The 44,462-nt window shown below is 45.1% G+C and carries 40 protein-coding genes, 3 tRNA genes and 1 riboswitch; of the genes, 20 read left to right on the top strand and 23 right to left on the bottom strand.

Annotated features, from left to right (window positions below; translation table 11 throughout):
- Positions 1–301: 301 nt before the first annotated feature.
- Positions 302–1,504 carry a murein transglycosylase A gene (mltA, locus tag ACYQ4O_RS10390; RefSeq protein WP_460175542.1) on the top strand — a complete coding sequence of 401 codons (1,203 nt, stop codon included), beginning with the start codon at positions 302–304 and terminating at the stop codon, positions 1,502–1,504.
- Here the strand turns inward: mltA and ACYQ4O_RS10385 are convergent.
- Together ACYQ4O_RS10385 and ACYQ4O_RS10380 are read right to left on the bottom strand one after the other, a co-directional pair.
- Positions 1,501–1,938 carry a DsbC family protein gene (locus ACYQ4O_RS10385; RefSeq protein ID WP_308513610.1) on the bottom strand — a complete coding sequence of 146 codons (438 nt, stop codon included), beginning with the start codon at positions 1,936–1,938 and terminating at the stop codon, positions 1,501–1,503. The two genes, mltA and ACYQ4O_RS10385, sit on opposite strands and share 4 nt — an antisense overlap.
- Positions 1,939–2,017: 79 nt before the next feature.
- Positions 2,018–2,809 (bottom strand): DsbC family protein, encoded by a 792-nt coding sequence (locus ACYQ4O_RS10380; protein ID WP_460175541.1) that lies wholly within the window; start codon positions 2,807–2,809, stop codon positions 2,018–2,020.
- A gap of 242 nt (positions 2,810–3,051) precedes the next feature.
- Between ACYQ4O_RS10380 and ACYQ4O_RS10375 the strand changes: the two genes are divergently transcribed.
- The 3 genes from ACYQ4O_RS10375 to ACYQ4O_RS10365 all read left to right on the top strand — a co-directional run bounded on the left by ACYQ4O_RS10375 (position 3,052) and on the right by ACYQ4O_RS10365 (position 4,830).
- Positions 3,052–3,127: transfer RNA gene (locus ACYQ4O_RS10375), tRNA-Phe, on the top strand.
- Between the two features lie 55 nt (positions 3,128–3,182).
- Positions 3,183–3,360: riboswitch (yybP-ykoY riboswitch) on the top strand.
- Positions 3,361–3,364: 4 nt separating this feature from the next.
- Positions 3,365–3,949 carry a TMEM165/GDT1 family protein gene (locus tag ACYQ4O_RS10370; protein ID WP_308513612.1) on the top strand — a complete coding sequence of 195 codons (585 nt, stop codon included), beginning with the start codon at positions 3,365–3,367 and terminating at the stop codon, positions 3,947–3,949.
- A 92-nt stretch (positions 3,950–4,041) separates the two neighbouring features.
- Positions 4,042–4,830 carry a hypothetical protein gene (locus ACYQ4O_RS10365; RefSeq protein WP_460175540.1) on the top strand — a complete coding sequence of 263 codons (789 nt, stop codon included), beginning with the start codon at positions 4,042–4,044 and terminating at the stop codon, positions 4,828–4,830.
- Here ACYQ4O_RS10365 and ACYQ4O_RS10360 read toward each other — a convergent pair.
- On the bottom strand, positions 4,814–5,353 hold the full coding sequence (locus tag ACYQ4O_RS10360) for a hypothetical protein (protein ID WP_308513614.1): 540 nt from the start codon (positions 5,351–5,353) through the stop codon (positions 4,814–4,816). The two genes, ACYQ4O_RS10365 and ACYQ4O_RS10360, sit on opposite strands and share 17 nt — an antisense overlap.
- A 150-nt stretch (positions 5,354–5,503) precedes the next feature.
- On the opposite strand from ACYQ4O_RS10360, the gene hemA reads away from it, so the two are divergent.
- The 3 genes from hemA to prmC all read left to right on the top strand — a co-directional run bounded on the left by hemA (position 5,504) and on the right by prmC (position 8,784).
- Positions 5,504–6,793: a glutamyl-tRNA reductase gene (gene hemA / locus ACYQ4O_RS10355; protein WP_460175539.1), complete on the top strand. Its 1,290-nt coding sequence runs from the start codon at positions 5,504–5,506 to the stop codon at positions 6,791–6,793.
- Positions 6,794–6,896: 103 nt separating this feature from the next.
- Positions 6,897–7,979: a peptide chain release factor 1 gene (gene prfA, locus ACYQ4O_RS10350; protein ID WP_460175538.1), complete on the top strand. Its 1,083-nt coding sequence runs from the start codon at positions 6,897–6,899 to the stop codon at positions 7,977–7,979.
- The gene (gene prmC, locus ACYQ4O_RS10345; protein ID WP_460175537.1) at positions 7,972–8,784 is read left to right on the top strand and encodes a peptide chain release factor N(5)-glutamine methyltransferase; all 813 of its coding nucleotides are present in this window, start codon (positions 7,972–7,974) and stop codon (positions 8,782–8,784) included. The genes prfA and prmC overlap by 8 nt, the downstream gene beginning before the upstream one ends.
- Positions 8,785–8,877: 93 nt before the next feature.
- Here the strand turns inward: prmC and ACYQ4O_RS10340 are convergent.
- From ACYQ4O_RS10340 to ACYQ4O_RS10325, 4 genes are all read right to left on the bottom strand, one after another.
- A tRNA-Thr gene (locus tag ACYQ4O_RS10340) sits at positions 8,878–8,952 on the bottom strand.
- 41 nt (positions 8,953–8,993) lie between these two features.
- Positions 8,994–9,068 (bottom strand) — tRNA-Thr (locus ACYQ4O_RS10335).
- Positions 9,069–9,179: 111 nt separating this feature from the next.
- Positions 9,180–9,575, bottom strand: coding sequence for a stringent starvation protein B (locus ACYQ4O_RS10330; protein WP_460175536.1), 396 nt, complete (start codon positions 9,573–9,575; stop codon positions 9,180–9,182).
- A gap of 1 nt (position 9,576) precedes the next feature.
- A complete protein-coding gene (locus tag ACYQ4O_RS10325) occupies positions 9,577–10,182 on the bottom strand; it encodes a glutathione S-transferase N-terminal domain-containing protein (protein WP_066594030.1) in 606 nt (201 codons plus the stop codon).
- A gap of 170 nt (positions 10,183–10,352) precedes the next feature.
- Between ACYQ4O_RS10325 and mscL the strand changes: the two genes are divergently transcribed.
- The gene (gene mscL / locus ACYQ4O_RS10320) at positions 10,353–10,844 is read left to right on the top strand and encodes a large conductance mechanosensitive channel protein MscL (protein ID WP_066594032.1); all 492 of its coding nucleotides are present in this window, start codon (positions 10,353–10,355) and stop codon (positions 10,842–10,844) included.
- A 95-nt stretch (positions 10,845–10,939) separates the two neighbouring features.
- Here mscL and ACYQ4O_RS10315 read toward each other — a convergent pair whose 3' ends face one another.
- Positions 10,940–14,398: an autotransporter outer membrane beta-barrel domain-containing protein gene (locus ACYQ4O_RS10315; protein ID WP_460175535.1), complete on the bottom strand. Its 3,459-nt coding sequence runs from the start codon at positions 14,396–14,398 to the stop codon at positions 10,940–10,942.
- A 44-nt stretch (positions 14,399–14,442) separates the two neighbouring features.
- Positions 14,443–15,195, bottom strand: coding sequence for a Nif3-like dinuclear metal center hexameric protein (locus ACYQ4O_RS10310; protein WP_066595903.1), 753 nt, complete (start codon positions 15,193–15,195; stop codon positions 14,443–14,445).
- Between the two features lie 30 nt (positions 15,196–15,225).
- Between ACYQ4O_RS10310 and ACYQ4O_RS10305 the strand changes: the two genes are divergently transcribed.
- Positions 15,226–15,357, top strand: a complete 132-nt coding sequence (locus tag ACYQ4O_RS10305) for a hypothetical protein (protein ID WP_460175534.1) — start codon at positions 15,226–15,228, stop codon at positions 15,355–15,357.
- Between the two features lie 5 nt (positions 15,358–15,362).
- Here ACYQ4O_RS10305 and ACYQ4O_RS10300 read toward each other — a convergent pair whose 3' ends face one another.
- From ACYQ4O_RS10300 to ACYQ4O_RS10290, 3 genes are all read right to left on the bottom strand, one after another.
- A complete protein-coding gene (locus ACYQ4O_RS10300) occupies positions 15,363–15,764 on the bottom strand; it encodes a hypothetical protein (RefSeq protein WP_066594036.1) in 402 nt (133 codons plus the stop codon).
- Between the two features lie 120 nt (positions 15,765–15,884).
- Positions 15,885–16,319, bottom strand: coding sequence for a universal stress protein (locus ACYQ4O_RS10295; protein ID WP_066594038.1), 435 nt, complete (start codon positions 16,317–16,319; stop codon positions 15,885–15,887).
- 131 nt (positions 16,320–16,450) lie between these two features.
- Positions 16,451–17,248 carry a tRNA threonylcarbamoyladenosine dehydratase gene (locus ACYQ4O_RS10290; RefSeq protein ID WP_460175533.1) on the bottom strand — a complete coding sequence of 266 codons (798 nt, stop codon included), beginning with the start codon at positions 17,246–17,248 and terminating at the stop codon, positions 16,451–16,453.
- 171 nt (positions 17,249–17,419) lie between these two features.
- On the opposite strand from ACYQ4O_RS10290, the gene ACYQ4O_RS10285 reads away from it, so the two are divergent.
- The 3 genes from ACYQ4O_RS10285 (at position 17,420) to ACYQ4O_RS10275 (ending at position 20,627) form a co-directional block, all read left to right on the top strand.
- A complete protein-coding gene (locus tag ACYQ4O_RS10285) occupies positions 17,420–18,316 on the top strand; it encodes a universal stress protein (protein WP_460175532.1) in 897 nt (298 codons plus the stop codon).
- Positions 18,317–18,344: 28 nt separating this feature from the next.
- Positions 18,345–19,526 carry an MFS transporter gene (locus ACYQ4O_RS10280; RefSeq protein ID WP_308513622.1) on the top strand — a complete coding sequence of 394 codons (1,182 nt, stop codon included), beginning with the start codon at positions 18,345–18,347 and terminating at the stop codon, positions 19,524–19,526.
- Between the two features lie 414 nt (positions 19,527–19,940).
- Entirely contained in the window at positions 19,941–20,627 is a 687-nt protein-coding gene (locus ACYQ4O_RS10275) for a response regulator transcription factor (RefSeq protein WP_308513623.1), read from the top strand.
- Between the two features lie 7 nt (positions 20,628–20,634).
- Here ACYQ4O_RS10275 and moaC read toward each other — a convergent pair whose 3' ends face one another.
- Complete coding sequence (gene moaC, locus ACYQ4O_RS10270) at positions 20,635–21,111, bottom strand: cyclic pyranopterin monophosphate synthase MoaC (RefSeq protein ID WP_308513624.1); 477 nt, start codon at positions 21,109–21,111, stop codon at positions 20,635–20,637.
- Between the two features lie 109 nt (positions 21,112–21,220).
- Between moaC and ACYQ4O_RS10265 the strand changes: the two genes are divergently transcribed.
- Positions 21,221–22,705, top strand: coding sequence for a beta-barrel assembly-enhancing protease (locus ACYQ4O_RS10265; RefSeq protein WP_066594045.1), 1,485 nt, complete (start codon positions 21,221–21,223; stop codon positions 22,703–22,705).
- Positions 22,706–22,765: 60 nt separating this feature from the next.
- On the top strand, positions 22,766–23,827 hold the full coding sequence (locus ACYQ4O_RS10260; RefSeq protein ID WP_277035859.1) for an NAD(P)/FAD-dependent oxidoreductase: 1,062 nt from the start codon (positions 22,766–22,768) through the stop codon (positions 23,825–23,827).
- Between the two features lie 44 nt (positions 23,828–23,871).
- Here the strand turns inward: ACYQ4O_RS10260 and apbC are convergent, their stop codons facing one another.
- Positions 23,872–24,957, bottom strand: a complete 1,086-nt coding sequence (apbC, locus tag ACYQ4O_RS10255; protein ID WP_460175531.1) for an iron-sulfur cluster carrier protein ApbC — start codon at positions 24,955–24,957, stop codon at positions 23,872–23,874.
- A 111-nt stretch (positions 24,958–25,068) separates the two neighbouring features.
- Here apbC and ACYQ4O_RS10250 point away from each other — a divergent pair, with 111 nt between their 5' ends.
- The 3 genes from ACYQ4O_RS10250 to ACYQ4O_RS10240 all read left to right on the top strand — a co-directional run bounded on the left by ACYQ4O_RS10250 (position 25,069) and on the right by ACYQ4O_RS10240 (position 29,253).
- A complete protein-coding gene (locus tag ACYQ4O_RS10250; RefSeq protein ID WP_460175530.1) occupies positions 25,069–25,263 on the top strand; it encodes a hypothetical protein in 195 nt (64 codons plus the stop codon).
- A gap of 2 nt (positions 25,264–25,265) precedes the next feature.
- Complete coding sequence (gene metG / locus ACYQ4O_RS10245; protein WP_460175529.1) at positions 25,266–27,368, top strand: methionine--tRNA ligase; 2,103 nt, start codon at positions 25,266–25,268, stop codon at positions 27,366–27,368.
- Between the two features lie 127 nt (positions 27,369–27,495).
- On the top strand, positions 27,496–29,253 hold the full coding sequence (locus ACYQ4O_RS10240) for a SulP family inorganic anion transporter (protein ID WP_277029726.1): 1,758 nt from the start codon (positions 27,496–27,498) through the stop codon (positions 29,251–29,253).
- Positions 29,254–29,385: 132 nt separating this feature from the next.
- Here the strand turns inward: ACYQ4O_RS10240 and maeA are convergent, their stop codons facing one another.
- The 9 genes from maeA to ACYQ4O_RS10195 form a co-directional block, all read right to left on the bottom strand.
- On the bottom strand, positions 29,386–31,008 hold the full coding sequence (maeA, locus tag ACYQ4O_RS10235; protein ID WP_460175528.1) for an oxaloacetate-decarboxylating malate dehydrogenase: 1,623 nt from the start codon (positions 31,006–31,008) through the stop codon (positions 29,386–29,388).
- A 131-nt stretch (positions 31,009–31,139) separates the two neighbouring features.
- Positions 31,140–32,543 carry a ClC family H(+)/Cl(-) exchange transporter gene (locus tag ACYQ4O_RS10230; protein WP_460175527.1) on the bottom strand — a complete coding sequence of 468 codons (1,404 nt, stop codon included), beginning with the start codon at positions 32,541–32,543 and terminating at the stop codon, positions 31,140–31,142.
- 119 nt (positions 32,544–32,662) lie between these two features.
- Positions 32,663–33,343 carry a tol-pal system protein YbgF gene (gene ybgF, locus ACYQ4O_RS10225; protein ID WP_277039888.1) on the bottom strand — a complete coding sequence of 227 codons (681 nt, stop codon included), beginning with the start codon at positions 33,341–33,343 and terminating at the stop codon, positions 32,663–32,665.
- A complete protein-coding gene (gene pal / locus ACYQ4O_RS10220) occupies positions 33,340–33,837 on the bottom strand; it encodes a peptidoglycan-associated lipoprotein Pal (protein ID WP_066594058.1) in 498 nt (165 codons plus the stop codon). The genes ybgF and pal overlap by 4 nt, the downstream gene beginning before the upstream one ends.
- Positions 33,838–33,847: 10 nt before the next feature.
- A complete protein-coding gene (gene tolB / locus ACYQ4O_RS10215) occupies positions 33,848–35,140 on the bottom strand; it encodes a Tol-Pal system beta propeller repeat protein TolB (RefSeq protein WP_460175526.1) in 1,293 nt (430 codons plus the stop codon).
- A gap of 178 nt (positions 35,141–35,318) precedes the next feature.
- Positions 35,319–36,878 (bottom strand): bifunctional phosphoribosylaminoimidazolecarboxamide formyltransferase/IMP cyclohydrolase, encoded by a 1,560-nt coding sequence (gene purH, locus ACYQ4O_RS10210; protein WP_308513631.1) that lies wholly within the window; start codon positions 36,876–36,878, stop codon positions 35,319–35,321.
- A 17-nt stretch (positions 36,879–36,895) separates the two neighbouring features.
- Positions 36,896–37,882, bottom strand: a complete 987-nt coding sequence (dusB, locus tag ACYQ4O_RS10205; RefSeq protein WP_460175525.1) for a tRNA dihydrouridine synthase DusB — start codon at positions 37,880–37,882, stop codon at positions 36,896–36,898.
- Positions 37,875–38,582 (bottom strand): N-acetylmuramate alpha-1-phosphate uridylyltransferase MurU, encoded by a 708-nt coding sequence (gene murU / locus ACYQ4O_RS10200; RefSeq protein WP_460175524.1) that lies wholly within the window; start codon positions 38,580–38,582, stop codon positions 37,875–37,877. The genes dusB and murU overlap by 8 nt, the downstream gene beginning before the upstream one ends.
- Positions 38,582–39,586, bottom strand: coding sequence for an aminoglycoside phosphotransferase family protein (locus ACYQ4O_RS10195; RefSeq protein ID WP_308513634.1), 1,005 nt, complete (start codon positions 39,584–39,586; stop codon positions 38,582–38,584). The genes murU and ACYQ4O_RS10195 overlap by 1 nt, the downstream gene beginning before the upstream one ends.
- An 80-nt stretch (positions 39,587–39,666) precedes the next feature.
- Here ACYQ4O_RS10195 and ACYQ4O_RS10190 point away from each other — a divergent pair, with 80 nt between their 5' ends.
- From ACYQ4O_RS10190 to rsmA, 3 genes are read left to right on the top strand one after another with little or no spacing between them, the layout of a single operon-like run.
- Positions 39,667–42,051 carry an LPS-assembly protein LptD gene (locus ACYQ4O_RS10190; RefSeq protein ID WP_308513635.1) on the top strand — a complete coding sequence of 795 codons (2,385 nt, stop codon included), beginning with the start codon at positions 39,667–39,669 and terminating at the stop codon, positions 42,049–42,051.
- Positions 42,044–43,408 carry a peptidylprolyl isomerase gene (locus ACYQ4O_RS10185; RefSeq protein ID WP_460175523.1) on the top strand — a complete coding sequence of 455 codons (1,365 nt, stop codon included), beginning with the start codon at positions 42,044–42,046 and terminating at the stop codon, positions 43,406–43,408. The genes ACYQ4O_RS10190 and ACYQ4O_RS10185 overlap by 8 nt, the downstream gene beginning before the upstream one ends.
- Positions 43,409–43,443: 35 nt before the next feature.
- Positions 43,444–44,268 carry a 16S rRNA (adenine(1518)-N(6)/adenine(1519)-N(6))-dimethyltransferase RsmA gene (rsmA, locus tag ACYQ4O_RS10180; RefSeq protein ID WP_460175522.1) on the top strand — a complete coding sequence of 275 codons (825 nt, stop codon included), beginning with the start codon at positions 43,444–43,446 and terminating at the stop codon, positions 44,266–44,268.
- Positions 44,269–44,462 lie beyond the last annotated feature (194 nt).

Raw genomic sequence — 44,462 nt, 5'->3', positions numbered from 1 at the left:
GGTAGGCAAAGAAAGTTAATAGCGACTTTTTAAACAGCCTGAAAAGATTGGTAGATTGGCCACTTCCATGTATTGAGTTAGATTGAGTGGATCTGAATTTCAACCAACTTCACACGGAATAAAAAAAATAAAAAAATTTTGAATCTTGCCTCGCAAGATTAGGGAATTTACTGACTTTTCTCCTTGACTTTGCTCCGGGTTCCAAAGATCAGTCTGGGGTAGTTCACCGGTTGAATCTCCCGCGAGCACCTATCCTATTACCTACAACCTCTACAATGTAGGCTTGCTTTGAGGTAACAAAATGCACAAATTAGGATTCCGATTTTCTTTTCTCTCCGCCGTTTCTGCGGCACTTTTGCTCGCAGGCTGCTCAACAACTGATAAAACCAAACCGGAAAAAGAAATTGATGAACCAACGTCTATAGAAACCAGAACGACAATTGACGATTACTCTTCCATTAATCAGATTTCCCAGGAAGATTGGCAAGCCGGTCTGAAAGCTTTTCGAGTATCCTGCAGAAGCATCGGCAAAAAAGCGATATGGAAAGAAGTTTGTGCTAAAGCCGCCTCTACCCCTGACAGCGAGGCAGAATATTTCTTTCGTTCTCAATTTACTCCGTGGAAAATCACAAAAATTAAACTCGGAAAGCAAACGGGAACCGTATATAGCGAAGATGAATCCGGCCTCATGACCGGTTATTACGAGCCACTTTTGAAGATCAGTAAGGAAAAAACTTCCGGGCACAAAATCCCGATTCTGTCCACGCCCGATGACTTAATTATCGTTGACCTCGCCAGCTTATATCCTTCTCTGAAAGGAATGCGTCTTCGAGGCAAGCTCCAGGGAAGGAAACTTATTCCCTATGACGACCGAAGCCATATCGTTCAACGCAGAGACTTAGATAAGTATGCAATCGGCTGGAGTGATGATCCGGTCGCGGTTTTCTTCTTGCAGATCCAAGGCTCCGGCAGATTGGAAACTGCCGCTGGTGAAACTATTCGCGTCGGATACGATGACCAAAACGGCCATCCGTATAAGGCCGTCGGCTCTTGGCTCGTTCAAAAAGGCTATCTGAAAAGACACGAGCTATCCATGCAGAATATTCAGAAATGGGCGGTTGAAAATCCCACTCGTGTAAATGAGCTTCTCGATCAAAATCCTAGTTTTGTCTTTTTCAAAGAGAGAGTAGTGACTGATCCATCGGAAGGACCGATTGGCGCCCAAGGCCTTCCTCTAACTCCGAAGGCTTCTGTGGCAGTCGATAGAAAGTTCGTGCCCATGGGAACACCGCTGATTGTTCATGCTTCTCAAGACAACCCTTCCTTAGATTTCACCCGACCTGTTGTCGCACAGGACACAGGGGGAGCCATCAAAGGACCGTTAAGATTTGATTTTTTCTGGGGATTTGGAGATGAAGCCGGAAAGAATGCAGGAAAACAAAAGAGCGATGTCTCTGCATGGATACTGCTCCCTAAGGGAGCAGTTCCCGAAGATATTCGTTAAGAATGCTGGATTTTTTCACCGAGCTCCATTGCTGTCATAAAACCGAACGGGCCTGTACCGTCTTCTAAAAAGATTGCAGGTACCGTTTCTATTTTGAGTTTTTCAGCCAAACGAGAGTTGTCTTCCAAGACTTTCATTTGAGAAGCCTTGAACATTCCTATCGGTGCCTTTTCATCCATGCACCATTCATACCAAGCTTTATGCGGAGTCTTGGAGGAGAGGATAACGGCAGACTTAACAACTGAGTCTTCACCTAAAACAGGATAAAGGAACCAGTAAACCGTCAGATTTTCCATCTTGCTCAACGTTTCCTGCACAAGACGTTTGCACCATCCGCAGTTAGGATCGGCGAAAACTGCAATTTTTGCGCTGCCGTCTCCTAACTTAGTCGTAAAGGCGTGTTCTACCGGCCAATTTTTTTCATCGAATTTCATTGTTCAATCTCCAAAAAAAATTCTAGAAGAACTATAGAAAAGAACCTGTGAATGCAAGTGCTTTAGTTTCCAAAATGAGTTATGGGTGCTGAGGAGCTTCAGAAAGAAGGTTCTCAAGATAATCAATGCCGACTGCGCCCGGAGCTCTCTTTCCGGAAGGTACAAAGACAGTCGGGGTTCCTGTTATGTTGAGTTTAGAACCAAGCTCAATATTACGATCTAAAGCAGAAATATCACAGTTTGCAGCGCGTTTGGGGGCAGCTTTGCCTTCCAAAAGCTGCTGCTTCCAAGCCAAAGCACGATCTTTAGAACACCAGATATTAGCGCTGGCCTCCTTGGATCCGGCTGTGATTACCGGGTACAAGAAAGTATATATAGTTACGTCCTTCATGCCCGCTAAGCTAGCCTCGAGCTTCTTACAAAAGGAGCAGTTTGGGTCGGAGAAAACGGCAATCTGTCTGGATCCGTTGCCATGAACTGTCTTAATTGCGTCTGCAAGGGGCAAAGAAGAAAAATCAATTGTCAAAAGTTTATCTTTTGCTTCTTGAGTGAGATTCTTTCTGGACAGGGTATTGAAGATTTCGCCCATCAAAACATGATCCCCGGTCGGATCCATGTAAATAATCTCATTATTCACGGCTAATTCGTAGAGTCCGGGAATCGGAGAGGGAAGCACATGCTTGACTTGGACTCCCAAACGTCCTTGAGCTAGTTTTCTTATTCTATCCAACTCTTTTTCTTGTGCAGAATCATTAGTGCTTTGCACAACTTCTTTTGCTTCGGCGGGAGCGGCTTTTTGTTCAGGTGTTTGAGCCTGTCCAGCACCGCAAACGGCGGCAAGGACAGCTAAACAAATAAATTTCTTGAGCATCTCTGACTTTAACCTTGTATGTAATCAATACGAAAAGCAATAAATCTTTAGCAGGCCAATAATAACAGTTGAAGTAATTGCTCAATCTTAAAAAATTAATCTTTGGTTTCAAGATATCTCGCGGTGCATGGCCTGCAGAAGAAGTGAACTTTTCTCAAAATGTAAATAAATTTAACTTTTTGTCCGGGACAGTTGCACGATTAAAATTTCTCCTGTATAGTTCGACTTCTCTTGATTGAGCCGGCTAGATAGCTCAGTTGGTAGAGCAACGGACTGAAAATCCGTGTGTCGATGGTTCGATTCCGTCTCTAGCCACCAGAATAAATATCCCGAGGATGTAAAAGTCCTTGGGATTTTTTCTTACAATTAAGATATTCCGATCATTGGGGAGTAACCGTTAGACATTCCGGTGTCTAAGACAGGGTCAACATACTTGATTGAATAAATCATGGCGCTGTCGGTTTTCAGCTTGGTGAGACCAACGATAAAAAGGCGGCCGCCGGTCTGCCTGTTTTATCGTTGATTTTACTTACCGGCAGAAAAGAGAAAACAATAATGGAAACCCTATTACTATCTACCGGTGTTGTCGCACTTGCAGAAATGGGCGACAAAACCCAGCTCTTAGCCTTCCTTCTAGCTTCTCGATATAAAAAGCCGTTGCCTATCATCTTAGGTATTTTTGTCGCGACCATCTTTAATCACACATTGGCAGGGCTTGCAGGATCTTGGCTTGCCGGACTCTTCAGTCCTGATGTGTTGAGATGGGTCCTTGCCTTGTCGTTCGTTGCAATGGCTATTTGGATTCTTATTCCGGACAAAATGGACGATGATGGCATCCCTCAAAACAAATTCATGGAAAAATGGGGTGTATTTGGAATTACTTTCATTACCTTTTTCTTGGCTGAAATGGGTGACAAGACACAAATTGCTACCGTTGCTCTTGCGGCCAGCTACGGCACCCCGTTCATCATTGTTGCCGGTACGACCCTGGGTATGTTAATTGCCGACGTTCCTGCGGTTTGGATTGGCGACAAACTTTCGGAAAAAATACCGGTTAAATGGGTACGCTTAATTTCCGCGGCTCTCTTTGTAATCATCGGCATCTTCGTAGCCTTGGACTTCACGCCGAAAATCTCTTAACTTGCGTACTCTCAATCTGAGAAAGAGAGTTTGAGGAACCTGGAAAGCTTTTTAGAATTGAATCATCTGTCTTAGAAACAGAGAGGATAAATATGAAGAAACTTTACCGAGGACTTCTGCTCGTTCTATCCATCGCAGGGCTTCTAGCTCTCAATGGATGTACAGCGGTGCAGGAACAAGTCAATCCTACTCAGATGAATTCGCAATGGTTGAATCAAAGCGTTACTTTTGATCAAAAAACCATTACCGGAATTTTAGTTGTTGCGGTGTCCTCAGATCCGACTACCCAAAGGCTTTACGAAGATATTACGAGCACGACGTTTACTTTGAACGGTATTCCTTCGGAACCGGCGTACAAATATCTAAACCCAGGATCCGGCGTTCTGCTTCAAAACGGAGGCCTGAACCTACCGATTCTTCGACAAGCGGCCAAGAATGCTAAGGCAAGCGACATCCTCGTCATTACGTTTAACGGTGTAAAAAACCAGACGGTCTACAATCCCGGTGTGACGTGGGGTCCCGATCCTTTCTGGGGCGGCCCTTTCGGACCCGGACCATTCGGTCCCGGACCGTTCATGGGACCTGGTCCGTTCATGGGCCCCGGTCCGATGTGGGGAGGATGGGCAATTCCACCCTCAGTTACTACCAATCAGTATTTAGTGAGCAATATCCAGCTTTTGCTGGCAAAGGACTATCAAACTTTGTGGACAGCTTCCTTCACTACACTTCTTGAGCAGTTTTCAAATGAAAAAACTATTGAACTTTACTCTCAGCTGTTAGTGCAGAAACTTTTGTCCAATGGCTTCATGATTCCTCTGCAGACCCCAAGCTATCAAATCAAAGCTCCGGTCTTAAATCCAGGCGTTACGCCTGCTCCTTAGATTTCGCTTGAGAAAAGAGCCGAGAAATTCTGACGCAGTCTTCGATATGTTTATTCCCGATAAACTTCATCGCGGCGAACGAAATCCCGGCTCCGGCAACTTGCCCGAGAATCGGAACAAATTTCGCAGCCTGTGTTGCCGTTATCTGTACGCTTAGTTTCTTAAGCACCGCCGTCACTAACGGAGCCGTAATATACTTTCCGGCCCACGAACTGCCAACTGCCGTAATCATGGCAAATACTTGAAGCCTCTGATCCGTGGATAATCTCTCTATTTCTCGGGGAGAAAGTCCGAATTCCGAGTTAACGGAATTCAAGATCGAAGCCATCAAGGCAACATCAACGGTAATATTGACTCCGGGAATCGGCACCAACGAAGCCCCTGCGCTATACAAGGCTCTTTTGGTAACGAGTTTCTTACAGCGTTGAATTGCCGCTTCGAGATCATCGTCTTCCGTAGGAATCTGTCTGGACTCTCCGACATTTTCCTGCTCTTTACGAACTACGGGTAGTTTTGTTGTCATTACCGTTCCTCGTTTCTACCTAAAGAATTACACTTTAAGATAAGAATAATGCACTATTTCTAATATGGTAAGTCGAAGTGGGTTGGTATGCTTGGCCATAGCAACTATAATTCACGTTTTTTATTAAACACTCTGTGACGCCGTTTTTTCATGAATCTGCTTATTCTTGGTCTTAATCACAACACTGCCCCTCTCTCTTTGAGAGAGAAAGTATCCTATGGGCCGGATGAGCTGAAAGATTCTATCAATATGATTCGAGCGATGCTCTCACCCCAAGACAAGGGAGGCATCTCGGAAGCTGCAATTCTTTCTACGTGCAATCGTACCGAAATCTATTGCGCAGCTCAAGATTCTGAAAAAGCAGCCCGCAGTCTAAGAGAGTTCATTGCGGAACAAAAACAAGTTCAACTTGCCGAACTCGAAGAACACCTTTATCTCTACATCGGCGAAGAAGCAGCCAGACATGCATTCAGAGTTGCCTCGGGCTTGGACTCCATGGTCTTGGGTGAAACCCAAATCGTAGGTCAAATTAAAAAAGCCGAAAAAACAGCTCAAGAAGCCCGTTCTTTAGGCTTGTATCTTCACCATTTGTTCCAAAAAACTTTTTCAGTAGCCAAAGAAGTTCGGTCAACTACTGAAATCGGCACAAGATCTATTTCTTTAGCCGCGGCCGCCGTCAGAGTGGCCAACAGAATTTTCGGGAACATCTCTAATTCCAGCATCTTGTTCGTTGGAGCCGGTGAAATGATTGAACTGTGCGCAGCGCATTTCTGTGCACAGAATCCTAAAAAAGTCACCGTCGCCAACAGAACTGTTGAAAGAGCGCAAGCTCTTGCAGACCAGATTGGCGCCGATGCCATCAAACTTTCCGACATGCCGGAAGTAATGGCTGACTACGACATTGTTGTCTCCTGTACCGCCAGCTCTCTGCCTATCATCGGACTCGGCATGGCTCAGCGAGCCATTAAAAAACGCCGTCACCACCCGATGTTTATGGTGGATTTGGCAGTGCCTCGCGACATTGAAGCGGAAATCAGCAATCTCGATGACATTTATGTGTATACCGTTGATGATCTCGGCAAAGTAGTTCAAGCAGGCATAAAAGGACGTCAGGAAGCAGTGAAAGCCGCTGAAGTTCTCATTCAAGAAAGAGTCAACGAATTCCACGTTTGGATGTCCGCCCGAAATTCCGTACCTCAGATTATTTCTCTAAAGGAAAAAGCGGAAGCTCTTCGCGAAAGAGAGATAAAAAAGGCTAGACGAGCCTTGGCCAAGGGAGAGGACCCTGAAAAAGTTCTGGAGCAAATGTCCAAATCTTTGATGAATAAGTTCATCCACGATCCGCTTACTACTCTCAGAAATAATCAAAGTCTTCCTGATGAAGACTACCAGAAAGTTTTAGACCTCTTACAGAACTTTTTCTTGTATCACGGCCATTAGCGTTCGCTCCTTCTCTCTCCTCTTCAACTCATTTTTGTGTCTGAAGAGACAAATCACGCCTTTACACATTAGAATTTCACAAAATTCAATTAATTAGTTGAACATGAAAGACTCGATGAGAAGCAAACTGGCTCAAATGGCCAGACGTTTAGAAGAAATTGATACCACCCTGCAAGATCCGAATGTCACCAGCGACATGAACAAATTCCGTGCTCTCTCCAAAGAAAGAGCTGAAATTGAACCTGTTGTGCTCAAGACAAAAGAATTTGAAACCGCAGAAGAGGATCTGAAAACTGCTGAAGAAATGCTCAAAGATCCGGAAATGGCTGAATTTGCCGCTGAAGAGATCAAAGCAGCCAAAGAAACCTTGGAAAAAGCCGAGCAAGATCTTCAAATTCTTCTTCTGCCGAAAGACCCTAACGATGACAAGAATATCTTCTTAGAAATCCGAGCAGGTACTGGCGGAGACGAATCCGCCTTATTTGCAGGCGACCTCTTCAGAATGTATTCCCGATATGCAGAACGCCAAAAATGGAACATTGAGTTTGTTTCGGCCAGTGAATCCGACCTTGGCGGCTACAAAGAAATCGTTGTTCGAATCATCGGACAAGGTGCCTACTCGAAATTGAAGTTTGAGAGCGGCGGCCATCGCGTTCAGCGCGTGCCGGAAACTGAATCTCAGGGACGAGTTCATACTTCCGCCTGTACGGTTGCCGTACTTCCGGAAGAAGACGAAATCGGTGATGTCGTCATTGACCCCGGTGATATCCGTGTGGACGTTTTCCGTGCTTCCGGCGCAGGCGGTCAGCACATTCAGAAAACAGATAGTGCAGTTCGAATCACCCACATTCCGACCGGTATTGTTGTTGAATGCCAGGACGAACGAAGCCAGCACAAGAATAAAGAAAGAGCCATGGGAGTCTTAGCTGCTCGAATCAAAGCTGCACAAGTTGCCGAACAGCAGTCAAAGGAAGCATCCATGAGAAAATCTTTGATTGGCTCCGGTGACAGAAGTGAAAGAATCCGTACCTACAATTATCCGCAGGGGCGAGTTACCGATCACAGAATCAATTTGACTCTCTATAAACTGGATTCCATTATGGACGGCGACATGGATGAAATCATCGAATCCTTAGGAGCCGAATACCAGGCAGAACAGCTGGCAAATCTCAGCAACGATGCCTAATAAGCCGATGACGCTGGGAGAGTGGTATCAAGCCACGCTCCTCCCCGCATCTGAAAAGAGAGGATTCCTTTGTCATTTTCTAGGCTTGACACAAATCCAGACTTTAACAAGAAAAGATTTAGTTCTCTCCGAAAACGAAATTCACGAGCTCTCCGAAGCGGTCAGACGCCGTTTAGACGGAGAGCCCTTCCCCTATATTGTCGGGACTCAAGAATTCTTTTCTCGTCCCTTCTTCGTCAATCCCTCCGTCCTTATTCCTCGGCCGGATACAGAATGTCTGCTCGAATGGCTGATTGACCATATTCCGAAAAACGCTAAAGCTGCAGACCTGGGAACAGGTTCAGGCTGTATTGCTGTCACTCTTAAACTGGAAAGACCGGACTTAGAGGTAATCGCCACCGACATCTCCGAGAATGCCTTAGCTACAGCTAAAAAGAACGCTGAGAACTTAGGAGCTGAAATTAAGTTTTATCAAGGAGATTGGCTTAAAGCCCTCCCTGCCGGCGAAAGCTTTGATGTTATAGTCAGCAACCCGCCTTATATTGATCGGCACGATGAGCATCTTAAGCAATTAACCTTTGAACCCTTATCTGCACTGACTGATCATGGAAACGGTCTTAGCTGTATTGAAACAATCTATTCACAAGCGTCTGCTCTTCAAGAAAAACCTTCTGTCATAGCCATTGAACACGGCTGGGATCAAGGTTCTGCAGTTAGACAACTGGCTGAAAAAAACAGCTTTGGGGGCGCACAAACTTTACGTGATTACGGCGGCAATGACAGATTTACGGTCTGGACCGAGTAGTCTCGAGCTGTGAAAACAATTTTGAAAGTAAAAAGTCACTCTCGCTAACACTGAGATAACAGAATAATTTGGATTTTTTAAAAAGGAACGAAGTGGTGCCCGTTGACTGATTTGAACAGACGACCTACCGCTTACAAGGCGGTTGCTCTACCACTGAGCTAAACGGGCCACTTGAGAATTAGAGAGAAGAGATACACCACGAAGATTTGTGGTGCCCGTTGACTGATTTGAACAGACGACCTACCGCTTACAAGGCGGTTGCTCTACCACTGAGCTAAACGGGCTCCTCACTAACGAGGTACGCATTGTACACAAAAAATCTATTTTCGTGTTAAACAAAGCAAAAATATACATTTAAAAACATTAAAGGACAGATGAATCTGTCCTCTAACTTTTTAAACCTCTGAAAATACTGGTTTCTTAGGCCGTGTATCTTTTTTCTTTACCCGTTTTCCCGGGAAAAGATCCATTGGCAAACCAAATTGACACTCTCTGCAGACTATCAATTTAACGTTCTCCACCGGGAAGTGGATATGATGAGCCTGGCCGCCGAATCTGGCATCAAAATCAACATACTCATTTCCGATTTCTAAATTTCCGCATGCCTCAGGGCTAATGTTGAAAACGATTTCTTTGTCGTTTTCAAATTTTGCGGGGACGTTGATTTCATCTTTATTGCTCTGAAGATCCACTTGAATCATCGGAGTATAGGAATTATCAACGGCCCATTCGTAATATGCTCTGAGAGCATAGGGAGTAAAAGGAGGAACGTCAGGTTTATTAAAAAACATTTTATTTACGCATTACTCTTTCAGATGGAGTCAAGGCCTCGATAAATGCAGGTCTGGAGAAAACTCTTTCAGCATATTTCTGAACAGGCATAGCGGCAGGAGGAAGCTCAATGCCGTAGTAGCTCAAACGCCAAAGAAGCGGGGCTAAAGCAATGTCAAGCATAGAGAATTCATCGCCGTTGAGATATTTTCTCTTAGCAACGACAGGAGCCAAACCAACCAAGCTGTCTCTAATCTTCTGTCTGGCAGCTTCGCGCTGTTCTTCGGTAGAGTTTCTGTCTTCCAAAGTTTTTACATGCACGAAGATTTCTCTTTCAAGGTTAAAGAGAGTCAGTCTTGCACGTGCTCTTTCAACCGGATCAGGCGGCATCAGCTGCGGATGCGGAAATCTTTCGTCAATGTATTCATTAATGATGTTGGATTCGTATAAAACCAGATCTCTTTCAACCAGAATGGGAACCTCACCATAGGGGTTCATGACATTAATATCTTCAGGCTTGTGGTAAAGATCGATATCACGGATTTCAAAATCCATGCCTTTTTCGAAAAGAACGAAACGGCAACGCTGCGAGAATGGGCAAGTGTTGCCAGAATAAAGAACCATCATGAGGGTATTCCTCTCCTAATTTAATTGAGAATGTACTAAATATCCGAATTTTAAAATATTTGATTAAAAATCCCAAATCTTTGAAATCACCAATTTCGAGTTCAGCCGCTAATTTCTTCAATCTTTTCTTCTAGAATCAGCCTAAATAGTATTAACCGAAAGGTGTATTCATGGCTTCTGTACAGCAACAGGCATCGGGATTCTTCAAAGAGTTCCAGGCCTTTATTTCCAAAGGTAATGTTATTGATTTAGCTGTAGCCGTTATCGTCGGTGCAGCATTTAACAATATTGTTAATTCTTTTGTCAAAGATATTATTAACCCAATTCTTGGCGTCATTATCGGCAAACCGGACTTTTCAAATTTGTTCTGGGTTATGAAAATGCCCGCGGATTATTCCGGCCCAATGACCTACGACGCACTCACTAAGGCCGGCGCTACCGTGTTAGGTTACGGCACATTCTTAACCGCCATTATCAACTTCCTTCTTTTAGCTTTGGTGATCTTCTGCATGCTCAAGTTTTTGTCTTCAATGAGAAAGAAACTCGAAGCTCAAATTAAAGCCGAAGAAGAAAAACCTGCACCTGCTCCGGTTACTCCCGAAGATACGATTTTGCTTCGTGAAATTCTGGCTGAGTTAAAGAAGAACAAGCCGCAGCAATAACACCACATATTTGAAATGGTCGAATGAAAAAAATCTTTCGACCATTTCATCATCAAGAACTCGTCACTCTCGACACAAAAGAATTCAGGTCGTCTCTAGAACCTCCAAACTCCCTTAATGCCCCCTGTAACGGCAAGTCGTGTGTCTCCCGTTTGGGCAGCAACAAAAGCCGCTACTCCAAAGTTTTTAGCTTGGCCCTGAACACCAAACTCAGCGGAAGCAGACCAACGGTTAATTTCTCCCGTTACGATTTTTTGCGAGGCATTAATTCCGGGAATTGAAAGACGCGCTTTATCTTTTGTCTGTCCGACTCTCAGAGAACCTTCAAGGGCGCCATGCACTGAGAGATCAACACCTTTAAATGTTGAAATTTTTTGATTGATATTTAATTCCAGCGGAAGTTCAATAAAAGTCTGAGCTTTCATCTTAAGGCTAAAAGCGCCTCCCCCTCCTATTTGCGTGTTCTCGGTATGCTTCGGATAGTGCCAGACTGTGGGTCGGAAGCTCATGTCTCCCCACTCTTTGAAGCGCACTCCGGCTGCTGCACCTAAGCTCATATAGTTGAATTTTCCTTTCAACTTCAGGTCATCCATCTCCATGGAAGACGGCATCACACCGGAAATGCGATTATTAGCGTGATAGAAACCTGCTTGAGACCCAAGGAACCAATTATCAAATTCTTTTTGCAGAGCAAAATTTAGGGCATAGTTCCATTGCTTATTCTTGGCTTCTATAACCGTACCCGAAGATTTCGAAGATGTTCTGACCGCACTAGCTCCAAAAGCACCCTTCAGGGAATCAGTGAATGCGTACACAGCCCCTGCTCTGACTCCTTCAGAAAAAGCTTTAAATTTATCTTCGCCTAAGTAAGAGTTAATGTGTTTAGAAAATACAACTGATCCGATAATGCCGCCATAGAGTTCAGTCTCTCCGCTGCGGAGGAACTTCTTCTGAATTCCATCCATTTGGCCCTTCAATGCTTCATTAGCATTTAGGAAAGCGGTCGTTTTAGCTCCCGTTAAAGCTGACAATTGCGTACCCTCTGCCAACAAACGATGCGATAGGGGAGCGCTCATATATTTTTCATTATCTGCTCGCGCAAAAAACTGGGCGCCGATATTTGCGGAATTTACATTAAAGTCTTCAAAATCGTTATAGAGAACATTCTGTATTTGAGGATAAAGAAAGTTTTGCTCAACAATATCGATGCGTTCAAACTTCCACCCTTTTGCGTCCTTCTTTAGTCCGAGCAGAACATTTGGATTTGCTGACACAATTTCGCTTCCAATGAACCCTTGATCAATATCAACTGATGAATCCGTGAGATATCCTAAATTAAAAGGATCAAGCACAATAAGCTTACTGCCTTGTTCCAAACCCAGAGACGCTGACCCATTCGCCGTAAAGACCGGCCCCGAAGCTGCAGGATTAAAGAGCAATGCGGAACTCTCGCCAAACACAAGATTTGCACCATTAGACCGAACCGCACCCCTACCCAAGACAATGCTCGATGAACTATCTAATTGCAGCGAAGAATTCACGGCGAGGATGGCATAGTTCTTCAGTCTGAAGTCTTTAACTAGCCCCTCTACGCTTTCTTTTTGAAAGCTCAGTCCCGATGAGCAGGATCCGTAAAGTAAAACAGAATTCTCTTCAACGGATAGCTCGGAGTGATTCAATGACAGCTTGTCGATGATTGCCCAGGAAGTTGCTCCGTCTTTGGCCCCTTTCAAGCTAAAACTGCTGTCTTTTGTAGTCAGCTCTTGAACCTTAAGTATCCCTCCTTCCTGAACTTCCAAAGCAGTTCCGGATAGATCTCGGCTGCCCCATGCCAAATTCAATGAAGAAACCGCCATTAAGCCACGGATTTTTATCTCTCCTGAATTATTGACAGAACTACTTAACAAAGTTCCGTCAAGCAAAACCGTACCGGCATTGTTCAAATCTTTATAGAACTGTGCAGTCGAGTCGTTCTCAATCTTCAGACTACCCGTTTCACTCTGGCTTACATCATCCATGAAGCGGATCGCAGCATTTGACGCGATTCTCATCTCTCCTTGATTCTCGACATCGGAGCCTGACTTCACAGCGACTTGACCGGAAAGCGTAAATAAGGCACCTTCCTTGGTAAGGACTCGGCTGTTTAAGAGAGTCGGTTCATAGTAGTTTCGAGTATGAGAGTATTTAGCTTGTCCATGGATTAATAGGGAAGAGCCGTTTTCCACAATAAGCTTTGAGATGTTCTCGGTTACATCACCTTTTGCGCTGTAAAGGACAACATTACTGTTTTCTAACTGCACATCCCCTTGCGTATCGAGCTTCAAAGCTCCAATCTTAATTTCCTTGTTCTGAAGAAGACTCTCATCTTTAAGATTTAAAGTCACGTGAGAAAGAATCACATTCGGATTGTCAAGAACTCCGAAGTGTTGGTCAAAGGTCACTTCGCTCAACTGCCCTTCCCTCACCGTGACTTCGCCCGCGGCAATAAGCACGGAATCTTTGTAGACCTCCTGTGCGCGCAGTAAATAATCCAACGAAACAGAGGCATCTGTTAAAGTGATCGAATTAAAGGTGCTTCCATTACTGAAGGTGCTTTCCTGAAGACTTGTCAATCCCCAGTCAGAAGCTGAGATCTTGAGAAGATTAGAAGATGTCGTCGTAATGTTTACATCGGTAAAGAGCCATCCGACAACATAACCTTCCGAATTTTTATTAAATTCTCCGGAAGTTTCAAAGAAACCTCCCTTTTGAACATAATCTCCCGTGAAATCTTTTAAAGAGCCGTTGAGGATAATTTTTCCTTCGTCACCGGGCGCAACCTCTATATGGCCGGCACCTTCAAAAATTTTTGCCGCATTGATTGTTAAAGAGCTGTTGACTTTTAAAACTGAGGAACTCTTGGCAAACCGGATGCCTGTACCCACCTTACCAGGAGTTTCAAAAGAAAGCTCTGAGGTGCCCTTTAAAATTAACGAAGAACCGGCAGCAATATCAACCAAAGTATTATTAGCCTCTGACCACTGCTGAGCGTTCAATCCGGCATTAAACGTTGCCTCCGAAGACAGATTAACCTGCAGCATTGCCGCTGTCTCACCCTTTGATGCCAAAGAAAGAGAAACATCTTCCAGGAATTTCGTTTTTCCGTTGACTTGAAGCAGATTGATGCCGGTAGTGTTCTCACCTCTGTTCAACCCGAATAAATTCAGTTTCAATGTTACGGAGGAATCGGATAACGCCAGAACAGGTAGGCGCTGAGAGTTGAATTCATAGCCGAAATTCACCGAGGCACCGGGCTTGAGAATGTCAAAGTCCGGCGCTGTCAAATCTGCAAAGAATTCCGTGAGTACGGCGCTGTCAGATACAATTTTTGCCTCAGAAGCAAATTGTTCTACTAATTCGTCATCTGAGATCTGAGCGAATCCGTTTTGTTTCCAGATCTCCAACCAGTTTTCCGAAGATTGCTCTTGAGCACCAACGGAAGATAAACACATCGCGGCATTAAAAACCGCCAAAACAAGGCACGACTTCGCCCTGCCTTTCAAAATGGAAGGCATAAATTTCCTTTATGTTAAGAGCCCTGTCGCGCTGATAGATTCCGCTATACCGGATTGTCTATATTGACGAAAGAAACTTCGAGTTCAGGAAACTGCTGTTTGAGCCATTCCGAAAGAGCTCGTATGCCTAATGTTTCGCTGGCATGATGCCCAACAGAAAAGTAAGGAGTATCCAATTCACGGGACTCCAGCACCGTTCTCTCGCTAATTTCTCCGCTTATGTAAGCTTGAGCTCCTGCTTCATATGCGGTTTCCAGGTAGTCTTGGGCGGCTCCGGTTGACCAAGCAACAGTCGATAAAATTTTGTCGGAGTCTAAAAATATGGAGAGGGGTGGTCTATTGAGGTTAGTACTGATGAGATTAGCCAATTCCGACACGGTCATGGGTTTTGGCAATGTTCCTATGTTCAAACATGGATAATCTTCAAGGGGCCGTCCATCCTGAATTCCGAGCAATTTTCCGAAAAGATAATTGTTGCCGATCACGGGGTTAATATCCAGCGGAAGATGGTAAGCCAAGAGGTTAATATTTTTTGTAAGGAGCCTTGAAAGTCGTTTCTTTTTGATTCCGGTGATGCACGGACTTTCATTCTTCCAGAAGTAGCCATGATGAACAATAATTGTCTGGGCACCAATTTCTATCGCCTTATCAATGAGTTCTAAAGAAGCCGTAACCCCGCAAAGAACTTTTGTTGTATCTTTACAACCCTCAACTTGAAGGCCGTTTGGAGCGTAATCCTTGATTTTTTTAATGTCTAGAAACTCATTTAGTGTTTTTTCAATCACGGCAGTTTTCATAAAATAATCCCTCATTGGAGAAGAAAGAAATTGGAATTTCTTAATAGTACTGACCTGCACAGCAATCGATATTTTTTGCTGCCTGAACGCAAGTCTGACGTTATGACGCTGATTGGATATATGAAAAAAGGCAACATCTCTGCTGCCTCTTTCGTTTACTAAGCCAGTTAAGGCATTACGATTCCGCTTCCGGACGGTGGAGTAAATCCAGGCTGACCGGGAACTACAAGCTTGCTGGCTTCTTGTCTGCGCAGTTCTTGAAGTTTCTGGATTGTTTCCTGCACACCTGCCTTAGCAGCTTCTTTGTACTTAGCAACTGCATCCGCAAGGTTATCAGCCTTGATTTCGAAGGAAATCGGGAGAGGTCCCATCTGGGTCATGATCTGAGCTTCACCTGTATAAATTACAGGTCTTCTGTCATCGAATTCACCACTGACGTGAATAGGAATCAAAGCACGAATCACGCCAATTTTACGGTCCGTGTAGATCTCTTCTCTATAGAGCTCTTCAGGATTCATCTGAGCATCTTCAGCCTGTTCTGGCTTTTCTTGTTGAACTGGTTCGGACATAAACACTCCTCAAATAATTTTCTTATATTTTGCCCCGTTCGCAAACAACAATGCAGTACCTCTTCCCTAAAAAGAGACTGTTGACCCATTAATTGAGACTGTCGGCGGACTAGCGAAAAATTAACGATAGACCATTACAGGAATTTTGGAATGAGTTAAGACTTTCTGAGTCTCACTGCCAAGCAGTACAGCGGCTAAACCTTGACGACCGTGAGAGGCCATAAAGATCAGATCACAGCCATATTCAGTGGCGGCATCGATAATTGCTTCCGCAGGTGAAAAAGATTTAAAGGCCACCACTTCACAGGGAACTTCTTTCTTCTCAACCAGTTCTCTAGCCCCTTCAAGTCTTTCCTGAGCCAATTCTCTGACTCGAGAGTCATATTGATCAATACTTTCAGGTCTGTATTCTGAAAGATTAGAGTAACTGTAAGGCTCAATCACTGTTGCAATAACAACAGAAGAACCAAGGGCTTTGGCAAAATTGACACCGGCTTCGAGGGCTTTATCTGATAATTCTGAACCGTCTGTGGGAATTAAAATCTTTGAATACATATTTTTCCTGTTCTCTACCGATTAGCTCGTTAATCTTTAATATTACTCGCAGCCACACATTCTATGAAATATTTTTTTGCAAATCACAAATTTTGCAAAAACTTCCATCGCAAAAATTAAGAATTCCAGCTCTAAATCCGAATAGTTTTATTGCCTGCCGCAACATTTCTGAGGGCTAGGGCTGATGCGGCTAAACCTACTGATGCCGTCACAACCATGCCGGATCCGTAGCCTGCACATGAAAGTCCGCCCATAGTTTGAAGCTCGCATTGCTCATTGGGCTGAAGAACCTCTTCGTCGGAAAATACAGCCGGCACCTTGAATTTCGTGACTTTTCCGGAAACATTTTTCCTAGGAAAGCCATACTCCTTTCTAAGACGAGCCCTGACGCGGGATAAGAGCGGATCTCCCTTTGTCAAAGCCAGGTCATCGATTTTAATTCGCAGAGGATCCTTGCGTCCTCCGGCCGCTCCGCAAGTAATAATCGTCTGACCGCGTTTGAGAGCAGTATTGATCATCGCTGCTTTTGCCCTGACATTATCGATGCAGTCGATGACGATGCCGTCCTTCGGGAGCATTTCATCGACGTTATCCGGCTCAATAAAATCTTCAATGCATTCAACCTTACAAGCAGGGTTGATCAGGGCTATTCTCTCGGCCAACGCTTGAACTTTGGGCTTTCCGTAATTTCCGTCGAGGGCCTGGATCTGCCGGTTCGTGTTGCTTTCAGCCACGTTGTCTAAATCAATCAAAGTAATGTGGCCTACTTCTGTTCGAGCCAAAGACTCCGCTACCCACGATCCCACTCCTCCGAGACCAACAACAATAAAGTGAGACTCGTTAATGTTTTTTTGACCGACAGGCGTGTATAAACGTCCGACTCCCGAGAATCTTCTTTTTAGATCAGCTTGTTCTAAGTTTTTCGACAATTCAATACCTTTTAGTTATTTATTTTCAATGACAATTTGCCGTTACACTATTGGCTTGACCACCGCATAATAGTCTTAATGGCTGGCTTCAGTTAATGTTATACGGATTTTTGTAGTCAAAGATTTTTACAACAATTAGAATAAGTACAGCCGATACAGAGGAGGATATCTATGAAAATTTTAGTTCCTATTGATGGGAGTGAATTCAGCAAGAATTCAATTGACTTCGTAACTTCGCGTGCAACTCTTTTGGGTCACAACCCAACCGTCGAACTTCTCAGCGTCCAAGCAGCAGTACCATCACGTGCATCTAACTTAGTTGGTTCCGGTGCATTGAAGACCTACTATGACGAAGAAGCTCAAATCGTTTTAGAACCCGCTGTCCAAGCTTTAAAGAAAGCTAATGTCAATGCACAGTCCCGATTCGCCGTAGGTGAAGCCGCTCCGACCATTGCTCAAGTTGCTGAAGATACTGAAGCTGACTTGATTATTATGGGCTCTCATGGCAGATCTGCTCTGAAGGGCTTATTACTCGGCTCCGTTACTAATGCGGTTCTGGCACTGAGCAACAAACCTGTTCTTATCTTAAGAAATAAACCTGCCCCTGCAAATGACTCACTGAAAGTCGGCGTAGCCATTGACGGCTCTAAATATGGAGAAGCTGCGGTTCAATATATTTTGAAGAATCATGATCTCTTCGGCGATAACGCAGAATTCCATTTGATCAACGTCGTCAGCGATTACTCCGGCGTAGTAATGCCGGATATGGCCGGAATGGCACTTCCGACATTAAATGAGTCCGAAGTACGTTCTATGCAGAAAGAAGCATTCGAAGAAGCTGTCGGTCCAATCCGCGCAGGCTTCGACAAAGCCGGTTATGCAACTAAAGAAATTTGCCTTGTCGGAAATCCCGGCGATGAAATTGCCGCCTATGCTAAGAAAGAAGGTTTGGATCTAATCGTTATGGGAACCCGCGGCTACGGTGCATTTAAAGCAGCCGTCCTCGGATCCACAGCAACTCGTATCGCAGCTATCAGCGAAACACCTTTGTTAGTTATTCAGGCTTAATCACAGCCAGCTCTTATGAGGACTTAATATGCTTAAAGTTATCAAACTCGTTGTAATTATGGGTTTGATGCATTGTGGCTTTACGTCCTCAAGAGTGATATCTACTCTCTACGCGCTCGATCATCAAGAATCTGCTTGGGTGGTCGGCGCGATTCTTTCTGCCTATTCTCTCATCCCCGCACTTATTGCCATTCATGTCGGCAAATGGATTGATAAGGTCGGCGTCAAGCTTCCCTTCGGGATAGCTGCATCAATGGTGGGCAGTGCTTCACTAGTTCCGGTCTTTCTGCCTTACGAAAGTTTCGGGATCTGGCCGGTTTTCATCACTTGTTTATTGGCGGGAACAGGTTTTCTCTTTGCCTTAATCAGCGGACAGGGTCTCATTGGAGTTCTTTCAACCAATAAGACCAGAGCAACGGCTTTCACTTATCAATCAATTGCCTTTTCTTTGTCAGGATCGGCAGGTCCCGTTATGGCGGGGTACTTCATTGATTTGGGAAGTTTCAGCTACGCTTATCTTGCTGCCTTCAGCTTTGCAATAGTTGGGGGCCTGGCCTTCTTTTTGCTTAGTTCAAATTTTCCAAAGAATATCAGCAATATTTCTAAACTAAAGCGGACTGAAAAGCACAGCGCTCTTGAACTCTTCGCTCTCAAACCTGTTCGTAATGTTCTCATTGCCTCGGCCTTTGTTTCGATGGCTTGGGATCTTCAAGCGTTCATGATTCCGGTGTACGGTACGGAAATTGGGCTAGATGCCGTGCAAATCGGCTGGCTGCTGAGTGCCTTTTCCATTTCTACTTTTGCCGTCAGGACAGTCATGCCGATTATTTCCAAGGCATTCGAAGAGTGGAAGATCATTATTTTTGTACTGGCCAGCAGCGGGCTTATTTTCTTGGTATTTCCGTTCATTCATTCTCTTCCGCTTCTATTTGTCTTTGTTTCCGTACTCGGTATGTCTCTGGGATCCTCTCAGCCTAATGTCCTTTCCTTACTTCACACGGTGACGCCGGAAGGAAGAATTGGAGAAGCAATCGGCATCAGAACGATGCTGATGAATTCAAGTCACTGTGTATTCCCGCTATTATTCGGCGCCGGAGGAAGTTTAGTCGGCGCAGCAGCAGCTTTCTGGTCTTTAGGAGGTACCTTACTAGCCGGAGCGGGTTACTTGAAAGCTTCCAATAAAAATATCTCATCCCCGACTTCCTTGTGATTAAAAGCCGAGATCCGGCCTTATATCCCTTCTTGAAGGACGGCGTTTTACGAGCCGAAATGATAAAAAAGTATTTTGTCTTTTCAAAATTGCAACTAAGAGTGTAACAATATCGTGCTGAATTTTTACATTCAGCTTATTATTGATTGATCTTGTCAAAATAACTTTTATATATCCTTAATAATTAAGGGGTTATGAATGAGTAGCTAACAAAATGTTAAAAATAGTACTTTCATTTAAGGGGTTTTCTTAATACGATATAGTACTTTACTCATGGTTATTTTTCATTCACCCCTGTAAAATAGCAGTATGAAGTAAACCCACCTTTTGTTACTTCTAATATTTCTCTAACCGTAACAAAAGTTTTTTATATTTTTTATAGAAGGAAGAGTTTTGTAGTTGTAGGAGGGTGTTTTGTTAAATCAAGAAATTTCAGTATTAATTGCCGAGTCTGATTTAGAGACACAGCGCTTGTACCGCCAACGTTTGATTCATGATCCCACAATCAAACTAGTTGGTATTTGCTCAAGCATGTCCTCAGCCAATCTATTGTTGAGTCAGACCTCCTGCGATTTGTTGATCACGGAAATCGATCTCCCCGACGGAAACGGTGCCGATTTGATATCTTTGGCTTTAACTGATTACGGCGTGAGAAATTGTGTTGTCATCAGCGCAAAAAACACCCCAACTGACATTAAAGCCGCTATAGACAACGGCGCTACAGGCTACATTCTAAAAGGCGAACCTGAAGCAATTGATATTGCCGCATGCGTCCGTGTCGTGGCATCCGGAGGAAGCCCGATTAGTCCTCCCGTCGCACGAGTTGTCCTAGACTCCATTCAGGCAAAAAAAGGCAGAGAAAACCGGAAAAAAGATGGCGCCCGCGTAGTCGCTTCTCCCAACAATCCTCTCTCTCCGCGAGAATCTCAGATTCTCGAACTGCTTGCCAAAGGTATGAGTTTCTCTGAAATCAGCAAAACATTGCAAATTTCGTGTCATACGGTCACGGCACACATTAAAAAGATTTATCGTAAACTTCAGGTGCACTCCCGCGGAGAGGCTGTTTACGAAGCCTCCCAGCTGGGCATCTTAGAGAAATAATTCTTAACTAAGCGGCGAACCAATCGCCGCTTTTTCCTCCGTGCTTTTCTAAGAGGCGGATGTCGAACATGACCATACCTCTGTCCACGGCTTTCAGCATATCGTAAATAGTAAGCAAGCCTACCTGAACGGCGGTGAGCGCTTCCATTTCAACTCCTGTTTTGCCCCAAGTTTCACATGTCACGACGCAGCGAATTTTTGACTCTTTCTCAAAAATTTCAAAATCCACATTTACATGGGTCAACGAAATCGGGTGACAAAGCGGAATTAAATCCGGAGTCTTTTTGGATCCCATGATTGCAGCGATTCGTGCTACGGCAAGCACATCGCCCTTTTTGGAAGTCCCTTCCTGGACTTTCTTCAATGTTTCCGGCTGCATGCGGATCCAGCCTTCTGCGATACCTATTCTTCTGGTAATGCCTTTCTCTCCGACATCAACCATGTGGGCCTCACCCGATTGGTTAAAATGAGTTAGTTCTGCCATTAGAAATCCTATATTTGGTTACAACTTAAGTTATTTCTCTCAAAAAGAGATAAGCTTTTGCTTTTAAAGTTAACTTTGTAGATCCTATAACATCTGTGCGAAAGAGTGTATGAACCTTAAACCGTTATGCTGTCTAGTTGTTTCGGTGTTTACAGCGCTGACGCCGATTTCTGCAGCTTACAGCCAATCTTATAATCTTCCGGATTTAGGTGCGGCCGGCGGTTCTACTTTGTCTCCTCTGGAAGAAAGACAAATTGGCGAACACATTATGGGAGAGGTCAGAAGCGATCCGACTTATCTTCCCGATCCGGAAACCTCAGAATATCTGAACAAAATCGGTTATCGATTAGTTTCTGCAGGCCCGGCTAACGGCTATTCCTACAATTTCTTTGCCGTCCGCGATCCCTCGATCAACGCTTTTGCTTTACCGGGAGGATTTATCGCCATCCACACAGGGCTTGTTACGGCAGCTCGTTCGGAAAGCGAACTCGCCTCGGTAATGGGACACGAAATTGCTCACGTCCAGCAGCGCCATATTGCACGTATGCTGGAAGGACAAAAAAATAATCTGGCATGGACTCTCGGATCTTTGCTTGTCGCTATTCTGGCAGCAAGAGCAGGCAGCGGTGATGGGGCGGCCGCCGCAGTTGTCGGCACACAAGCCGCAATGGCACAGAACTACTTAAGTTTTTCCCGCAACGCTGAAAGAGAAGCTGACCGTGTAGGCTACGCTTCCCTTGTGCGCGCCGGATTCGATCCTAAGGGCATGGAGCAGTTCTTCGACCGTTTAGACTTTAATAATCGTGTGTACGAAGGTGCGCATGCTGCCCCCGCTTATCTGCGCACTCACCCGATGACAGTTGAAAGAATGAGTGAGGCTCAAAATCGCTCCCGTCTTTCAAAGAAAGTAAACTACAAAGACTCTCTTGACTTCTTTTTGATTCAGGCACGCCTTCGTGTGCTCGAATCAAACAGATTCCAAGGCTGGGATGACGCCCTGCAGTACTTCCGAAACGACTTAAAGACAGCCAAAGGCTATCAAGCAGTTGCCGATCACTACGGATGCGCGGTTGCACTCCAGAGAATGAAGAAATATTCCGAAGCTCTGACAGAGATTGAAACCGCTAGGAAGATGGCCGGCCAAAATTCAAACATAATCAGCAAACTCCATTCCGAGTTAGTTTTCCTTTCTTCACCAAGTCAGCAAAGCCGCGGCATTCAGCTTGCAAAACAGAATTACGACCGCAATCCTTTATCTCAGTTAGCGCTTCTGAACTATGCAGAACTCTTATACAAAGGAAAACAATACAACGAGGTCATTAAGCTAATGCGAAAACAGCATGCTCTTAATTCTAGGACTCCGGCGTATCAGTCGATTTTAGGAAGAACTTACGAGGCACTTGGAAAGAAAAGCCTGAGTCACCAAGCAATTGGAGAAATGTATGCGCTTAACGGCCAGAAAGTCGCGGCTATTCAGCAATTTCAAATTGCTCAGCGAAGCAACGACGGTGATTTCTACACGATGAGTGAAATCGATGCAAGGCTAAGAGAATTAAGAAAGCAGGTTGAAGACGACAAAAAGTATGAAAATTGAGGTCGTTTGAACCTTTTGATTAATGAGAAAATATCACGGTTTTAAATTTAGAGAAATAAAGTGGCAGAAACAGAAAATCAATCCAAACCAATTGAAACGGATGCAGTCATCATCGGAGCCGGCCCTGTAGGCCTATTCCAAGTTTTTGAACTCGGTCTTCTGGAAATGAAGGCCCACGTCATCGACTCTTTACCGAGACCGGGAGGTCAATGTGTGGAACTGTACCCGGACAAGCCTATTTATGACATTCCGGCCGTTCCAGTCTGCTCTGCACAAGAACTTACAGACAACCTTCTTAAACAAATCGAGCCCTTTAATCCGACTTTCCACTACGGAGAAGAAGCCCAGGAACTCAAGAAGCTCGAAGATGGCCGTCTTTACGTTAGAACCTCTAAGGGAACGGAATTTCTTGCCCGCGCAGTATTCATCGCCGCAGGTGTAGGTTCTTTCCAAGCAAGAACACTTAAAGTACCGCACATCGACAAATTCGAAGGCACGCAGCTGCACTATAAAGTTAAAAATCCTTCCATGTTCGAAGGCAAGAATATTGTTATCTGCGGAGGCGGTGACTCCGCATTAGACTGGTGCTTAAACCTTGTTGGCAAAGCAGAAAGCGTTGTCCTTATTCACAGAAGAGACGGCTTCAGAGCAGCCCCTGCTTCCGTAACTAAGATGAAAGAACTCTGCGACCAGTGGGAAATGCAGTTTGAAGTAGGTCAAGTCACTGGCTTTACAGAAGAAAACGGCGTTATGACAGAGGTCAGAGTTACCGGCGCAGACGGCGTTACACGACGCATGCCGATGGATCATCTGCTGGTATTTTTCGGTCTTCAACCGAAACTCGGCCCAATCGCCGAATGGGGCCTTAAGCTCGAACGCAAACAGATTGCGGTTGATACTGCAAGATTTGAAACCAACATTCCGGGTGTTTTCGCCGTGGGCGATATCAACATCTATCCGGGCAAGAAGAAACTTATTTTGTCCGGCTTCCATGAATGTGCTCTTGCTGCTTTTGCGGCAGCTGACTACGTTTTCCCGGAAAAACGTGTTCTCCTGCAGTACACCACAACAAGTCCGAAGCTTCACAAAGTTTTAGGCGTTGAAACACCTCACTTTGATTAAGAAACGAAAAAAGCGGCCTCGGCCGCTTTTTTCAATTTTGAAGATTAGTCGTTAGAAACCTTGATGGAAGGCATCTTAGCTGAGTAATCTTTATTTCTTTCAGAAACGAGAACGCCGACCTTTCTAGCGATTTCTTTGTAAACCTGAGCGACCTTGCTGTCAGGAGCAGCTTCAACAATCGGTTCGCCCTTGTCCATGCTGAGGCGGATATTGATGTCCAAAGGAATTTCGCCCAAAAGTTTGACGCCGTATTGCTCGGCCATCTTCTTAGCTCCGCCCTCACCGAAGATATGTTCTTCATGTCCGCACTTGCTGCAGATATGAGTTGCCATATTTTCAATAATACCGAGAATTGGAACATTGACCTTTTCAAACATGACCAAACCCTTCTTGGCATCCATTAAAGCAATGTCCTGAGGAGTTGTGACCACGATAGCGCCGGTCAAAGGCACTTCCTGAGAAAGAGAAAGCTGAATATCGCCTGTTCCCGGCGGCATATCTACAATCAAATAGTCCAGATCGTGCCAGTTTGTCTGCTTAATCAACTGTTGAAGAGCTGAAACAGCAAGAGGACCTCTCCAAATCATCGGTTCGTCCGGATCAATGAGCACCCCGATAGAAGCTACCTGCAAGCCATGACCGTCTAACGGTTCAAGAGTCTTGCCGTCTTTTGTAACTGCACCGCCTTTAAGACCAAGCATAGTCGGCTGGCTAGGACCATAGATATCAGCATCCAACAAACCGACTTTTGCGCCTTCTGCCTGAAGAGCCAACGCTAAGTTAGCTGCAACGGTACTTTTGCCCACACCGCCTTTGCCGGAAGAGACGGCGATAACGTTTCTGACATTATCAAATACCTTCACGCCTCTCTGAACTTGGTGAGCGATGATGTTCTGTCTAACTTCAACATCAGCCTCAATATGATTCACAGCCAATTTTGCTTCGACAAGATTCTTGACAACAGGAATTTGTGTTTTTGCGGGATAGTCGAGGTCGATTAAAATTTTTAACTTATTATCGACATCTTCAATTTTCTTAACTGACTTAGAAGTCACCAAATCTTTTCCGGTGTTCGGATCAACTACTTCCTTCAAAAGATGGCGAACTTTTTGTTCAATTTTTTCGTCCATGTAGAACTCCAGTTATTAGTTCTGAAAAATATCCGTTAAGTTTAACTCACGACCGAAGAGATACCCTAATCGATTGTTTCAAAACGGATCAAAAAAGTTGCGAAATATTGTATGAAACTCAAGGCTTCAAAAGAAAATGAAGCCGCAAGAATAAGACTGGACAGCAATGCTCAAAAAGAGATTTTCTCAATGATTATGCAGATGGCTGAATTTTCTGATGGTCAGTTGACCGTAGAAAGAAGAAGCTCTGCCAGAAAGAGTAAAATTACGAGTTTCACGTTAACTAAATCTTTAGCAGAACTTTAAACATGAGTAAACGCACCATATTCCTGACTACCGCTCTTCCATATGCGAACGGTAATTTTCACATGGGCCACATTGTTGAGTACATTCAAGCTGACATTTGGGTCCGTCATCAACGCATGGGTGACAACACTGTCCACTTTGTAGGTGCTGATGATGCACATGGTGCGCCAATCATGATTTCTGCCCAAAAATTAGGCATCTCTCCTGAAGCTTTTGTTAAGAAAATTTCCGAAGGACGCAAACAGTACCTGGACGGTTTTTACATCAAGTTTGATCACTGGCACTCCACAGACAGTAAAGAGAATACCGAACTTTCTTGTGAAATTTATCATCGCCTTAAAGACGCCGGTCTGATTTATACAAAGGATATTGAACAGTTCTACGATCCGGAAAAGAAGATGTTCTTGGCTGACCGCTTCATTAAAGGCAAATGTCCTAAGTGCGGTGCTGAAGATCAATACGGTGATTCTTGCGAAGTATGCGGAGCAGTCTATGCCCCGACCGAACTCATTGAACCGTATTCCGCTCTTTCCGGAGCTAAACCTGAATTAAGAAAGAGTACTCACTACTTCTTTAAACTCTCCGATCCAAAATGCGTAGAGTTTCTGAGAGACTGGACAAAAGGGGTTGCTCCTGACGGATCATTGAGACTGCAGCCTCAGATTATTGCCAAGACTGAAGAATGGCTTGGAAAAGACGGCGATCTCTCTGATTGGGATATCAGCCGCGATGCTCCGTATTTCGGTATCGAAATTCCTGATGCACCGGGCAAATATTTCTATGTATGGCTCGACGCACCTATCGGCTACCTTGCAAGCTTAAAGGCCTATTGCGAATTAAAAGGAATTAACTTCCAAGCCTTGTTGGAAACTTCTACAACCGAGCAGATTCACATTATCGGCAAAGACATCGCCTACTTCCATACTCTCTTCTGGCCGGCAATGCTCCAATTTTCCGGCAAGCCCTTCAAGACCCCGGATCATGTTTGGTGCCACGGGTTCTTAACCGTTTACAACAGAAAGATGAGTAAGAGCCGCGGAACGGGCCTTGATCCTATCGCCTACCTGAATTTGGGCATGGATCCGGAATGGCTCCGTTACTATCTGGCTTATAAGCTCAACTCTAAGGTGGAAGATATCGATTTCAATCCTGAAGACTTCATCCAAAGAGCCAATACCGACTTGGTCGGCAAGTATGTAAACATTGCCAGCCGCTCCGCCGGTTTTATCCTCAAGAGATTCGACGGCAAAGTCGATGCTGATGCGATTACTGACAGCGACCTCGTCAGCGACGTGAAGTCCTTCTCGAACGCCATTAGAGACTTCTACGAAGCCAGGGAATATAACAAGGCCATGAGAAAAGTCATGGAGCTTGCTGATAAAGTCAATGAATACGTTGACAGTCAAAAGCCGTGGGAATTAGCAAAGAGCGAAGAGAACCGCGCTAAGCTTCATGCCGTATGCTCTATCGTCTTGGAAGCTTTCCGTCTTCTGACCTTGTATTTGAAACCTGTCCTTCCGAGAACAGCATCTCAGGTTGAAGACTTCCTCGGCTGCTGCGACCTGAACTGGGAAACCGTTCAAAATTCATTAAATGCAGAAACTCAAATCAAGCCATTCAAGCATTTGATGACGCGTGCGACACCCGACCAGCTCACACAATTATTTGAACTCAGCAACCCTGCTAACAAAGCAAAAGCTGAAGAAAAAGCTAAAGAGGCAGTCTCCGATGAAAACAAAGATGAATTCGTCTTTGAACCTCTACAGCCGAATATCACCTTTGACGATTTCGCTAAATTAGATTTGCGTGTCGCAAAAATCGTCAACTGCACTAAAGTTGAAAAGAGCAAGAAACTCCTTCAGCTAACAGTGGATGTAGGGGAAGGAAAAACAAGAAACATTTTCTCCGGTATTGCCAATTTCTATAAGCCGGAAGACTTGATCGGTAAATTGACAGTCATTGTTGCGAACCTTGAACCTCGCAAAATGATGGGCCAGTTTTCTGAAGGAATGCTTCTTTCTGCTTCTGACGGCAGTGAGAAGACCACCGGCTTGTATCTGTTAAACCCTGATTGCGGTGCTAAACCGGGTATGCGTTTGCACTAGTAAAATTACCTAATTGACTCTAACTTTCGGTCAAAAACCTGTTATTTCTACCGAAAGTTAGAGTTTTTCTATTTTTGAGGGATACACTCTCAAAACTTCAATCTTCACTTGCCAACGAAATTTAGAAATGACTGCACGTCAGCATATTGTGGATGCTTTGCATCGCTTTCCGCTAGCAACTTTCCACCCTGCCTCTTTTAATATTCTTAAAGATTATTCCGTTAACAAATTTACCAGTGACCTATCTGCAGGTCTGACGGTAGGTGTGGTTGCGCTTCCGCTTGCCATGGCTTTTGCCATTGCCTCAGGCATGACTCCTGAAGCGGGTATTTATACGGCCATTGTGGCAGGATTCTTAATTTCCTTGCTCGGCGGCTGCAAAGTCCAGATCGGAGGTCCGGCAGGTGCCTTCATCGTTATTGTCTACGGCATCATTGCTCAGTTCGGCGTAGGCGGTCTTTTAGCGGCAACTTTTATCTCCGGCATCTTCCTCTTTATTATGGGACTGCTGAAGATAGGAAGTTTTATTCGTTTTATTCCCGTATCCATTGTTATCGGCTTTACCAACGGTATTGCGGTTCTTATCGGCTTATCACAGGTCAAGGATTTTCTCGGCCTTGATATCGCTAAAATGCCTGCTGACTTTTTCAGTCAAATCTCCACTTTATACGGAGCAATTTCAACCGTTAATCCATATGCTGTCGGCATCGGTCTTCTTTCTTTAATTATTGTTTTCCTTTGGCCGAGAAGCTGGACCCAGGGAGGTGCCCCTTGGAAACGCTGGATGGCAAGAATCCCCAGCACCGTCATTGTGCTAATCATCATGACTTCTGCAGTGACATTCATGGACCTTCCCGTGGAGACTATCGGTTCCAAGTTCGGAGGCATTCCTCAGGGTCTTCCCAAACTCCAATTGCCTGAAGTCTCTTGGACCTCCTTTAATCAGCTTATCGGACCTGCTTTGACACTGGCACTGCTCGGCGCCATTGAATCCCTTCTCTGTGCCCGCGTAGCAGATGCTATGACAGATGATCGTCATGATCCTAATCAAGAATTAATGGGACAAGGCATTGCAAACTGCATCGTGCCGTTTATCGGCGGTTTGCCTTCTACCGGCACAATTGCTCGTACCGTTACCAACATTAAGAGCGGTGCGGTCTCTCCCGTCGCCGGCATGGTTCACAGTATCACCTTGCTGATTATTGTTCTTGTTGCCGCTCCGTTGGCTTCTAACGTACCTTTAGCCTGCTTATCTGCCATCCTTCTCTTCATGGCCTTTAACATGGGAAATTGGCACGAGTTTATCCGACTCAGACAATTCACTATGTCCTACAAGGCAACGCTTTTGGCAACCTTCTTCCTGACAGTCATCTTCGATTTGACCGTCGCTGTAGAAGTTGGCTTGATGACTGCCGCCGTGTTCTTCCTTTACAGAATGAACACCCTGACACGCGTGCTTCCTCTGCATCTGCCGTTTAATGCCTCTTACGGCATTGAAGCTTGGGTTATGGAAGGCGCCTTGTTCTTCGGCTCAGTTTCAAAACTGGAAATCGTGACGGATCCGAAGCACATCATTGATCCTCATTCTCCGGATGTCATTATCTTCAATTTCACGGATCTTCTCTCTATTGACAATAGTGCTCTTGACATCATTGAGAAATTCCAGAAGAACCTTTTAGCTCACGGAAAGATTTTGGTTATTGCCGGCGCAAACGGCCATCCTCTTAAACAGATGGAACGTCTTGGCATGACCAAGACACTAGGCAAGTATCTTGTCGGAGACATGGACGAAGCTATCAAGGTCGGCGAAGAGTTCTTAGAAGAAAAGAGACTCCAGAAGGAAAAGAAAGCCGCGCACGAAGATATCCGCATCGTTGAAAAGTAGGCTGAGTTCTTAATCCTTCTTCGTAAAAATCCCGCAGAGTTTTGTTCTGCGGGATTTTTTAATTCCAAAAGGAAACTGCTGAGATTCCGAACTACGGAGACTCAGCAGTTTTTCAAAAGTCTCTAGAGACGACTAGTCAAGGTACTTTGGTTTGTACATGTAGTCTTCCAAAGCAGCCGTCAAATCAGCAGGTTTTTCGATCTGGGCGATGCCGCTTTCTAAGCAATATTCAGCAACTCTCTGTGCGATATGACGAGATACTGAACGAACTTCCGTCAAAGACGGGAAGAGGCTTCCATTAGCCAAATCTTCTTCTGTCACAGTTTCAGTCAATGCACGAGCTGCGGCCAAGAACACGCCGTCAGGAATCAAACTCGCTTTAGTGTACAAAGCTCCTAAACCGATGCCTGGGAATACGTAGCTGTTGTTGCCTTGACGAGGAACAAAAGTCTTGCCGTTTAATTCAACCGGAGGGAAGGGGCTGCCGCAAGCAAAGAGACAACGGCCTTCTGTATAGGTATAAGCCTCGCGTGCCGTGCACTCTGCTTTGGATGTCGGGTTAGACAGAGCAAAGATGATAGGACGTTCATTCAGTCTTGCCATTGCGCCTAATACATATGCGTTGAAGGCACCGGACTGAGCTGCCAAACCTACGATAGCTGTCGGCTTAACGGTTTCAATTGCATCCAAGAAAGTTGTGCAAGGTTCCACATCCTTAGCATAAAGTGCCTTGTCATGAGACAAGTTGTCTCTTGAAGAAACAACGAGGCCCTTAGAATCAAAGAGGAAGATTCTGTCTCTTGCCTGCTGTTCCGTCAAACCTTCGGCAATCATTGCCTGAACAAGTAAATTAGAGCAACCGAGAGCGGCTTCACCGGCGCCCAAGAACAAAATCTTTTCGTCGCAAACTTTTGTGCCTTTGGCTTTTGTTGCAGACATGAATCCGGAGACAGTCACGGAAGCTGTGCCTTGGATATCATCATTAAAGCAAGTAACCTTGTCTCTCCAAAGTTCAAGCAGTTTAAATGCGTGGCGGTTAGCAAAGTCTTCGAACTGAATTAATACGCCGGGCCAACGTTTGCGGACAGCTAAAATAAACTCTTCTAGAAGTTCGTAGTATGCCTCTCCGTCAACTCTGGGATGCTGCAGGCCAAGATACAGAGGATCTTTGAGCAATGCAGGATTGTTTGTGCCAACGTCAATGCAAACGGGCAGAGAACGTTCCGGATGGATGCCGGCACAGGCTGTGTAGAGGGAAAGCTTTCCTTTTGGAATACCCATACCGCCGGTACCCAGATCTCCGAGACCTAAAATTCTTTCACCGTCAGTAACGACAATAATGTCAACATTTTCCTGCGGACAATTGCTGACAAGTTCAGCAACTTGTCCTTTATCTTCGATGGAAACATATAGACCGTCCGTATTACGGAAAATATGGTCATAGTCCATACAGGCTTTGCCCACTGTCGGGGTGTAGACGATTGGCATTAATTCTTCGATGTGATTGATTAACACATAGAAGTAAAGCGTACGATTTCTATGGCGTAAAGAATCGAGGAGTTCGTATTTGACCAAGTTGTCATCCGTCTCCCTCACTCTTTCCATAAATCTTTTGGCTTGAAGCTCGATTGTCAAAATTCTGGGCGGTAAAAGACCGCGGAGTTTTAATTTTTCCCTAGCTTCTTTACTGAAGGCGGTTCCTTCATTAACGTAAGGATTTCTTAAAACATTGACTCCTTCTAAGGGCTGAGCCATAACAAATTTCTCCAAAAAGAAAAAAATAGATTCGGGCGGAGACGAGCCCCGCCCTTTTATACTCTCGTTCAGTTAGAGTTTATCCCTTTAACCTTAAGATAAACGCTCATAAGGCAACAATTTGTTTGTTGTTAGCCAAACAGCACTTGTTTTCCTTCTTTCTGAAGTTGTTTAACCTCAGGAATTCTAAGTCTCAAAGCCGTGTAAATCGGAAGATCCTTCAAGCACTTAGCGGTAAAGAAAGCTACTGCACTGGCGCCGATCATAGCCAACGTTAGATCCCAGCAAGCCGTCATTTCCAAAATCAAGAGCACACCGGTAAAGGGCGCACGAATTGTAGCCCCGAAAAATGCGCTCATGCCGACCGCGCAGAAGGCCAATGGACTGACCTCTATTCCGACTAATCCAAGAGCCCAAGCAAACAAATGTCCTAAAATTCCTCCCATGAGAAGCAAGGGAGAAAACAATCCGCCGGGCACCCCTGTTGAATAACAAAGCGGAGCAAAGATCCAGCGAATAAGACCAAAGAGCAAAACAATCTGAATAGGATAGGCATAGTTCAGCATATCCTGACCTAAATTATCACCGCCGCCTGCCAAGTAAGGCGCATACCAAAGAAGCAGAGCAACCACGATTCCGACGATACCTGCCTTAACCTCCGGCAGAATATGTTTGAAGTAATCGTTGAGATTCAAAAGAAGCAGCACGGATTTGTTATATAAAACTCCCATTGCTCCGATAAATATGCCGAACAGAACCAAGGCAAAAACTTCCTTAACATTCGGAATGGCAAAAGCCTTTTGGATAACAGCATAATCCGGTTGAGCACCAAGAATCGTCATGGAAGTAGAACAGCCGACCAGCACACAAAGCATGGTAGAAATTACCAAACTCGGTTTAATGTCCTTGGTTACTTCTTCGAAAGTAAACATGGCCCCGCCCAGAGGTGCAGAGAAAGCCACTCCGAGCCCGGTGCCGGCTGAGGCAATGGTTAAAAATTTCAGCTTCGTATAGTCCAGCTTGAATATTCTGCCAAGAGTACCTCCGATAGAAGCCCCCATTTGGACGGTAGGACCTTCTCGGCCAAGTGCCATCCCGCTTCCCAACGTCAAAAGACCGCCGAAGAATTTTACGAAAAGGATTGGCAGACGTGCCGGTTCATGTTCGTTGTGCCACATGGCTTCAACGTATTGAATTCCGCTTCCTCCGGCAGTCGGAGCAAAACGAACCAAGAATCGTCCGACAACCGCGCAGCTGACGCAGATTGCAATTAATGTCAGAAGACCTTCAAAGGTTCCGGCGGTATGGGCCCAAGAAGCAAGCTGATTACGGTATTTGTCGGCCAAATGAAGGAAGTATTGAAAATATCCTCCGGCCAAGCCCGTCAAAAAGCCGGCAACCATACAAAGTACTAAGAACCAACACAATGAACCCACGGACTCTTTTCCTAAGGTTGTTGCACTGTCTTGCGGAGGCAGTCCCGCAATTGGCGGCGTTTGCGGGGGAACTGTCTGATTGGTTTTACTAGTGGACATAATGGCCTCTTTTTTCTTTGTATGCTTAGAATAAAGGCCAAAACAGCTGAGGGTGAGTCAATATCCTTCAAAATGAGAACAGGACCATAACGGTCCTGTTCTTTTGTGCTTAACGGCAATTACATTTGACTCTTTGCCATCTTCGCGGCTTCGCTCTTCGGGAAACGCTTGATTAACTGTTGGAACGTTTGTTTAGCGTCCTCCGTTTTCTTAGTATCCATTTGAGCCATACCGATAATCAGCATTGCTTCGGGTACTTTTGCATGGCGAGGGAAGTTCTTCACTAAAGCTGACTCGGTATCAATAGCTTTTTTGAAGTCTCCCTTTCCATAGTAGCTGCTTCCCAACCAGTACATTGCTTCCGGATAGAGCTCGGAACCTCTGTTTTTCTGGATGAAAGTGTTGAATGCGGAGATAGCTTTTGCATACGCACTTTGATTCAACAATTTCAAAGCGTTGTCGAGTTCTTGCCTCTGCTGGATCTTTTTATCCTGCGCTGCCTGGTTGGCTTGAACCTTCGGATCCATTTCCTGAATCTTAGTGTTCAGATCACCGACCATGTTCTGCTGTTTCCCATAGGAATTTTTCAGGTCATCGAGCTGACCTCTGAGGTTTTTAACCTCTTTTGTCAGCGACTCAATGCGCTCGTACAACCGCATTTGCGTTTCCTGTTGAGTCTGCATTTGGGCACGCAATTCTACAATCGCCCTTCTTGCTTCATCATCTCCGAAGAGAGCATGAGCAGGATTGGCAAGAGTTGCAAAAACGATCAAGGAAGAGGCAAGTAAGCTAGTTCTCATTTGTTACCGACTAAATAATGAATATCGACGCGACGGTTCTGTGCGTAATCTTCTTCAGTATCGCCCAAAGCTTTTGGACGTTCTTTACCGAAACTGATAGATTCTACTTGATCAGGATTAACTCCCATCAATGTCATACGCTGTTTAACAGCTTCAGAACGTTTTTGTCCCAAAGCCAAGTTGTATTCACGGCTGCCGCGGGCATCAGTATTGCCTTCAAGCATAACTTTAACATTCTTGTTGTTGGCCAAGAATTTAGCGTGATTAGTTACGATCGGCATGTACTGCGGGCTGACGCTGTAGCTGTCAAAGTCAAAGTAAATTTCGCGTTTAGCTAAAGGACCGTCTTTAGCATTGAGCATTCTTTCCACTTCTGTTGCATCTGTAACGGAAGCAGCATCTTTATCCTTCTCTAAATCAATGCTAGAGCAGGCTGTTAAAGATAAGGCAGCCAAAACAGCAGCAGCTGCCAAAGAAAAACGTTGAAGATTCATTTTTAATTTCCTATCGAATGGTCGGTCCCCAAGCGGGTTCTCTAATGTCTCCGCTCAAGCCTGACAAGCGGGAGCGAGAGCTTCCATCGGTAGATACCGTCGAGAGCACTCCCTTACCTCCTTCGTCAGTAGCGAAGATAATCATATTTCCGTTAGGGGAATAGCTGGGGGATTCGTTTTTACCAAGTTGAGAAAGGGGGATTACGTTACCGGTAGAGAGATCTTGTTGGACAAGCTGGAAGTTACCTCCGGCTCTAACAATATACGCAATCTCGTTATTTTTCGGGCTCACAGTCGGGCTGACAGCGTAGGCATTGCCGAAGCTGACACGTTCTGTTGAACCGCCTGCCACAGGTTTTCTGTAAATCTGCGGGTTGCCGCCTCTGTCGCTGGTGAAATAAATATATTTTCCATCAGGAGAGAAAGTCGGCTCAGTATCGATACTATCTCCCTCCGTAAACGGACGAAGATTCATGCCTTCAGGGTTAAGCAAGTAGATTTTTGTACCGCCGTCTTTAGAAAGAGCCACTGCTAAGGTGGAACCGTCCGGGCTGAAAGCAGGAGCACTGTTGTTGCCGCGGAAAGCAGCAACCTGATGTCTCTTGCCGGTTGTCAGATTTTGAAGCCAAACTGTCGGCTTACCGGTTTCAAAAGTGGTGTAGGCAATTCTTCTGCCGTCAGGCGCCCACGCAATAGACATAATCGGCTCACGGCTCTTCAATGCAGTTTTAGGATTGTGCCCGTCACTGTCGGCAACCATAATATTGAATACATGCCGTCCGTCCTGACGTACGAAAGCTATTCTTGTAGCGAAGTCGCCTTTTTCTCCGGTAATTCTCTCGTAGATTCTATCGGCAATGCGGTGTGCGGTTAAACGCAAATCATCAGCCGGGCAGACGTATGAGGCCTGGTCGGTTTCCTGCTTTTTAACCACATCAAATAATTTGAATTTAATTTCGTAGCGGTTATCCGCTGTCTTCTGGATGCTGCCTACTACGTCGGCATCCGCTCCTTGTGCAGTCAGAGCTTTCCAATCAGGCTCGACATCTATGCCGGATGCTGAGCCTCCCTCAACTAAACGAAAAACGCCGCTTCGTACCAAGTCATTGGAAATGATCTTGGAAATATTTTCAGGACAAGCAGACTCATTTTCAAAGGGTTGAACTGCGATTGGGAACTGATTTGCTCCAACTCCGAGAATATCTACTTGGAACTGTCCCCACGCCAATCCGGAAGCGGCTAGTCCGGCCATCAGCCCTGCTCCCTGTAGAAGCAAACGTCTCTTAAACATTTGAACTGTCATAGTTATTTCCTGCTCATCCCTACGTAGGAATATTTTCTTTACAAAATTAATCTGAAGTATATTAATTTTTTTTGTTACACAAAACCTATATCTGTGGACATTTTGGGTTAAGAAGTGTTAAGAAAAAAAAGACCACCGATTTACTCAATGGTCTCTTTGTGCTAGTTAGCTATGAATTTTAGTGACGGAAGTGGCGTTCACCTGTAAATACCATTGTGATTCCGCGCTCGTTTGCAGCAGCAATAACTTCTTCGTCTCTGATGGAGCCGCCCGGCTGAATAACAGCCTTAGCACCGGCATCGATAATTACATCTAAACCGTCTCTGAACGGGAAGAACGCATCGGAAGCCGCAATGCTGCCCTGCAAGGACAAACCGGCTTCTTTTGCCTTAATAGAAGCGATGCGGGCAGAGTCGACACGGCTCATCTGCCCGGCACCTACTCCTAAAGTCATGCCGTTCTTCACGAATACGATGGTGTTGGATTTGATGAACTTAGCAATCTTCCAAGCAAACATCATGTCGGAAATCTGAGCGCTAGTTGGCTGGAGCTCTGTTACCACCTTCAAATCTTCTTCTTTGACTGTCTGGCTGTCCGGTGTTTGAACCAAGAGTCCGCCGCCGATTCTCTTCATATCGAAATCGTTGTGGGCGGAGCCGTTAGCAACAATCAACAAGCGAAGATTCTTCTTCTTGCCAAAGATTTCCAGAGCTTCCGGTGTGAATTCCGGAGCAATAATAACTTCAGCAAATTGTTTGGAGACTTCTTCTGCTGCTTCTTGGCCAACCTTGCAGTTGAAGGCGATAATGCCGCCGAATGCGGATGTCGGATCGCACTTAAAGGCCTTTGCATAAGCTTCAGCAGCATCTACACCGATGGCTGCGCCGCAAGGATTTGCGTGTTTGATAATGACGCAAGCCGGTGTATCAAAACTTCTGACAGCTTCCCATGCAGCATCGGAGTCAGCGATGTTGTTGTAAGAAAGTTCTTTACCCTGGATCTGGTCGTAGCCGGCAAGAAGTCCCGGAGCAACGTGTTTTTCTCTATAGAAAGCGGCAGCTTGATGAGGATTTTCGCCGTAGCGCATATCCTGGACTTTAACCCACTGACGAGTCAAAGATTCAGGGAAGCGAGTACGTGTCGAAACGTCCGAACCCTTCATGCTTGTCAGATAGTTAGAGATCATGGCATCGTAGTGAGCGGTATGAACGAACACTTTCTTAGCCAATTCAAGTCTGGTTTCAGGAGTTACATGGCCGACTTCTTTGATTTCATCGATAACCTTTCTATAGTCTCCGGGGGAAACAATCACGGCAACGCTTTCATGATTCTTAGCAGCTGCACGAATCATTGTTGGGCCGCCGATATCAATGTTTTCGATAGCGTTTTCGAAAGTGCAGTTTGGATTGGCAATTGCTTGTTCAAACGGATAGAGGTTTACGGCAACGATATCAATCGGGTCAATCTTGAACTGTTCAAGAGCCTGCATATGTTCAGGAACGCAGCGGCGAGCGAGAAGCCCAGCATGAATCTTCGGATTCAATGTCTTAACACGGCCGTCCAACATTTCTGGGAAACCGGTATAGTCAGCAACTTCTTGTACTGGAATACCTGCTTCAGCAATCAATTTTGCTGTACCGCCAGTAGATAAAATGTGATAACCAAGGTTAGAGAGTTCTTTTGCAAACTCGACCACACCTGACTTATCGGAACAGCTAATTAATGCTTGTTTTTTCATGTAAAAACCACTCCTCATTAGAGATTAATAGACAGATCCAACCTTTCAAGCAACTGAAGGGTCAGATCAATCTGTTCGTCCGGATTTCCGGCTAATAAAACTTTACGAATATCTTTCTCGTCCGCATTAAATCTTTTGAGGTACCAATTCAGGTGTTTTCTAATAGTTTTAAGACCAAGGACTTCTCCGTAAAAGGCATGATGAGAACGGATATGCCCAATGATTGTTTCCTCAATTTGAGTTTTGCTAAGTATAAATTGTCTTGTTCCCGATAACAGAGAATTGATTTGGCTAAAAATCCAAGGATTTCCAAGTGCTCCTCTGCCGATCATTACACCATCAGCCCCAGTGGCTTTAAGCACTTCCAATGCCTTATCTGCGGTATCAATATCCCCGTTGGCGATAACAGGGATGGAAACGGCTTGTTTCAAACGTCGTATCGTTTCATACTCTGCATGTCCTTTGAAACCTTGCTCCCCGGTTCTTCCGTGCAGAACCAGCATTTTTACTCCTGCCTCTTCAGCCCTTTTTCCCAAATCCACTGCATTAATATCGGATGCAGTCCAACCAATTCTGTACTTGAGGGTTACCGGAACCGAAACGGCATTCACAATACTCTTAAGAAGGGACTCCACTAAATCCGGATTTTTTAAAAGTGCTGAACCGCATGCTACCGAGCACACTTTCTTCGCCGGACAGCCGCAATTTAAATCTACGATATCGGCACCGGCGTTTTCCGCTCTCTTAGCTGCTCTTGCTAGCTCTTCAGGAACAGAACCGATCAATTGAATTCCTCTTGGGGATGGTTCTCCATCTAAGTTCATCCTGAAAGAAGTTTTGGCGGTGTGCTGAAGGTTATCTTTAGAAGCTGCCATTTCAGCAACTGCATAGGCAGCTCCCCATTGTCTGCAAATTTTGCGGTATGGAAGATCGGTAAACCCAGCCATAGGGGCCAGAATTGTTTGACCGGCAATGCTGACTGAGCCTACTTGGATATTATTCATAGCAGTACGGAGGCAGCTTTTCAAATTTTTCTAATTCTTCCGGGGTTCCGACATTTGCCCAATTACCTTCATAAATTTCGCCGGTAATCAGCCCCTGATCTACAAAATCGTAAAGCCATGGAAAAAGCGGAGTTTTAGTACTTGGAATATTTTTAAAAATTGATGGAGAGAAAACAGCTATATTCCCATAGGTATATTGTTTTTGTTTGCGGGTAATTTGTCCTTTTTCCAGGCCCATATCTCCGCCTTCATGATAAGAAGGGTTCGGAACCAACACCAAGTGCGCTTTAGCTTGCCCCCCGGAGACTTTCTTTGCTGCGCTTTTTAAGGACTCATAAGGAAAGTCGGTGACGATATCTCCGGACACGACAACGAAAGGCTCACTACTGCTTTGTTCAACCAGCTTATCTAACGCTTTAACGATTCCTCCTCGGGTCTCCAAAGATTCTTCGTGAGTATATCCTTCTATGGAAAAAGTTATGTTTACCCCGTACTTTGAACCGTCCCCAAGATATTCCAGCAGCTTATCGGCACAGTAGGCAACATTAATAACAATGTCTTTAAACCCTGCTTTTTTCAATGCCAAAATCTGCCACTCAATCAAAGGGCGTCCCCAAAGTTTGATTAACGGCTTCGGCATCGAATCCGTTAGATGCCGCATTCGTTTACCTCGTCCTGCGGCTAAGATCATTGCTTTCATCAAAACGTATAACCTACTTGCTTTTCTTTATTCTGAATCTTGTCCATAAGGTTTGCCAACGGCTTTAACGCATCATAACGGCCGGCAGTTTTAGAGACATAATTGATAAAGCGCGGAAGATCGCCGATGTATTTATCTTTACCGTCTCTGTAAGACAAACGGCAAAAGATTCCCAACACCTTCAGATGGCGCTGCAGACCCATCCACTCAACATCTTTCCAGAAAGCTCCGAAATCTGCCGGAACCGGCAGTCCTGCTTTTCTTGCTTTATCCCAGTAACGAATCGTCCAATCAATGATTTGATGTTCTTCCCAAGAAATAAAAGCGTCACGGCAGAGACTTGCAATGTCATAGCTGATAGGTCCGTAAACTGCATCCTGAAAGTCCAGAACACCCGGATTATCCACAGACTCCGGCATCAAGTTTCTTGGCATATAGTCTCTATGAACGTATACCTTGGCCTCACTCAAATTCTTAGCAATAATCAGATCAAAAGTCCTCTCCAAAAGCTTTTTCTCGAGATCGGACAATTCCATATGGAGATGCTTTTCTAAAAACCATTCAGTAAACAAATTGATTTCTTTTCTTAGAAGCTCGGCGCTGTAGGGCGGAAGGACATCCGGTTTGCTGGCAACCTGAAGTTTGACCAAGGCTGTTGTTGCATCATCCATGAGCCGGTCGGCATTATCGTGATCTAAAACATCCAAATAGGTTTTAGTTCCTAAGTCGGAGAGCAGCATGAAGCCGCCTTCATAGTCGACCTCAAAAATTTCCGGAACGTTCAGACCGGCAGTCTTCATAATCTCATCAACCTTGACGAACTCTTTCATGGATTGCTTTTCTTTCGGACAATCCATGATGATGTAGCTGCGACCGGTTCCCTGAATACGGAAATATTGTCTGAACCCTGCATCTGAGGAGGCATAAGTCAAAGTCTCCGGCTGAAGACCGTAAGTCGGGGAAACCAAAGCGAGCCATTTGTTTAATTGTTCACGACATTCCATCAGAAAATACCTCTTTTCAGAATAAGCAAGACAACAACTATTGCCTTTATAATTTAGCCACCCAATTCCGTGCAATTCTAATGACTCGACTTACCCAACGGCGAAAACTTGTTACCAGAGTTGTGAATGTGACGCCTGTAGCTGCTTCTATTGCCGCCCTCTTTTTTGTTGCGGCAGGCTCTGCTGTGCGCGCTGAAATTTCAGCTTACGGCACAGCACTTCCGATTAACTTAAACATGGCGCGTTCGCTTGACGTAAACGCTCCGACCGACACTGATGATACGAATATTTATCTTCGTTCTCATCAGATGCACTCTATCCCTGAAGAGCAGATTGTTCTGACCGATGAGGCCGAAGTCCGAAAAGCAGGTGCTGTCCTGAAGGGAGACAAGATCACTTATACCTTCTCAAAAGATGAAGTGTATGCGCAGGGCAATGCTCTAGTTGCACGGCAAGGAACAGTATTCGAGGGTCCGGAACTTACCTATCGTCTTGATGCGGAAAGCGGAAGCATGCCTAATGCTAAGTTCCGTTATCTGCCTAATAATGTTCGTGGTTCCTCTGATGAAGTCCAATTGCTCGGCGATGGTAATGTGAAGATGTGCAACGCCATGATTACCACTTGTAAAGAAGGGGATAACTCATGGTGGATTGAAGCTTCCACCCTCGATATTGATCAACAAGAAGAAACGGCAGACGGACGTAACGCCCGTCTCTATCTCGGCGGCGTTCCTATTTTTGCCTCACCTTACTTTACTTTCCCGATTGGCGAGAAAAGAAAGAGCGGCTTCTTGACACCGAAGATGGGTGCCAACTCCACGTTCGGTTTCAATGTTGAGATTCCCTATTATTGGAACATTGCCCCGAACTATGACTACACCATGGTTCTCAAGCCGATGTCAAAACGCGGCTTTATGCTCGGCAACCAGTTCCGGTACTTGCAGCCGACCTTCGGCGGTCAGCTTGATTATGATATTTTGTTCCATGACAGAGAAACCAAAAAGAAGAGATATTCTCTTGCTTGGAAACACACTCAGCGTTTGTGGGGCGGTGTAGGACTTGGCGTAAATTATCAGAGAGTCTCCGATGACAACTACATCTCAGACTTCTCCACGAACTTAAGGCAGTCTAGTGAAGACGTTCTACCGCAGAATGTCTGGCTGAGTTATGGAAAAACATACTGGAGCACATCTCTGGGAGTTTATAAAAACCAAACTTTAAGACCGGATAACGAGTGGACTGAACAACCTTACGAAAAAATTCCGGAATTTAATTTCCGTGCGTATGGCGCCGACGTGAAAGGCTTCTCGCTTCTTTCCAACTTTACGGCTACACGTTTCCGACATGGAAACAACTTCAATTACAGAGGCGAGCCGATTGGAAGAACTCGAAGCGGAGACGGAAACCGTGTCATGCTGAACAGCACCATCAGCTATCCGATGATGGGCTCTTATTGGTTCTTAACACCGTCGTTCGAATACAGCATGGCTTGGTACGGTGACATCACCGGCCGTAAGTACAATTCCGGCAACGTAGATATCTATAAGAACTCTCATCGAACCATCCCGATCTTCACGCTCGATTCCGGATTGGTCTTTGAGAGAAATACTATGGTCCTTGGACGAGAGACCGAGCAAACTCTCGAACCCAGGTTGTACTATGCTTACATCCCTTATCGAGCCCAGAACCACTTGCCGAACTTTGATTCGTCATTGGCTGACTTGAACTTTGCTCAGCTTTTTTCTCCTAACCGCTTTATCGGTTACGACCGTATTTCCAATGCCAATCAGCTCACGGCAGCTTTGACGACCCGGTTTATTGATTCTCAGACCGGAAAAGACTGGTTCAGCGCAACCGTTGGTCAGCGTTACCACTTTACCGACGAAAAAGTCGATATTTACTGGAATGAAATCAATCGGAAAAACCTCAAGAGCGATATTATCGGCATGACCGAATTCACGCTCATTAAGGATTGGAAGGCTGAGCTTGGGGTTCAATACTCCACTCTGTGGAAAAAATTCTCTAAAACAACTGCCGGTGTTCGCTACAACCCTGCGAAATACAGCAATATCGGGTTGTATTATCGTTATAACTACGATCCGACTGATACCAGAGAGGCTTTTTATAACTCGAACATCAAGCAGCTTGACCTCTCGTTCCAATGGCCGGTCACCAGAGACTTGTATGCCCTTGGCCGTTACAACTATTCAATTCGTGACAAAAAAGTCATTGATTCTTTAATTGGTCTTGAATATCGTGAGGGGTGTTGGATTTTCCGCTCAGCCATTCAAAGATACGTACGCAGTGCTGGGCGCACCACAACCAACTTCTTCTTCGAGTTAGAGCTCGTTGGTTTAGGCGCTTTCGGATCAAGCCCGATTGAAGCACTCCAACAGAGTATTACCGGCTATCAACCTCTCAGTCCCAGACCGATAGAAGTTGGAAGATATGATTACTATGAATAAAACAGCAATGAAGAAAATTAAACTTCTGAGTTTGGTTCTCAGCCTTTCTTTAGCTGCTTTGGCCAGCGGACCGGTGTCCGCTCAAAAAGCCGCCAAGCAAGAGACCCAGTCGACCTCTAAAATTATTCCCGTTGACAGAATAGCCGCCGTTGTTAACAACGATGTCGTCACTGAGATGGAACTGCAGTCCCGCGTTCACCAGACCGCGTTGAATCTGCGCCGTCAAAACATTGCATTGCCGCCGATGGAAGCTCTGAGAGATCAGATTCTGGAAAGAATGATTCTGGAAAGAATCATCGAACAAAAGGCCAGAGAAACGGGCGTACGTGTTGACGACAATATGCTTAACTCGGCTATCGAACAGATTGCTGCCAACAACAACATGACTGTTCCTCAGTTAGAAAAAAGACTGTTGGCTGACGGTATTACGTTCAATAACTTTAGAAAAGAAATTAGAGCCGATCTTCTGACTCACCGCTTACGCGAGAGAGAAGTTGATGACATGGTGAAGATTCCGGAAAGCGAAGTCGATCAGTACATTAAAGATCAACTCGGACCTGAGAAACGCCGTCAATACAATCTGCAGAGAATTGTAGTCAGCCTGCCGGAAAATCCCTCCAGAGAGCAGTTTGAAGAGGCTCAGAGAACAGCCAACAAAGTTCTAGAAAGTGCACGCAAGGGGGGCAACTTCAGCCAGCTGGCTGCCAGATACTCTCGCTCTCCTGACGCCATGGAAGGCGGGAACATGGGATGGAAAACTGCCAATACACTTCCTCCTCCGCTTTTCGACGCCCTTAAGAACGCAAAAACCGGCGATATCGTGCCTCTTCGTGCGCAATCCGGATTCCACATTTATAAGGTCTTAGGCAGCCGAGATCCGGGAGATGCTGCGGAAGTTCAATCCGTCAAACAAACCCGTGTTCGTCAAATCTTTATGCGTCCCACAAACATCACACCTGAGAACGTTGTTGTTGAACGCATGAAGAAGATTAAGGAAAGAATCGAGAGCGGCGACTCTGATTTTCAGACACTGGCTCGTCTTCACTCTGCCGATCCTTCCGGCACTCGCGGAGGAGATCTAGGGTGGATTTATGAAGGCGACGTTCCTCCGGAACTGGAAGCAGAAATTAATAAACTTCAAAAAGGCCAAATCAGTGAACCGATTAAAACTCCTTTCGGCTATCACTTGATCCAAGTTACGGACCGACGTACACAGCAAGGCGTTAATGAAAGACTTCGCAGTCAAGCCAGAGACAATCTGAGAGAACAAAAAATCAATGAAGCGACTCTGGATTGGGAAAGACAACTGAGAGACCAAGCCTACGTTGATAAACGTATTGCTCGCCCTCAGGATTAACATGAAGCGCCTGGAAAAACCAGGCGTTTTTTACTATGGCACTTGTATTAAAAAGCCACAAGGCTAAAAAGAATTTCGGACAGAACTTCCTTCACGATGATTTCTGGATTGAAAAAATTGCATCCGCAGTTGATGCTCAGCCGGGCCAAAACATTGTTGAGATTGGTCCAGGACAGGCAGCTCTTACACGCTTGATGATTCGAGACGCAGGCTGCGTTACCTGTATCGAAATCGATAAAGATTTAGCCCAGTGGCTGCAAAAGAAGTTCAAGCCTGAAGAACTGGCTCTTATTGAAGCTGATGTTCTTAAAGTTGATTTTGCTCGCATCAAGCCGGGAGAAAAAATAAGGCTCGTCGGCAATCTTCCGTACAACATCTCCAGCCCTCTTCTCTTCCGTTTAATGGAATTAGCAGACAGAGTCATTGATCAGCATTTCATGCTTCAAAAAGAGGTTGTAGACAGAATGGCAGCCACACCGGGCCATAAGGCCTTCGGACGTTTGTCAGTCATGCTTCAGCACCGATACAAGATCGTCAAGCTTTTTGACGTTCCCCCTGATGCCTTCTCTCCTCCTCCGAAAGTCATTTCTTCCGTCGTGCGGATGATTCCTTTGGAATCTCCCCTTCCGGTTAATGAAAAACTTTTTGAACGGGTGACGGCTCAGGCGTTTTCGATGAAGAGAAAAACGCTGAAGAACAACTTTGCCAAATATTTCGGCCCGGAAATTTTAGAAGAAGCGGGCATTGATCCCGGGGCCCGAGCAGAAGCCGTAAGCATGCCGTCTTTTGTAACTTTGACCAATTTATTGGAGAGCAAAGGCATCCTGCTTGATGATTGCGTCTCGGCGACACAGGAATAACTAAATTGATCATTCGGCTGTTCCATCCGACATTTCAGCGGGAGAACAGCCTTTTCCTTACACTTTCTCCTGTCTTTAACACTTTTTATTTAGTCTGATCCGTTTTGAACCCCGATGGGTTCTTTATTTTTGCCTAAATTTATTTTTAAAATTTAAGTATTAATTGTAGTATAATTATCCTAATGCTAAATTTT

Source organism: Turicimonas sp. TL08 (genome assembly GCF_054660695.1).
The sequence above is the reverse complement of the archived record's forward strand: the minus strand, read 5'-3'. Positions and strand labels throughout refer to the sequence as shown.

Excerpts from the sequence above, each read along its gene's own strand:
- mltA (WP_460175542.1), top strand. The coding sequence starts at position 302 with ATGCACAAATTAGGATTCCGATTTTCTTTTCTCTCCGCCGTTTCTGCG.
- ACYQ4O_RS10385 (WP_308513610.1), bottom strand. The coding sequence starts at position 1,938 with ATGAAATTCGATGAAAAAAATTGGCCGGTAGAACACGCCTTTACGACT.
- ACYQ4O_RS10380 (WP_460175541.1), bottom strand. The coding sequence starts at position 2,809 with ATGCTCAAGAAATTTATTTGTTTAGCTGTCCTTGCCGCCGTTTGCGGT.
- ACYQ4O_RS10370 (WP_308513612.1), top strand. The coding sequence starts at position 3,365 with ATGGAAACCCTATTACTATCTACCGGTGTTGTCGCACTTGCAGAAATG.
- ACYQ4O_RS10365 (WP_460175540.1), top strand. The coding sequence starts at position 4,042 with ATGAAGAAACTTTACCGAGGACTTCTGCTCGTTCTATCCATCGCAGGG.
- ACYQ4O_RS10360 (WP_308513614.1), bottom strand. The coding sequence starts at position 5,353 with ATGACAACAAAACTACCCGTAGTTCGTAAAGAGCAGGAAAATGTCGGA.
- hemA (WP_460175539.1), top strand. The coding sequence starts at position 5,504 with ATGAATCTGCTTATTCTTGGTCTTAATCACAACACTGCCCCTCTCTCT.
- prfA (WP_460175538.1), top strand. The coding sequence starts at position 6,897 with ATGAAAGACTCGATGAGAAGCAAACTGGCTCAAATGGCCAGACGTTTA.
- prmC (WP_460175537.1), top strand. The coding sequence starts at position 7,972 with ATGCCTAATAAGCCGATGACGCTGGGAGAGTGGTATCAAGCCACGCTC.
- ACYQ4O_RS10330 (WP_460175536.1), bottom strand. The coding sequence starts at position 9,575 with ATGTTTTTTAATAAACCTGACGTTCCTCCTTTTACTCCCTATGCTCTC.
- ACYQ4O_RS10325 (WP_066594030.1), bottom strand. The coding sequence starts at position 10,182 with ATGATGGTTCTTTATTCTGGCAACACTTGCCCATTCTCGCAGCGTTGC.
- mscL (WP_066594032.1), top strand. The coding sequence starts at position 10,353 with ATGGCTTCTGTACAGCAACAGGCATCGGGATTCTTCAAAGAGTTCCAG.
- ACYQ4O_RS10315 (WP_460175535.1), bottom strand. The coding sequence starts at position 14,398 with ATGCCTTCCATTTTGAAAGGCAGGGCGAAGTCGTGCCTTGTTTTGGCG.
- ACYQ4O_RS10310 (WP_066595903.1), bottom strand. The coding sequence starts at position 15,195 with ATGAAAACTGCCGTGATTGAAAAAACACTAAATGAGTTTCTAGACATT.
- ACYQ4O_RS10300 (WP_066594036.1), bottom strand. The coding sequence starts at position 15,764 with ATGTCCGAACCAGTTCAACAAGAAAAGCCAGAACAGGCTGAAGATGCT.
- ACYQ4O_RS10295 (WP_066594038.1), bottom strand. The coding sequence starts at position 16,319 with ATGTATTCAAAGATTTTAATTCCCACAGACGGTTCAGAATTATCAGAT.
- ACYQ4O_RS10285 (WP_460175532.1), top strand. The coding sequence starts at position 17,420 with ATGAAAATTTTAGTTCCTATTGATGGGAGTGAATTCAGCAAGAATTCA.
- ACYQ4O_RS10280 (WP_308513622.1), top strand. The coding sequence starts at position 18,345 with ATGCTTAAAGTTATCAAACTCGTTGTAATTATGGGTTTGATGCATTGT.
- moaC (WP_308513624.1), bottom strand. The coding sequence starts at position 21,111 with ATGGCAGAACTAACTCATTTTAACCAATCGGGTGAGGCCCACATGGTT.
- ACYQ4O_RS10265 (WP_066594045.1), top strand. The coding sequence starts at position 21,221 with ATGAACCTTAAACCGTTATGCTGTCTAGTTGTTTCGGTGTTTACAGCG.
- apbC (WP_460175531.1), bottom strand. The coding sequence starts at position 24,957 with ATGGACGAAAAAATTGAACAAAAAGTTCGCCATCTTTTGAAGGAAGTA.
- ACYQ4O_RS10250 (WP_460175530.1), top strand. The coding sequence starts at position 25,069 with ATGAAACTCAAGGCTTCAAAAGAAAATGAAGCCGCAAGAATAAGACTG.
- metG (WP_460175529.1), top strand. The coding sequence starts at position 25,266 with ATGAGTAAACGCACCATATTCCTGACTACCGCTCTTCCATATGCGAAC.
- ACYQ4O_RS10240 (WP_277029726.1), top strand. The coding sequence starts at position 27,496 with ATGACTGCACGTCAGCATATTGTGGATGCTTTGCATCGCTTTCCGCTA.
- maeA (WP_460175528.1), bottom strand. The coding sequence starts at position 31,008 with ATGGCTCAGCCCTTAGAAGGAGTCAATGTTTTAAGAAATCCTTACGTT.
- ACYQ4O_RS10230 (WP_460175527.1), bottom strand. The coding sequence starts at position 32,543 with ATGTCCACTAGTAAAACCAATCAGACAGTTCCCCCGCAAACGCCGCCA.
- ybgF (WP_277039888.1), bottom strand. The coding sequence starts at position 33,343 with ATGAGAACTAGCTTACTTGCCTCTTCCTTGATCGTTTTTGCAACTCTT.
- pal (WP_066594058.1), bottom strand. The coding sequence starts at position 33,837 with ATGAATCTTCAACGTTTTTCTTTGGCAGCTGCTGCTGTTTTGGCTGCC.
- tolB (WP_460175526.1), bottom strand. The coding sequence starts at position 35,140 with ATGACAGTTCAAATGTTTAAGAGACGTTTGCTTCTACAGGGAGCAGGG.
- purH (WP_308513631.1), bottom strand. The coding sequence starts at position 36,878 with ATGAAAAAACAAGCATTAATTAGCTGTTCCGATAAGTCAGGTGTGGTC.
- dusB (WP_460175525.1), bottom strand. The coding sequence starts at position 37,882 with ATGAATAATATCCAAGTAGGCTCAGTCAGCATTGCCGGTCAAACAATT.
- murU (WP_460175524.1), bottom strand. The coding sequence starts at position 38,582 with ATGAAAGCAATGATCTTAGCCGCAGGACGAGGTAAACGAATGCGGCAT.
- ACYQ4O_RS10195 (WP_308513634.1), bottom strand. The coding sequence starts at position 39,586 with ATGGAATGTCGTGAACAATTAAACAAATGGCTCGCTTTGGTTTCCCCG.
- ACYQ4O_RS10190 (WP_308513635.1), top strand. The coding sequence starts at position 39,667 with ATGACTCGACTTACCCAACGGCGAAAACTTGTTACCAGAGTTGTGAAT.
- ACYQ4O_RS10185 (WP_460175523.1), top strand. The coding sequence starts at position 42,044 with ATGAATAAAACAGCAATGAAGAAAATTAAACTTCTGAGTTTGGTTCTC.
- rsmA (WP_460175522.1), top strand. The coding sequence starts at position 43,444 with ATGGCACTTGTATTAAAAAGCCACAAGGCTAAAAAGAATTTCGGACAG.